A 57,671-nucleotide genomic window follows, 5' to 3' on the forward strand; every position below is an offset into this window, starting at 1 on the left:
CGCGTATTCTACGCCTCCGCTCCGTTGTGTCAACTCTTTTATTAAGAAATGTTCTTTAGAATCAGTTCTTTAGAGCCTTCACTTCATCCCGCCTCTCGGCTGGTTGGAGCCGCTGTTCGGTCACAGCGGAGGCGCATTATAAAGATGCGGCCTCCCCAGTCAAGCCCCTTATGTACCCTGATCCCATAATGTTTCATAGACACGGGAAATACCCGCTACTTCGTTATTCAGACTGAACTGGTCACGCACCTTTTGGCGGCCTGCCTGTTTCAGGCGATTCAGTAATTCAGGAGAGGTCAGCAAGCGTTCAATCGCCTCGGCAATCTGGGGTGAAGACTCCAGGTCAACCAGAAAGCCAGACTCAGCTTCGTCCACCATCGCCTCATAGGCACCTGTCCTGCTGGCGATAATCGCTGTTCCGGACACCATAGCCTCTATGGGAACCAGCCCAAAACCTTCATACCGGGCAGGCGCACAGACGATATCAAGTTGGCTATATAGAAGTGGCATTTGATCTGAGCTGACTTCATCCAGGAAGAACACGCGCTCCAGCACACCGGCCGCAGCCAGTTTTTCCCTAAGCTGGCGCGCAAACCCCTGGTATTGGGACGTGACTTTCCCGGCGATAACAGCACAGGCGTCCGGATGATTCGGCAAGGTTGCGCAGAGCGCATCAACAAACAGGTCGGTCCCCTTCTCGGGTCGAACCCGTCCTATAATGCCCAGACGCCGGGTGTAGCTGCTCCATGGATGAGCTTGGCCGTTTTCAATGGCTGTACCATTTAACTCAAACCGCTCAATGTCTACACCATGCGGCACTACGGCGGCTATGTCAGTCAGGCAGTCGGCGGCCCGGTCACTGGTGGCTATAACGGAGTCCATACGGGCGATCAATTGCCTCGGATACCAACTATGTCGACGAATGGCGGCACTGGTAAACACCAGCTTTACCGGCATTCTCAATACATCCCGGGCGAGAATCCCCCAGAACATCTCATTATTACGCCGTACATGCCAGATGCGAAACGGACGCCGGGCAGGTGGACGGGCCATAACTCGAAAGCCTTCCCATAAAGACCGGGCAACAACATTACCCTCGGAACGACTGGCCAGAAACAGCAGATGATAGCGTTTGTCCAACTCAGGAAGTACCGAACGAATGGACGCGCTTACTCCGGTTATCCGGTGATGCAGGTCTGACAGAACCAGCTCACAAGAGCCGGCTGCGGAATTACCCCCGGTGCGCTTTGGCAAGGTATTCCTCCGATTGCATTTCCTGCAAACGACTAACCGTTCGTCTGAATTCAAACCCCAGTCGCCCATCCTGGTACAGTGTCTCTATGTCTGCCTCTGCACTCATCAGCAGTTTCACCTTGCGGTCGTAAAATTCATCGACCAGATTGATAAAGCGCCGGGCCTTGTCATCGTTCTTGCCATGAAACACGGGGACGTTACTGATCAGCACGGCATGGAAGCACTGGGCGATTTCAATATAGTCGTTCTGACTTCTGGGTCCATCACACAGCGCATCAAAATCAAACCAGACAACGTCTTCGCACAACCGCTGAGTCCTGATATTCCGGCCAAGCACATCAAGTGATTGCTGTTCTTCAACCGCCTCCAGATCAGGAGCCAGCTTCTCAAAGCTGGACGCCAGCGAGGCTTCTGCTGCTGCATCGGCAGGAGTGTGAAAAATTTTTACCTGAGTCAGCGTCCGCAGGCGGTAATCAACCCCACCATCAACGTTCATCACCCGGGTATACTTTTTAACCAGATCGATGGCTGGTAGAAATAGTGGGCGCTGCAGGCCGTCTTTGTAGAGGCCATCAGGCTCAATGTTGGAGGTGGCAACCAGTGTCACCCCGCGTTTGAACAGGGCGCGCAGCAAATTGGCAAGAATCATCGCATCGCCAATGTCGGATACAAAAAACTCGTCAAAACACAGAACCCGCGCTTCGTGACTGATCTCCTCAGCCACTCCTTCAAGCGGATTGGCCTGACCACGATGGTCTTTCAAACCCTGGTGTACGCGTCGCATAAAGTGGTGAAAGTGCATGCGCCGCTTATCATCAAACGGTAGGGTGTCAAAAAAGGTATCCATCAGGTAGGTCTTGCCGCGTCCCACGCCGCCCCAGAAATATAAGCCGGTCACCGGCTCATTTTGCTTGCGAAACATCCGGGTCAGGCGCCCGGCGATGCTTGCTTCGTCGGCACGCTGATCTATCAATTGGTCGTAAAGTTGCTGCAATGCCTTGACGGCTTCTTCCTGAGCCGGATCATGGGAGAAGCCCTCTTTGCTAAGATCGGCCTGATATCGCGTCCAGGGTGTGCTCATCCGTTGCTCCGGGCAGGGTGTGAAGGGGTCGGAATTTTACGGGAACCATTTGCACAATCAATGACTGTCAGGCACAAATGTTTCTCACGCCATGCATTTTTAAAGGCTTTATACTGACATCACTGCCCGCCGGGGCAGCACGACAGACACATCGCTTCATCTATACTGTGTCTGGTAAGAGGCTTAATGGAGAACACAATGCTGCAACTGGACTGGATCACCTTCATCGTCATAATCGTCATAGCACTGCTCGCCGGTGCAGTCTTGAGCCGTCTGTGGGGCAAGGCACAGGGAGAGGACCCCAATGGACTGAAGCGTCAATTGGAGGATTTGAAGCGCCAGCATCAGAACTACCAGATCAATGTTACCGAGCACTTTAGCCGCACCACAGAGTTGATCGACAATCTGAATCAGAGTTATGCCAGCATCCGCGACCACCTGAACCAGGGCGCCGACCAACTGGTCGCTCCCGAGTATCGCCTGGAATCGGCCCGTGCCGGTGGTGAAGACCTGCAGGACCTGGCCCCGCAACCCGCTGCAAGCAGCAGTGACTTTGACATGCCCAGAGACTACGCCACCAAAACCCCCAAAGACATTGGCATGCTGTCGGAATCCTTTGGTTTCACCCGGGTAGAAGAAGCCGACGCCGCCGCAGGTAAGACCCCCGCCGACACCAAAGCGGAAACGGCTTCTAAAAAGTCGCGATAGATCTATTCCCAAACGTTCTTAAAAGCCTAACAACAATAACAAAAAGCTTTGATATAGTTCGCCCAGATCACTTCTGTACTGGACGAACTATGTCACACGACGTATTTACCCATCTCAAACAGCTTGAAGCCGAAAGCATCCACATCATTCGTGAAGTGGCGGCCGAGTTTGATAACCCGGTCATGCTCTACTCCATAGGCAAAGACTCCGCCGTCATGCTGCATCTGGCGCGCAAGGCCTTTTTCCCCGGGAGATTGCCGTTTAAGCTGATGCACGTCGATACCGGCTGGAAATTCAAGGAAATGTACGAATTCCGGGATCGGCTGATTGAGGAATATGACCTCGACCTGATCGTCCATCGCAACGAAGACGGTCTTCGCCAGGGCATCAACCCGTTCGACCATGGCAGCGCCAAACATACCGATATTATGAAAACCCAGGCGCTCAAACAGGCTCTGGACCTGCATCGCTTTGATGCGGCATTTGGCGGTGCCCGGCGAGATGAAGAGAAGTCCCGGGCCAAGGAGCGCGTTTACTCCTTCCGCGACCGAAACCACCGCTGGGACCCTAAGAATCAGCGTCCGGAGCTGTGGAACATCTACAACGGCAAGATCAACCGGGGGGAGAGCATCCGGGTATTCCCGCTGTCCAACTGGACAGAGCTGGATATCTGGCAGTACATCCACCTGGAATCCATCCCCATCGTCCCGCTGTATTTCTCGGCCAAACGTCCCGTTGTCGAGCGCGACGGCATGTTGCTGAACATCAACGACGACCGCATGAAGCTGCGCCCGGATGAAGAAGTTCAGCACAAGTCGGTGCGGTTCAGAACCCTCGGCTGTTATCCGCTGACCGGCGCGGTTGAATCAACGGCGACCACCCTGCCCGAGATCATTCAGGAAATGTTGCTGACCACCACCAGTGAACGTCAGGGCCGCGCCATCGACCACGATTCATCAGGTTCCATGGAAAAGAAAAAGCAGGAAGGCTATTTCTGATTCAACCGACCGATTTTGTTTGAGCGCCAACTGGCATTAGAGGCGCAATGCATGAGGAATACAGACCCATGGCACACCAGTCCGATTTGATTGCTCAGGACATCGATGAGTACCTGAAGCAACATGAACAGAAAGAACTGCTGCGGTTTTTAACCTGCGGCAGCGTCGATGACGGCAAGTCCACCCTGATCGGGCGACTGCTGCACGACTCGAAAATGATCTATGAAGATCAGTTGGCGGCAATCGAAAAAGACAGCCGCAAGTCCGGCACCACCGGTGAGAAGATAGATCTGGCCTTGCTGGTCGATGGTCTGCAGGCAGAGCGTGAACAAGGCATCACCATTGATGTGGCTTACCGCTATTTCTCGACCAACAAGCGCAAGTTCATCATTGCCGACACCCCGGGGCATGAACAGTACACCCGCAACATGGCGACCGGTGCTTCCACCAGTGATTTGGCGATCATCCTGATCGATGCGCGCTACGGTGTGCAGACCCAAACCCGCCGGCACAGCTACATTGCCAGCCTGCTGGGCCTGAAACATGTGATCGTGGCGGTGAACAAGATGGATCTGGTGGATTTCAGCCAGTCACGCTTTGAAGAGATTCAGGCTGACTATCTGGCCTTTACCGAGCAACTGACGCTGCCAGATATCCGTTTCGTGCCCATTTCCGCCCTCGATGGCGACAATGTGGTCACACTCAGTGAACGCTCTCCCTGGTACCCCGGCCCAACGCTGATTGAGTTGCTGGAAACCCTGGAGATCAACCGCGACAGCGACCAGAGCCAGTTCCGCTTGCCGGTGCAGTACGTCAACCGGCCCGACCTCAACTTTCGGGGGTTTGCCGGTACCGTGGCGTCTGGTGAGATAAAACCCGGCGACAAAGTCAGCGTGCTGCCAAGCGGTTTGTCCTCCACCGTGGAGCGCATTGTAACCTTCGATGGTGATCTCGACCGGGCACATGCAGGCCAGGCGATTACGCTGACGCTGACCGACGAAATCGACATCAGTCGTGGCGACATGCTGGTCGGTGCCAACCAGTCGCCGCTGGTCGCTCAGGCGTTTCAGGCCAAGCTGGTGTGGATGCATGACGATGCCATGGTGCCGGGTCGACAGTACGATTTTAAAGTGGGAACCCAGACCGCCACCGGCCAGTTCACCCGCCTGGATCGCCAGATCGACGTGAACAGCCTGAACACCATCGACACCGAAACCTTGCCTCTGAATGGCATTGGTGACGTTCGACTGCAACTGAACAAAACCATCGTTGCCGACCCCTATCGCAGTCACCGGGCGACGGGAGCCTTCATAGTGGTAGACCGGCTGAGCAACATCACCGTCGGTGCTGGCATGATCGAGAGTGCCGCCGATGTGTCAGACAGCCACCCGGTTAGCGAAAACGAACGTCGGGCCCGGTACCGTCAGCAACCGGTATCACTGGTGCTTGCCGTGGAGAATGCTGCCGAGCAGGCGGTGAAAATCGAGCGGGCCTTGTTCGATCTGGGTCACGTCAGTGCCATTATCCGGCCAGACGATGCGCTGGCGGTCGCTCCTTACCTGGAAGCGGCCGGGTTGATCGCGATTATCGCCGGTGAATCGGACGCGCCATTTGGCATCAAGATCAAGGATGCCAACCCCAGGGCGGTGATTGCACTGCTGCGCGATGAAGGCGTCATCGAAGACTGATCTGCCCGTGGCAGGATGCCGGCAGAAGCTGGCATCCTGCCGGGTACCGGTACCTAAACCGGAATGGGCAAGTCGATAAACTCCACCGATAAGCCAAACCGTTGCGCCAGGTGCAAGCCCAGCGCCGCGGGCCCTCCCCGCTCCGTGGCATGATGCCCGGCTGCAAAATAATGCACGCCGCTTTCACGGGCCAGGTGCACCGTCGGCTCACTGATCTCCCCGGACACAAACGCATCTACACCGGCATCTATGGCCTGTTGCAGGAACCCCTGCGCCGCCCCGGTACACCAGGCGAGGGTCTCGATCGGGTCCTCTGATTCCCCAATGTGCAACACCTCGAATTCAAGCGCCTCAGACAATTGCTGGCGCAGGCTGGCACCGGTGTGCTCGCCGTCAACCTCACCCAGCATCACCAGGCTGTCATCGATTTGCCCGGTCACGTTCCACCCCATCAGACGCGCCAACTGAGTGTTGTTGCCAACCTCCGGATGAGCATCCAGCGGCAAGTGATAGGCATAGAGATTAATGTTGTTTGCCAGCAACGCAGCCAGCCGGTTGCGTTTGATGCCCGTCAGTGGCGCGGCCTCTCCTTTCCAGAAATAGCCATGATGAACCAGAATGGCATCGGCCTGCCGGTCAATGGCCTCGTCTATCAGGCGCTGGCTCGCCGTCACCCCGGTCACCAGTCGCCGGATGTCAGCCTTACCTTCAACTTGCAAGCCATTGGGGCAATAATCGCTGAACCGGGAAACCGCCAGATAGTCGTTCAGGTAGTCAGTCAGCTCGTCACGGTGCAAGGTCATGTTGATCAACTCTGCTCGATAGAAAACGGAGTCTCAGTGTACACCAATTCGATCACCGCGCTGACCGTGACCAGAGCACGATCGATTCAGCCGCCAGCGATAACTCCCAACCCCGTTCGGCAGGCTTCAAACTGCCCTCACCAGCGTGGTGCTGCCAGTCTGCCGCGAGCGGTAACAGGGCATCAACCACGTCGATGTCACAGCCACCACCCCGGTTCAGCGCCACCAGACACTGTGAATCGGCCAGTACGCGGGCAAACACCATAACGTCGCCCACCGCATAAAGCGGCACCAGGGCACCGCCTTGCAGGGCAGGCAGCTGTTTGCGCAGTTGAACCCAATCTTGGGTAAACGCCAGGGTTTCCGCGTGCCATTCAGATTCGTCCCAGGAGAAACAGCGGCGACAATCCGGGTCATCGCCACCCGGCAGGCTGATTTCATCGCCATAATACAGACAGGGCGTGCCGACGTAGGTTAGCAAGAACCCCAGTGCCATCCGGTATTTCGGCTGATGACCATTTAACAGCGTAATAAACCGACGCGTGTCATGGCTATCGAGCTGGTTTAGCTGGGCCAGTTGCTGGGCAAAGGGAATCTGGCTGCGAGCCTGCGCCAGCCAGTGTGCAAGGCTGGCTGCGTCCAGTTGCAGCGGATCATAGCGGTTGTCGCATCCGGCCAGGAAAGCGCGAATGGGGTGAGTGAAACCGTAATAATTCATCGCGCCGTCTTCCTGGTCGCCCTGCAACCAGGACGTGGCCTCGAAAAAATGCTCCCCGAGCAAGTACGCATCGGGATTTTCGGATTTAATCGCCTGACGAATGATGCGCACGGTGTCAGCATTGTTTGCGGCACCAGGGCCATGGCCCATCATATGGATCACATCCATGCGCCAACCATCGATGGCATAGGGCGGCCTTAGCCAGTGCTTGATAACGGCCGATTCACCGGTCAGCAGATCACGCAGATTGTCCGGGTAGGCCATGTCCAGCACGGGTAAGCCGGCATGCCCTTTCCAGCTCACGTAATCCGACGTCTGATCGCCGGTGAACACATAGCGGGCTCGTGCTTCGGGGTCATTCAGTTGTGCCGCAATAAACCAGGGATGAAACACGCTGGTGTGATTGAACACGGCATCCAGTACCAGCCGCATGCCTCGCTGATGCAGCTGTGCCGACAACTCTGCAAGCGCTGCCTCGCCCCCCAGGTGAGCATCGACCTTAAGGTAATTCTCAGCGTCGTATTTGTGGTTACTGCGTGAGCTGAAGATAGGATTCAGATACAGGGCGGTGACGCCCAGTGTCTGTTGCAGGTAATCCAGTTTTTGCACTATGCCCGGCAAATCGCCGCCAAAGAACTCGTTTCCGCCCTGTTCAGGATTTGGCCGCTCACCCCAACGCCGGCGAATGGTCGACGGCCCGTCCATGCCGTCATATTGGTGGCTCGCGGGGGTTGACCGCGGGTCGCCACAATGAAATCGATCCGGAAAGATCTGATAAAACACCTGAGCCGATATCCATTCGGGTACGGTGTGATACCTTGAGATGCGAAAGACTTCGGTCAGCGGAGGCATCGCCGTGCAAAGCCCGGAGGCACTAACCCAGCAAGAACGCTCCGGCCAGACCAGCTTGAACGCATAGAGCGTAAGGTCCTGATGAGGTGCCCAATCAGTCTCGGCCTGATACCAGACCCAGCCACTCTCTGACCGCACGGGTTTCATGGCACAGAGCTGTTCCTCGTTGTCGGGTTCAGTTCGCAGATAGACGGTATCGGGCTGGTCTCCTTTCAAGGCCAGTGTCAGGCTCAGGTGGATATCAGAACGGCCCAAATACCCCGGAATGGCCTGGTGAAATACGCAAACAGTCATTCGATGAAAATCCTCTGCCCTGGGTTGACCCTATTAGAGCAGAGCATGACGATAAATCGCAGAAGGAAAAGGCAGGAGGGAGGAAATGGCGCCGGGTTCGCCCCCAGCGCAAAAGGTACGAATCAGGCGTTATGCAAATGCCGTTCGAGTACACTTAACAGTTGTTGATTTTCTGACTCAAACGACACCGTAATGCGTACGCAATCGGCCAGTAACGGATGGCTGCCATCGAGTTTCTTGATCAATATACCGGCGTCTCGCAAGGCGGCATGCAAGGCGGCTGCCTGGCCGGGGCCGGTGCGAACCAGTAAGAAATTGGCTTGGCTGTCGTAAACCTTCAATCCGGGAAGTGCTGCCAACTGTTGTTGCAACACATGGCGCTGGCGCGTCAGTTCAGCGGTTTGCTGTTCGAAGACGTCAAAATGCTCCAAGGCAAACTGCGCGGACAATTGCGTCAGATTATTGATGTTGTAAGGCAACCTCAGCTTGTTGATCTGCTCAAGCCAGGCCGGATCACCAATCAGAATACCCAGACGCAAGCCTGCCAAACCGACCTTTGACAGGGTGCGCATGATCAGCAAATTGGGGTAGTCGTCCAGCCAGTTCAGATAGTCGGCCTCGGTGAAGGCGGTGTAGGCTTCATCCATCACCACCAGGCCGGGGGCCGCTTCAATGATGCGACGCAGTTTTTCATCACCCCAGAGATTGCCGGTTGGGTTATTGGGTTGCGCCAGAAACACAACGGCCGGCTGTTCCCGCTCAATACGGCTGAGCATGAGCTCAAGATCCAGCTCAAACTCGGCCGTCAATGGCACACCGACATAGTCCATGCCCAGATAGCGAGCAATCATCCGGTACATTACAAAACTGGGTTCTGGCGCCAGTATCGTGCGGTCTGCTCCGGATACGGCCATGGCGATTAACTGAATCAGTTCATCGGAGCCGTTGCCAAGTAGGATGTCCCAATGCGGGTCGATGTTCATGACGGTTCGCAGAGCAGCCTTGACCCCAGGCGCTTCCGGATGGGGGTAGCGGTTCACCTGTGCATCAGCCAGCACGCCTTGCCACTCTGCGGTCAGGGCGTCCGGCCAGCCATAGGGGTTTTCCATCGCATCCAGTTTCAACAGGCCCTTGGAATCAGGTACCGGATAAGCCGCCAAGCTGGTGATGTCGGGCCTTACCCAGCGGTGAACCTGGGTATCAACCTGGTCGCGCAGTTCAGTCATCCAGCCGCTTCTCCGCACTGCGAGCGTGAGCCGTCAGCAACTCGCCACGCGCAAGTACTGACGCCACTGCGCCCAGGGTTTTAGCACCTTCGGCCGACACGCCAATGATGGAGCTGCGTTTTTGAAAATCATAAACCCCCAGCGGCGAAAAGAAGCGCGCGGTACCGCTGGTCGGCAAGACGTGATTGGGCCCCGCACAGTAATCACCCAGCGCTTCCGGAGTGTGGCGTCCCAGAAAAATCGCGCCCGCGTGACGAATACGGTGCAGCCAGGCATGCGGGTCTTCGATTGACAATTCGAGGTGCTCGGGGGCGATACGATTGATCAGATCGACGGCGTCATCCAGCGTATCCACCTTGATGAAGGCACCGCGCGCGTTCAGCGAGTCGCGTATGATATCGGCGCGTTCCAGCGTCGGCAGCAAGCGTTGAATGGCGGCTTCAACCGAGTTCAGATAATCGGCGTCGTGGCTGATTAGAATGGCCTGGGCATCCGGGTCGTGCTCAGCTTGAGAGAACAGATCGAGGGCTATCCAGTCCGGGTCGGTTTTGCCATCGCACACCACCAGTATTTCACTGGGGCCGGCAATCATATCGATCCCGACTTTGCCAAACACTTGCTTTTTGGCTGTGGCAACGAAGATATTGCCCGGGCCGACAATTTTGTCAACCGCCGGTACGGTATCGGTACCATAGGCCAGCGCAGCGATTGCCTGGGCACCGCCCATCAGAAAGACCCGGTCGATGCGAGCTACATGGGCAGCACCGAGAACAAAGTCATTCACCTTGCCGTCCGGAGCGGGTGTGGCCATCACCACTTCGCGCACACCGGCCACTTTGGCAGGCATGGCGTTCATGATTACCGAGGAGGCCAGTGGCGCGGTTCCGCCCGGTACGTAAATACCCACCCGGTCCATCGCCGTAACCTGCTGGCCAAGCACGGTACCGTCTGCTTCGGTGTAACTCCAGCTCTCGCTAAGCTGGCGCTGGTGATAGGACTCAACCCGCTCGGCAGCGATGCCGAGCGCTTGCTGCTGTTCCGCAGGCAAGCGATGGTAGCCCGCTTCAATGGCGGCTTTGTCGAGCACGAGGGAAGACGCTGTGGATACATCAAACCGGTCGAATTGCCGTGAATATTCCAACAAGGCCTCATCGCCACGATGTCGGATGTTATCGATCACGGTCGCGACGGTCTGCTGCACGTCGGCATCTGAAACAGACTCCCACGCCAGCAACGCATCCAGTTGCTGGTTAAAGTCACCGGCTGACGCTTCCAGGCGTCGTATCGTGATCTCGGACATGCGGTTCAAGCCTCTTGATTAGTACCAACTATGGATGAGCGAGATGATGCGATCGTCTCTTTCAATCAGGCCCTGACGGCAGACGACTGTACGGCCGCCGCCAGCGTCTCAATAATGGGGTTGATGCGGTCATCTTTCAATTTGAGCGCCAGACGACTGGCCACCAGACGGCTGCTGATGTCGGCAATATGCTCTTCAACCACCAGCCCGTTAGCCTTCAGCGTGTTGCCGGTGTCGACGATATCGACAATGCAATCCGCCAGTTTCATGATCGGAGCCAGTTCCATACCGCCATAAAGCTTGATCAGATCAACCTGGCGGCCCTGCTCTGAGAAATACTGCTTGGCAACTCGCACAAATTTGGTTGCAACCTTCATTCTACCCGCTATTTCAGGGGCATCCTTAAGGCGAGCGGTCATCAGTCGGCAGCGCGCGATTTGCAGATCAAGCACTTCATACATTTCTTCCGCGCCGTGCTCCATCAGCACATCCTTGCCTGCCACACCGAGATCCGCTACACCATACTCTACATAGGTTGGCACATCGGTGGCCCGAATAACGATGAACTGAACATCAGACCGGGTGGTCTCGAAGATCAGCTTGCGGGAAGTATGAATGTCTTCAAGCGGCTCGATACCGGCCGCTGCAAACAACGGCAGGGTTTCCTTGAGAATCCGCCCTTTGGACAGGGCGATGGTAATTTTATCCGACGGAGTTGATGTCGCTTGAGGGTTTTGCACTGCGTTGTCCTGTGTTGGATCCCGATTCCGGCGTCGGGCCAGGCAGCTAAGAGATTCGCTGCGGGCCCTGATGGGACTCGGGCGGCTTAGCCCGTGACCCGTTTGATCGTTGCACCCAATTGCTGCAACTTTTCTTCGATGCATTCGTAACCACGGTCGATGTGGTAAATCCGGTCGACAAGCGTATCGCCTTCAGCGACCAGACCGGCCAGCACCAATGACGCAGACGCTCTCAGGTCGGTCGCCATCACGGGCGCGCCGGTCAGCTTTGAGCAGCCGGTAATGACCACGGTGTTACCCTTGATCCGGGCATTGGCGCCCATCCGCTCCAGTTCGTTGATGTGCATGAACCGGTTTTCAAACACCGTCTCTTCAACCGTACCTACGCCATCGGCAATGGCGTTCAACGCGGTAAACTGGGCCTGCATGTCCGTCGGGAACGCCGGGTACGGGGCTGTCGTGATATTAACCGCCCGGACTCTCTGGCCATGCATGTCCAGTACGATCCAGTCGTCGCCCTGAGTGATTTCTGCGCCAGCTTCGCGCAACTTGATCAGCACCGAATCCAGTGTATCCGGATCGACGTCGCGCAGTTTCACCCGGCCACCGGTAATGGCCGCAGCGACCAGATAGGTGCCTGCTTCGATGCGGTCCGGCAACACGGAGTAATCGGCTTCATGGAGGCGCTCAACCCCCTCCACCGTAATGGTGTCGGTGCCGGCACCGCGAATGTTGGCTCCCATCGCAATGAGGCATTGAGCCAAATCGACCACTTCTGGTTCCTTGGCTGCATTCTCGATGACGGATGTTCCTTCGGCCAGCGCCGCGGCCATCAGAATGTTTTCAGTACCGGTAACGGTGACGGTATCAAAGAAGATACGAGCGCCCTTCAGCCGGCCATTTGACCGTGCCTTGATGTAACCATCGGATACATCAATATGGGCGCCCATCGCCTCAAGCCCACGAATATGCAGGTCTACCGGCCGGCTACCGATGGCACAACCCCCGGGCAGAGATACATTGGCTTCGCCAAAGTGAGCCAGCAACGGTCCCAGCACCAGAATCGACGCGCGCATGGTCTTAACCAGCTCGTAAGGGGCCGTGCAATTCTTGATGTTTCCCGCACAGACTTCGACACTCATGTCTTCACCGACGGTGACGTCTACGCCCATGCAACCGAGCAACTCGATCATGGTGGTAATATCGTTCAGATGCGGCAGGTTGCGCACTGTTACCGGGTCTTTGGTCAGCAAGGTGGCCGCGATGATCGGCAAGGCCGCATTCTTGGCACCGGAGACACGGATCTCGCCATTCAGGCGACTACCGCCGGTAATCAATAATTTATCCAAGGTTCACTTCTCCTGACCGGACCATTCTTCCGGGGTGAACAGCGCCATAGACACTGCATGAATGTCACCCGAAGTGATTTTTTCATTCAGCACCCCGTAGACCTGCTGCTGACGCTGAACCGGGCGTTTGCCGGCAAAGGCATCATCGATGATCCGGACCGTAAATTTGGCGCCACCCCCATCGACTTCAATGGTTGCGCCGGGAAAGGCGGCGGCGAGCATGGCCTTAATTTCGTCTGCGGACATGGTACTTCCTGCTTGGGTATGAATGTAAAGGGGCGGGGATTATACGGAAAATACAGACAAACCGAAATGATCTGTGCCTCAAAACCAGGGCCGGCCTGAATGGCCGGCCAACCCGTTACTGGAACTGCTCTTCATCGAACGTTTCAGCCGTCGTACGTTCCCATTCATCGATGGTAGCGTCCAGGTCTCCGCCGGTGTCGCGGTAGATCTGATCAAACTGGGATTTGAAGGTCACGCCCAGGTTAACGCCGTTTACAATCACATTCTGCATTCGCCAGTCGTCCGCTTCGCGACTGTAGTAAACACTCTGCACCATGGGGTATTCCTGGCCATCCGGGGACACCACATTCAGGTTCACACGGGTATTGCGTACGGTATTCTCACTGTCGTTTTGACTGGGCAGCAATTCGACCTCAAAGGAACCAAAATTATAGAGGCCACCCGCATAGGTGTTGATCATGCTTCGCTTGAATACTTCAAGAAAGCGTAATTTCTGTTCCTGCGTAGACGATTCCAGCAGCTCCTGACCCATGATACGACTGACGATAACGGTATACCCGATCAGGGGGTCCAATACTTCACCCACTTCCTCCAGATAGGCCTGCCGATCTCCTGCACTGCCTTGCTCACTGTGTTTCTTAACCACCTCCAGCACGGCGTTGACACCGTCCATAACACTCTGTCCGGCAGGCTTACTGGGTGTGAATGCCTGTACCTGGCTGGCCACCAGCAAGATGCCAGCTAGCATGAGTGCACGTACCGCTCCAATGTATTTCATAATAAAGGCTCCCGATGTCCCTTTTTGTCCAGCCTACAGCTTAGGCCTGAATCCGACCTGAATCGACCCCCCATCAGTCATAACCCTGCGTAAATAAAGAAAAAATTTGCGCGAAGCTGCCGCTGTGCAACCCCTTCAGACCAGGAGGCATTGTGGTATTCTACCTAACCTATAACACAGGACCGAACAACGTCCGACCGGACCAGGCAGCCTTATTACGATGAAACCACACCTTAATTACCTGACGTCAGCCCGACGCACACTTGATCTGGAAATCAAAGCACTGCAGGGGCTGACCACGCACCTCGACAGCGCCTTTGAGCAAGCCTGCGAGCGGGTATTGGCCTGCAAGGGGCGTGTAGTGGTGACCGGTATGGGCAAGTCCGGTCACATCGGCAACAAACTGGCGGCGACGCTGGCCAGCACCGGCACCCCGGCATTCTTTGTTCATCCGGGTGAAGCAAGCCATGGTGATATGGGCATGATCACCGAGCAGGATGTCGTCATTGCCCTGTCAAACTCAGGGGAAGTGGCCGAAATCGTCACCCTGATCCCTCTGATCAAACGGCTCGGTGCGGGCCTGATCGGCATGACCGGCAACCCAGACAGCACTCTGGGGCGCTCGTCCGATGCCCACATTTACTGCGGTGTCGAGCAGGAAGCCTGCCCGCTGAACCTGGCGCCCACTTCCTCTACGACGGCCGCACTGGTGATGGGCGATGCGCTGGCCATTGCCTTGCTGGAGGCCCGGGGTTTCACCGCCGATGATTTCGCCTTTTCCCACCCGGGTGGAAGCCTGGGTCGCAAATTGCTGCTGAAAATTGGCGACATCATGCATACCGGCCTGGAAATCCCCGTGGTGGAACCCGACACCCTGCTGCGCGATGCGTTGCTGGAAATGACCCGAAAAGGGCTCGGCATGACCACCATCATCAGCGCCGAAGGCGATTTGCTGGGGGTTTTCACCGACGGCGACTTGCGCCGTACCCTGGATCAGGGCATCGATATTCTGACCACACCCATCCGCGCCGTCTTGCACAGCGGCGCCTACACCATGCACCCCGACCAACTGGCCGCCCAGGCGCTCTATGAAATGGAAGAACGCAAGATCACCTCACTGGTGATCGTAGACGCTGGCCAGACCGCGGGTGTGATTCACCTGCACGACATCCTTCGCGCCGGGGTTGCCTGATGGCCAACCGGCGCCGCACCCTGATTGTCGCGACCAGTCTGGGGCTGGTCGCGCTCGCCATCTGGTGGCAATCCGGCCAGGATGAAACCGCGGGACGAGCCCGGCTGGATCTGCCCGAAAACGCGCCGGATCTTTATATCGAACAACCGGATCAAACCCGTTTTGACGCCACAGGCCAACCCGAATTGCGGGCACAGGCCGAGTCTCTGGCCTATTATGAGAGCAATGGCGAAAGCCTGATGACACGGCCGGTAATGACCGTACTGTCCAGCCCTGACCAGCCGTGGAAAATCACATCTGACCAGGCCGTACTGTTCAACGACGGCAGTATGAATTTTGAACAAAACGTTGAAGTGATCGAACAGCAAACACCAGAAGGCATGCAACTCTATACCGACTGGCTTCGGGTCGAGCAGAATGGTCGCTTCGTCACAACGCCCAGGCCTGTTAGACTGCTGCAACCCGGACAGGAGGCCCGCGGTATCGGAATGGACGCCATACTGACCGGTGAGGATTCCGACATAACGCTCAAATCAGAGGTATCGATTCGCTATGACGCGAACTGAGACAACCCGCCTACATCACTGCCACTTCACCTTCCTGGTGCTTCTGGCCCTGACCTCCCTGGTTGTCCAGCCTGTGTGGGCGTTGCCAGGCGATCGTGATCAGCCAATGACGATCACCGCTGATGAGGGCAATTTCAAAAGCAGTCGGGGTGAAGCCACCTTCACCGGCAACGTTTACTTGAAACAGGGCACACTGGAAGTCTGGGCAGATACCCTGGATGTGCGCCGCGACCCGGAAACCGGTGACATTACCTTCCTCGAAGCCAAAGGCGAACCGGCCCGGTACCAGGAACTTCCCAGTGAGGAAGATGGCCTGATTGAAGTGAGGGGCTCGCGCATTGAGTACCGGCCCGATGAAGACCTGATCATCACCGAAGGCAACGGCCACCTGACACAGGCCGGCAGCGACATTGAAGCCGACTACATCCGCTACAACCTGCTCGATGAATCACTGGATGTGCGGTCCCGACGCAGCACCGAAAGTAACGATGATGCGCCCCAGGCTACCTGGACCCTGCAACCGGGAGCGATGGACTGAATGGCACTGCTGGAAGCAAAGAACCTGGCAAAGAGTTACAAAAAGCGGCCCGTTGTGCGCGATGTCAGCCTCAGTGTTGAAAAAGGCCAGATCGTTGGCCTGTTAGGACCGAACGGTGCCGGCAAAACCACCTGTTTCTACATGATTGTTGGCCTGGTACCGGCCGACAACGGCGAGGTTCTGATTGGTGACAAAAGCGTCACCCGTCTGCCCATGCATGCCCGGGCCCGACAGGGGATCGGCTACCTGCCGCAGGAAGCGTCCATCTTTCGCAAGTTGACGGTACAGGATAATATTCTGGGCGTTCTGCAAACCCGCAAAGACCTGTCTCGCAGCGCGCAAAAACAGCAGTTGGAGTCTTTGCTGGGTGAATTTAACATTACCCATATTCGTGACAGTCTGGGTATGGCATTGTCTGGGGGGGAACGGCGCCGTGTCGAAATCGCCCGGGCGCTGGCGATGGAACCGGCTGTCATTCTGCTGGATGAACCCTTTGCCGGGGTCGACCCCATTTCAGTCGGCGATATTAAAGCTATAATCCATCACTTGAGAGATCGCGGCATTGGTGTTCTGATCACCGACCACAACGTCCGGGAGACCCTCGACATCTGCGAAAAAGCCTACATCGTGGGTAACGGCCACATCATTGCAGAAGGGACAGCGGAGGACGTTTTGAACAACGCCACCGTTCGTGAAGTGTATTTAGGCGACCAATTCCGCTTATAACCATGGCCAAAGGCACATATAACGCTCTATGAAGACCTCCTTACAACTGAAAATGAGCCAGCAGCTGACTATGACGCCTCAGCTGCAACAAGCCATTCGCCTGCTGCAACTGTCGACTCTGGATCTGCAACAGGAGATACAGGAGGCACTCGAAAGCAACCCCATGCTCGAGGTTCGCGAAGACGTGGACGACTCGGGCGCCGCTGACTCAAAAAACAGCCAGTCCGTTGACCAGAAAGCCACCAGCGATGCGGAAAACACCGCAAATTCCAACGAAGGTGATCAGCGCGAGCTGGAGATTGCCGAACACATCCCCGACGACTTGGCCGTCGACAGCTCCTGGGACGACATTTATACCCACGCTCCCACCAGCCACGGCCTGCCCTCCGGAGACGACGACTTCAATTTCGAGAACGTCTACGGCACCACCGATTCACTCTGGGACCATCTGAACTGGCAACTGAACCTCACCACCATGACGGATCGCGACCGGCAAATCGCCGAGAGCCTGATCGAAAGCGTCAATGCCGAGGGGTATTTGTCGTCAAGCCTGGACGATATTTTCGAGGGCCTGACCGCGCACATGGCCAATGACGACGACCCGCTGGAAATGGACGAAGTCGAAGCCGTTTTGCACCGCGTCCAGCACTTCGACCCTCCCGGCGTCTGTGCCCGGGACCTGGCCGACTGCCTGACCATACAACTGAAGCAAATGAGCGAAGACATCCCCTGGCGCGACGCCGCCCTGACGGTGGTCAACAACTACCTCGATCTGCTTGCTTCGCGCGACTACAGCCAGCTGATGCGCAAATCGAAACTCAAAGAACCGGAGCTGCGCGATGTAATTGCGCTGATTCAGAGCCTGAACCCGCGCCCTGGAAATCAGATAGAAAGCGGTAAAGATGAATACGTCGTACCAGATGTCATCGTTCGCAAAGACATCAAGAACAATCGATGGCTGGTCGAGCTGAACCCCGAAATTGCGCCGAAGCTGAGGGTCAACGCCTCCTATGCGTCCATGGTCAAACGAGCCGATTCCAGCAGCGATAACACCTATTTGAAAGACCACCTGCAAGAGGCACGCTGGTTCATCAAGAGCCTCATGAGCCGCAATGAAACGCTATTGAAGGTGGCCACCAACATTGTCGAGCATCAACGCGGCTTCCTGGAATACGGTGAAGAAGCCATGAAACCTCTGGTATTGCACGACGTTGCCGAAGCGGTCGAAATGCATGAATCGACCATTTCCCGGGTAACCACCCAGAAATACATGCACACGCCGCGAGGCATTTTTGAACTCAAGTATTTTTTCAGCAGCCATGTCAGTACCGACAGTGGTGGCGAAGCCTCCAGTACCGCCATTCGCGCCATCATTAAAAAGCTGGTCGCCGCCGAAAACCCGCGCAAACCACTGAGTGACTCGAAGATCGCCACCTTGCTGGGCGACAAAGGCATTCAGGTAGCCCGGCGCACCATCGCCAAATACCGTGAAGCCATGATGATTCCTCCGTCAAATGAACGTAAACGTCTGATCTAGATCAGTGGAGTGGGCCGAGCAGTGCTTGAAAGCCATTGGTCCAGGCGCCAAATTCTGTAATAGGAGCTAGACTGAAATAGGCAAAGGGAAATCGGATAACATTGCCCTGCGGACATCGCCTTGTCGGGAACCGCAGATCCATCACTGCAAGAGGAGCGGACTATGCAAGTCAACATCAGTGGTCACCATGTAGAAGTTACTGAAGCACTGAACGACTATGTCGGTCAGAAACTGGACCGGCTGGAGCGACACTTCGACCAGATTGGCAATGTACAAATCACCCTCAGTGTTGAAAAACAGCGGCAAAAAGCTGAAGCTTCACTCAACATCAAGGGTGCCCAGATTCATGCGGACTCTGAACACGATGACTTGTATGCCGCCATTGATATGATGGCGGATAAACTGGACCGTCAACTGCTTAAACACAAAGAGAAGACAGTTGATCGAATGCACGGGAATTCACGTTAATCATGATACCACTGGACCAAGTCCTGACCGTTGAACGCGTCTTTGTCGGCGCGTTCGGCGCTAGCAAAAAGCGCGTACTGCAAACCCTGGCGGAACGTCTTGCCAGCGCAGTACCAGGCGTCACCGAACTCGACCTGTTCGATCAGTTGATTGCCCGGGAGCGACTTGGGTCTACCGGACTGGGTCAGGGCATTGCCCTGCCCCATTGCCGCCTTGCCAACATCGACCGGCCCGTCGCCGCTCTGGTGAAACTCGATGACGCCGTCGACTTTGAATCACCGGACAGACAACCTGTCGATTTGATGTTCGCCCTGGTGGTTCCCGAAGCCGCCACCGATGAACACCTGCAATTATTGGCCGCTGTTGTAGAACGATTTAACGACTCCGAGACGGTTGCCGCCCTGCGCGATACCCGTGATCCCGATGAACTGTACCGGCTCTTCTTCAAGGGATTCTGATCACCATGGCGACGCAGGCCAAACCACACCGCCTCATACTCATTAGCGGTCGATCCGGGTCGGGCAAGAGTACGGTCCTGAATGCACTGGAAGACGCGGGCTTTAATTGCATCGACAATCTGCCACCGTCACTGTTACCCGAGCTGGTGCGCTGGATGTCGGCCAGCACCGATCAGCCCAACACTGCCGTTTGTATCGATGCGCGCATGTCGCCTCAGGGCATCGCCCATTTACCCGAAATTCTGGCCACCCTGAAAACCGACCTGGTACCCGAGATTCTCTATCTGGATGCGGATGAAACCATTCTGTTGCAACGGTTTTCCGCCACCCGCCGCAAGCATCCGCTGACCGATCAGCATCGTTCACTGGCCGAAGCGATCGCCCACGAAGCCCAGCTGCTGGCCCCGGTTGCTGCACTGGCACAACTGAAGATAGACACCAGCAGCCTGTCGCTTCAGGAACTGCGCGACCAAATACGCTCCAGGGTCATTCGCAAGCCCCGGGGCATCGCCCTGCAGTTCCTGTCGTTCGGGTTCAAACACGGCCTGCCCCGGGATGCCGACCTTGTATTTGATGTTCGATGCTTGCCCAACCCCTACTGGGACAAGGCGTTACGGGTCCATACCGGCCGGGATGAGCCCATTCAGGCGTTCTTGCAGCGCGAACCCGCCGTTACCGAAATGTTTGAAGACATTCGTCGCTTCGTCGACCGCTGGTTACGTCAATATGAAGCGAATCAGCGCGCCTACCTCACCGTTGCCATTGGCTGCACCGGTGGGCAGCACCGCAGTGTTTACATTTGTGAACAACTCTATGGTACCTTCTCTGCCAAGTATCCAAGCGTTCAGATCAGACACCGGGACATGGGGCACGACGAAGCGTGATTCAGGAACAACTGACCATCATCAACAAGCTCGGGCTGCATGCCCGGGCGGCGGCCAAGCTGGTCGGCGTCGCCGGTCAGTTTGAGAGCCGGATCGTACTGGTCAAAGATGGCCGTGAAGCGGACGCGAAAAGCATCATGTCGGTCATGATGCTGGCGGCGAGTCAGGGCACTGAATTGAATGTACGCATTGAGGGAGACGATGCCTCCGAAGCCTGGGGGGCGCTACTGTCCCTGGTTCAGAACCGCTTCGACGAACCGGAATAGTCGGTAATTGCAGGATTTTCGTGCGGTTATAGCCCTTTCCAACACGAAGATCCCGATAGTTGCGGTTGCCGCTGGTGCCACCCTGCCCTTTCTTTTAAAATCACCACCATCGACCCGGCGCTGTCAGTCCAAGCTGTACCAGTCAGAAGCATCACATCGACTGGGTAGCTGACCGTCCTCAGCCTGGCCACATTCTTTCTGCTTTGAACCCGATCGGGCAGTCACCACCGTAGAGCGCTCATGAGCCACCCTGAAGACGACAACATCGAATACGAACTGGTCAGCAAATCCGAAATGAAACGGGAGATGCACCGCTGGCAAGCCCTGGGTGAGCGCTTGCTTACATTGCGTGCTGACCAGCTGTCCACCATCCCCATGACCGAGCGGCTGATTCAGGCGCTGGATGAGAGCAAGCGAGTCACCCAGCGCGAAGCCCGCCGCCGGCACCTGCAACTGATCGGCAAGCTGATGCGTGACAACGACGTCGATGCCATTCGCGAGGCCGTAGACCGGCTCGACCCCAGCAGCGAGGTGTATAAACGGGATCTGCAACAGGCGGAAGTCTGGCGTGAACGCCTGATTCGCGACGACAGTGCTGAAAGCAACTGGTTCGAAACCTACCCGAATACCGACCGCCAGCCCTTCCGTTCACTGGTTCGGGCGGCGCGCAAGGAGCAACCGGACGACCCGGAAGCCCCAATACGCGGTGGAAAGAACAGCAAGCGGTTGTTGCGCTGGATTAAAGAGACGCTGGCAGAAAAATAATCATCCGGCGTGATCCGGATACCGAACGCCGACGTATCTTGACCTGAGACTCCATCAACAGGTTTAAAAATGTCAGCGGCCAATGTAATCTCGATTCTTTCATCGAAAAAAGCACGCACTATGACACAGACGAGCCAAACAGCCGACGAGTGGGCGGATCTGCTCGAGGCCGTGGCCCGACGGCAGGACACCAAAGCCTTTGAGGCTCTGTTCAAGCATTTTGCCCCCCTGATTAAAGCCTTTGCGTTGTCTTCCGGCTTGCACAGTCAGGGCGATCACCTCCCTGAAGAGCTGGTCCAGGATGTCATGCTTGCCATCTGGCGCAAGTCGGCATCCTACGACAGACGCAAGGCGGCACCGTCAACCTGGATCTTTACCATTGCCCGTAACCAGCGCATCGACATGCTGCGTCGCCTGAACAAATACCGGGCCGACGTCTCTGCCGATGCGATCTGGGACCTGGAATCCGATACCGAACTGTTTGGAGAAATCCGCCAGTCGCGCATTCAGGACAAGGTAAAAGCGGGTCTCTATGAGCTTCCGGTCGACCAGCGCCAGGTCATGGCCAAGGTCTTTCTGGAAGACAAAAGCCACCAGGAGGTTGCAGACGAAATGAAGCTGCCCCTGGGTACCGTTAAGAGCCGGGTTCGCCTGGCTATGAAAAAGATGAAACTTTCGTTAGAGGCACTCGATCTATGAGTCAGTGGCACCCGCAACCCGATCAACTTGTGGAATTTGCAGCCGGTACCTGCCACACCGGCATGAGTGTGGCGATCTCCGTACACCTGCATTACTGCACGCAATGTCGTGCTGCTCTGAGTGAGCTGGAAAGCACCTCGGCGGTTCTGTTTGAACAACAGGCGGCCGCACCGGTAACTGATACCGCTTTCGACCAGCTGATGCAACGCATACAGCAGGAGCCTGTTACTGAACCTGCGCCAGCGCCCGTGATGAGCAACCGCTTTCCCAAGGCGCTCGCCACACTGCTGCCCGCCTCGCTGGATGAGCTGGACTGGCGCCAGCCGATGAAAAACCTGCGCGTCAGTCACCTGATGACCGACGAAAGCGGTATGATCATTGGCCTGCACCACATGAAAGCCGGTGGCCGTGTACCGAACCACTACCACCGGGGTGAAGAAATCAGTGTCGTGCTGGAAGGCGGTTTCTCAGACCAGCTCGGCTCCTACGGCGCCGGCGACTTTATCACGCGCACCCCGAGTGATACCCACTCGCCGCGGGCCGATGCCCACGAAGATTGCCTGATGCTCTCGGTCGTTGCCGCACCGGTCAAGTTAACCGGTGCACTGGGCTGGCTTTTGAATCCTTTCCTGAAGCCCTAATCCGGCCTCATCTGGCACCCAAAGAAAACCCCGGCTTTGCCGGGGTTTTTTGTTTAACCGGCCCGGTCAGATTGCCGGTCCAGCACTTCGAACAGCGAAAAATAGGTCAGCCCACTGTGCTGACTGAGCCCGATTTCACAAGTCCGGCTGGTGGAAATACCATAAAGGCAATCGCTGACCGACTCAGCCAGATGACGCAGGGAAGACGCATTCAGTTCCGGTTGCGAGAACCCCTTGTCACCGGCAAACCCGCAACAGGCCATACCCTCTGGCTGCACCCAGTGCGGCGCCACCGCGTTCAACACCCGCTGAAAACTGGCTTCTATACCCTGTTTCTGCACGCTGCAGGTTGTATGAACCGCTACGCGACCGGTCTCGGGTTGAATGACCAGCCGGTCCAGAAGGAAGCGGTCAATAAAATCGACGCTGTCGTAAAACTGGATGCCGCGAGCCTGGGCATCGGCCCGCACCCGCAAACTGCAAGGGCTGGTGTCGGCCAGCACCGGAAAGCGACCACCACTGGAAACTTCCCAGAGTTCGTCGACCAACTCCCGGCGCTGCTGCTCGGCCACGTCGACATGCCCCTTGGAATGAAACGGCTGGCCACAGCACAGGCCCCGGGTCGGCTGTGGCACCACCACTGCCAGCCCGGCCTTGCGCAGAACGCTCAGGGCAGCCGCGGGCACCGGCTGGCGCCCGTCGCCCAATGCCGGGCCCATGGCCTGGGTGACGCAGGCCGCCCAGTAAACGACTGTATCCAGATCGGTGGGACGCGTCTGGCGTATCGGTGCATACACTGGGCGGGCAGCCCCTGGTGTTGTCGATGGCCAGAGCGGCGTTCGCCCGCCACTAAGTCGCCGCATTGACGCCGAATAGCGCTCCAGCCGCTGCGCCCCGGCCAGGCGTTGTAACCCCTGGGCCGCCCACAAACTGCCGCGCGTCAGCGTCGCCAGGGTGGCAAAGTGCCGCCCCATAAGGCGCGCCAGCCGACTGTAACGATGATTATTGCGTTGACGCAGACTCAGCACCAACTCCCCGGTGTTAATACCCACCGGACAGCGCAGTTCGCATAATCCCGTCGCAGCACAGGTGTCGATGCCCTGATAATTGAAGGCTTTTTGCCACTGCGGATCAATGCCCTCATCGCGGCTTTGCCGCTGTAACTCCCTGTACAGGGTGATGCGCTGACGCGGCGTCAGCGTCAGATCCCGGGACGGGCACACCGGCTCGCAGAAACCGCACTCGATGCAGGTATCGACAATCGGATCGGCCGCAGGCAGGGCTTTCAGGTGTTGGATATGGGCTTTGGGGTCGTCATTGAGTATCACCCCGGGGTTGAGAATGCCGGCCGGGTCAAATACCTGCTTGATGCGTTTCATCAGCCCGTAGGCGTCCTCACCCCACTCCTTCATGACGAAAGGTGCCATATTACGCCCGGTACCATGCTCAGCCTTCAACGAGCCTTGCAGTGAGCCGGTCACCACCTCAGCAACGTCCTGCATAAAGGCATCGTATCGGGCAACTTCACCGGGCGCTTCAAACCCCTGGGTGAACACAAAATGCAGGTTGCCTTCCAGCGCGTGTCCGAAAATGATCGCCTCGGTGTAGCCATGACGATCAAACAGTTCCTGCAGTGCTGCCACGCCTTCCGCCAGGCGTTCCACGGGAAAGGCCACATCTTCTATGATCACCGTGGTCCCGGTCGCACGCATGGCCCCCACGGCAGGAAAGGTGCCTTTACGCAGATTCCAGTATTGAGCGATGCGCAGGCTGTCGCGAGTAAAACCGGTACTGCGCCAGCCTGCCGGAAATTGATCCAGTACCGCCATTACCTGGTCGCAGTGACCGCTCAGTGCGTCGGCCATTTCAGCGCGGACATCCACCAACAACATCCCCCCTTCTGGTGGTAGCTGTCGCGCAAATTCGGGAAGACCAGGCATGTGTGCCACCGATTCGATAGCGCGCCGGTCGAGCAATTCTACGGCATCGACAGGGCAGGGCCGCAAGGCAGTAACCGCCCGGGCACACAAGTCCAGATCGTCGAACCCGATCATTATCGAGGCCCGGTGCGGCCAATCCGGTACCGTATTCAGGCTGACTTCGCTGATAAAACCCAGAGTGCCTTCAGAGCCCACCATCAGATGCGTCAGCATGTCGATCGGGTCGTCGAAGTCGAGCAAAGCGTTCAGGCCGTAACCGGTAGTGTTTTTCAGCCGGTACTTGTGACGAACGCGCTCAGCCAGGGTGGTATTGGCTTTCAGGTCAGCTGACAGTTCGGCCAATTTGTCCAGAAAACAGCCATGGCTCGAGCGAAACTCGGCAACGCTGCGCGGATCCCGGCTATCTATGATACTGCCATCGGCCAGTACAATGCGCATGCCAGCCAGGGTGTGATAACTGTTATGACGCGTACCGCAACACATGCCACTGGCGTTATTGGCAACAATACCACCCATCTTGCAACTGCCAATCGACGCCGGGTCCGGTCCGATTTTGCGGCCATAGTGCTTGAGACGCTGATTCACATCGGCACCGATCAGATCGGGCTGCAGGTGTACCCGCTCACCCAAGGGGTCGATGCGACAACCGCGCCACTGATCGGTCAAAACAACCAAAACGGAATCAGTTACTGCCTGACCGGACAAGCTGGTACCGGCCGCCCGGAACGTCACAGGCACCTGGCACAGCTGGGCCTGCACCAGCAGAAAGCTCAGTTCTGCCTCGTTTTCAACCGTCACAATCAGTTTGGGAGTCAGACGATAAAAACTGGCATCGGTACCCAGGGCAAAACAGCGCATCGGGTCGGTGGTCAGACGCGACTCGGGCAAGCGGTGCTTCAATGCGCGAATAAAACGATCAATCGTCATAACCGGTCCTGTTCTGGCGTTTGTTATTATCAGGGAGAGCTCGTTGGTCAGCTAAGGTGCCATCTCCGTCAACAAAAAACCTCCCCCTGCAGACATCCAATCCCTGAAAAGTACTCCGATACGCCCCAAAAAGACGTAAACTGGGGACCATCAACAACACGTTTTTCAAAAGTGGTCAGACCAATGACAATACGCAGGATAGACCGGCTCTGCCAGTTGCTGAACCAGCAATTGCTGGACGGCGACCTGAAACCGGGAGACAAGCTGCCCTCGGAGCGCCAGCTGGCACTGCGCTTTGAAACCAGCCGGCCACTGGTGCGTGAAGCGCTGCAGCAGCTTAAAGGGCTGGGCATTATCGAAAGTCGCCAGGGTGGCGGCACCTATGTATGCCAGAACTACGCTGAACCGGCCGGTTCGCCTCTGTCATCCCTGCTCGGCCAACGTCAGGATCCGGTGCGGTTGAACGCCGAATTACTGGAATACCGCATCACCATTGAGGCGCGATGCGCGGCGCTGGCGGCCGAACGCGCCACCGTAGACGACCTGCAACGCCTTGACCTGGCCTACCAGCATTTGCGCAAAGCACACCAGCAACGGGATCTCGACGCTGAAGCCCAGGCCGATGCCCGGTTTCATCTGGCCATTGCCGCTGCCAGCCACAACCGCGTTTTTCTGCAGACTCTGCAGGGTCTCTTTGGCTTGCTCAAGAATAACGTCATCACCAACATAGGCGGGCTCAGCAGTCACCCTGATATCCGGGCACGCCTGATGGGACAGCATGCCCGCCTGTTTGAGGCAATCTACCAGCGAAAGCCCGAAGCTGCGCAGGCGGCCATTGAAGAACACCTGACTTATGTCAGCGAATTTTCAGACCAGCTCAACCGTGAGCGCCAGCGTCTGAGAGGCTCTGGCTAGGCGGACGCTGCATCCATTGATGCTCGATGTCATCCTCGAGGTACCGATCCCCAACCGGCCCGAAGCCAAAGGATTGATAGAATGGAACAAGGTGCGCCTGAGCACCCAGAGCCAGGCCAGAACCGGGAAACAGTCTGGTCATGGCAGTGACGGCTTCGCGCATCAGCTCCCGGCCCAGCCCCTGACCGCGGGCATTGGCACGGGTAACCACCCGGCCAATCGCTGGCCAGTCACCTGCAACACCAGGTGGCAGCAACCGGGCAACGGCCACCAACTGACCGGCCCGGTAGCCGAGCAGGTGCCAGGCCAGGTCATCCAGACCGTCGGCATCCTGATACGGGCAATTCTGCTCCACCACAAAAACAGCGGCACGCAGTGCCAGCACATCATACAGGGTGCGCGTATCGAGCTGCTCAAACGCCAGGCATTGCCAGGTACAGTCCTGACTGGTTATCGGCTCGTGAATCACAGCTGCCCCGCCGCTTTCATCCGGCCCAGGGTGTCGACAATGGCCTGGGTATGGGCGTCGAACTCCACATTGACCCGGTCGCCGACTCCGGCGTCGCCAAAGGTAGTCACCGCCAGCGTCTCGGGAATCAGAAACACATTAAACCGGTCATCGCGGACTTCGCCGATGGTCAGACTGCAGCCGTTCAAGCCCACATAACCCTTGGGGAAGAGGTAGCGCCGTTGTTCGGCGTCAATGCCAAACCAGAGGATGCAGTTATTCTCGGGGCGTTCAATATCCAGGATCGGAACCGTGTGGTGCACATGTCCCGACATGACATGGCCACCGATGTCATCGCCAAAACGCGCCGCGCGCTCAACATTAACCAGATCGCCATCACTCAGGTCTGCCAGGTTGGTGACCCTCAGTGTCTCCATCATCACATCAAAATAGGCGCGCTCACCCTGTTGACGGGTAACAGTAAGACAGGCACCGTTCAGCGCAATACTGGCGCCAATGACCAGACCTTCGGTTTGCCTGGCCGTCAGCGGTACCGACAGGGTCCATAACTGGGGCAAACGAGCTTCAACAGTCACCGGCGCCCGGTTTTGCACAATTCCTGAAAACATGAGATTCCTCGGGGGTACGAAACAGTGGCCTGTTTTAAGGCTTTCGTACCCCAAAGGCAAGGGAGAGCGGGCTAATTAGCCGCGTAAAAGGGGCGTTGGTCGTATTCGGTCAGCTCGTTGTGGGTGATCATTTCCGTCAGCTCGCGAATATACTCTTCACCACGAATGGAATAGCCCTCCAGCCCCCAGACCAGCATCAGGGAGGAGGCTGGTTCACCGAGATAGCGCAGCTCAGAGCGAATATTGCGCATATCACGGTAAGGCGGGTGGGTATTCACGTTCTGAAAATAGGATGCGACCGATTCGGCTACGTCTGCGAACAGCTTCACTTCATAGCGCTCCCCTTCCGGTCGACCCGCCGGCACCAGGCCACAGCCTTCGGCAAAGCACCACTGCCCGAACAGATTATTACCCTCAACGGCAAACCGGCTGGTGCCCCAGGCGCTTTCATTTGCTGCCTGAGCCAATACCAGTGAGGCCGGAATAACATCGACGCGGTTGAGCATCAGTTCGAAGTAGGCATCGCTGCCGGGCGTTTCCTCTACTTCGTAGTCACGCCCCAGCCGGGCCAGATAGGATGTCTGCCATGGCGCTGCCGTTTGTCCCTGAGCCAGATCAGTCTGCATCTGCAACAACCAGATGCGTTCCGCCACAATGCGCTGATTGACGCGCTGGATGATGGGGTTCAAAAAATCAAAAAACACCTGTTTTTTGGTCGCAACGTCATCAATACTTGCCATGTCAGGCAAGTCTGAATCGACCGATTCCAGTTGTCCGGGCGCTTCCGCCCACACCAGAGCTATCGGCATAACCAATAGCAGTAAAGTCGCGACCCAAATCCCTGGATTCCACATAATTGTTTCCGTCGTTTTCATGCCGTTAATGAATTTACAAGCCGCGTGAGTATAGAGTGACCTGTACGATAATCAACCAACACTCACTCAGGTCGCATGGGGTTCGAGATAGCTTGTCGTATCGGATCACTTGACTTTCCCGCTGCAGGAAGGTCTAAACACTGTCAGAAAGGCTAATCAGGAAAGAGTAATCCACGATGAACAAACCAAGCCCAGCCCTCTGGACTCTGATCGCCATGCAGGCGCTGTCGATGTGTGCGCCGCCCATGGTCATTCTGATCGGCGGCCTGATCGGCACCCAACTCGCCCCCAATCCGCAACTGGCTACCCTGCCCTTGTCGATACTGGTCATAACCACTGCTTTCAGTACCTTCCCAACCGCCATGATCATGCAACACCTGGGTCGGAAGAAGGGCTTTCTCATCGGTAACCTGGTCTCGCTGGCGTCTTGCGGCATTGCCATTGTGGCCATTTATGCTCAGAGCTTTGTACTGTTACTGGTAGCGACCGGCGGCCTCGGCTTCAATATGGCGTTTGTTAACCAGTTTCGCTTTGCCGCCATGGAACGGGTGGCGCCTGAACACCAGGGGCAAGCTGTTTCCTGGCTGCTGCTTGGCGGCATATTTGCTGCTCTGGTAGGCCCCGAACTCGGTGCCCTGGGAGAATCGCTGCTGGGTGTCCCCTACGCCGGTGCCTTCCTGTTGCTGGCAGGCGTGTTGCTAGGGGTCACCGTTTTAGTGGTGTTTGCCTACCGGGACCTGCCCTACCAGGCACCTGTTAAACAATCGGTCGGTCGGCCCTGGGGTTCCTTGCTGCAGCAGCCGGTTCTCTGGCTGGCCCTGCTGGCCGGAGCGATATCCTACAGCGTAATGACGCTGGTAATGACGGCGGCACCGCTGAGCATGCACGATATGGATCAGCACAGTCTGCAGGCCACCAAAACTGCCATCCAGGCACATATTCTTGCTATGTTCCTGCCGTCTCTGGCGACCAGTTGGCTGATCCGGCGTTTTGGACCGGAGCGTTTACTGATACTTGGGCTGTCTATTTACGCCCTGATGATCATTGCCGGCCTCAGCGGGCATGGCGTCAGTCATTACACCATCAGCCTGATATTGCTGGGCGTGGGTTGGAACTTCCTGTTTGTCTCAGGCACCACGCTGCTGCCCAGAGCTTATCAGGACTCGGAGAGGTTCAGGGTTCAGGCGGTGAATGAATTTCTGGTCTTTGGCGCCCAGGCACTGGCAACACTCGGGGCAGGCTGGTTGCTGTTCCGGTTTAGCTGGGAAACATTGCTGTATGCCACGGCGCCGGCTCTGGTGGTATTGTCAGTCACTCTACTCTGGCACAAGCTCAGTCTGAAGACTGCACAAGACAGCGCCCGGGCTGACTCGGTTTAACGAGGCCCGGGCCTTTAGCAACAGAGGTCTTTAATAGCGCTGCGTCAGAACGACACAGGCGTGAGGCCCGCTCCCGGGGCCTCTGTTTTCAGCAAGACAGCATCGGGCGTTACCGCCGGCGACGGGTCTCGTCCTCTTTCACCCGGATAGGTTCCGGCTTTACTGCCGTACCCTGGCTGTATACCCGCCAGGCAACAGCCCCCAGCAACATCGTCAACAACAGTACGGTCATCGTTTAACCCTCAGAACGGGTGCATTTGCCAACCCCGGTTGGCCCTATCACCATGGGTGATCAACTGAAGTATAGCCTTATTGGTCCCGGCGGCCAGTCAAAACCCATGTCGTTGTCGTGTAAATGCCGTCAGATTCACAGCAAGCGTGCCTTCTAACTGCGTTTTGATGGGCCCGATGCCGGAAATGCGATGACCGGCCCGCCTTTGCTATCGCTTATTTTGGCAACACCTTCCTGCTCAACCTCGTCAATACGGGTAATGGAATGCATCGGAATAAAGCTGCGCTTTACACCACTGAATTCTTTCTTCAGCCGCTCTTCTCCCGGATCCACCAGCAACTGGCTGCGCTCGCCAAAAATCAGTTCCTCGATCTCGATAAAGCCATACAAGTCACTTTGATAGACCTGTTCACAATACACTTCGTACACTTTGTCCTGATTAATAAAGGACACTCTGTAAATGGCCTTGGGTTGTTTCATTGCCGGGTAACGTCCTGACTGATGCTTAGGGTTCTCAGCAGCGGAACACCAGTGCCCGCTGCCTCATTCATCCCAGCAATATGGGCTCCGCAGAGGTCTTATTCAATAGCCAGGGGCACTGCGCCTCAATCTGCCTGAATTCTGTGCACCGGATGGTTGGGTCGGCGCCCGGTTATGCGTATAATCTGCGCCCCTTTTGAGTGTCGGCCTCGCCGACGCTCCTGTTCACCAAAACTGCAGGCTCATGACCAAAAAACTCTTTATCAAAACGCACGGCTGCCAGATGAACGAATACGATTCATCGCGCATGGCCGACCTGCTGGGCGACAGCCACGGTTATACCCTGACCGACAACGCCGATGAGGCCGACGTGCTGCTGCTGAACACCTGTTCCATCCGTGAAAAAGCACAGGACAAGGTGTTCCATCAGCTGGGTCGCTGGAAAAAGCTGAAAGCCAAAAATCCTGACCTGAAGATCGGGGTTGGCGGCTGCGTAGCCTCTCAGGAAGGCCAGGCGATCTCTGACCGAGCGCCTTACGTTGATATGATTTTTGGTCCCCAGACCTTGCATCGTCTGCCGCAAATGCTCGATGCATCCTCAGGGCAGGTTGCCAATGCCGCCGGCAACCGAATTGCCATGGTCGACGTGACCTTTCCGGAAATCGAGAAATTCGACCACTTACCCGCCCCGAAAAGCGACGGTGTAACGGCCTTTGTTTCCGTGATGGAAGGCTGCTCAAAATACTGCACCTTCTGCGTTGTGCCTTATACAAGAGGCGAGGAAGTCAGCCGCCCGTTCGATGACGTCATCACCGAAGTCGTCCAACTGGCGGAACAAGGCGTGCGGGAAATCAACTTTCTGGGCCAGAACGTCAATGCCTACCGCGGCCCGCGCCACGACGGCGGCGAAGCCGACCTGGCCGAGCTGATCACCCTGGCTGCCCGCATTGACGGCATCGACCGCATTCGCTTCACCACCAGCCACCCGGTCGAGTTCACCGATTCGCTGGTAGACGCCTACCTCGACGTACCGGAACTGGTCAGCCACCTGCATCTGCCCGTACAAAGCGGTTCAGACCCGATATTGAGCGCAATGAAGCGCGGTCACACTGCAGCGGAATACATCGAAAAGATGGAACGCATCCGCGCCAATCGCCCGGACATCAGCTTTTCGTCTGACTTCATCATCGGCTTCCCGGGCGAAACCGAAGCCGACTTCGAAGCCACTATGAACCTGATTCAGACCATCGGCTTCGACCACAGCTTCAGCTTCGTATACAGCCCCCGCCCGGGCACCCCGGCGGCCAATCTGGATGACACCACGCCTGAGGCCATCAAAAAGCAACGTCTGGCCATTCTGCAAGACAGAATCATCCAGCAGGCGGCCCAGATCAGCCGCCGCATGGTCGGCAGCACCCAAACCATACTGGTCAGCGAGCGCTCCAAGCGCAACCCGGCCGAGCTACAGGGCCGCACAGAAAACAACCGACCAACCTTCTTTGAACATAGTGACGACGAATTGATCGGAAAGTTCGTACAGGTCCGTATTACCGAGGCCTTCGCCAACAGCCTGCGCGGTGAGGTCATCAATACTGACCTTGCCTATTAGGGTTCGGTGGTTGAACCGGGGGTTGAGCCTAACTCGCGGCATGAGTCCGTGTCGGGCACCGGGTTGGCCTATCAGGGGTCGGCGTGGACCCATCCATGGGGCCTAGACCGCAGCATCCTTGCTGCGAACTTCCCCTGATAGGCCAACCCGGCACCCAACACTTACCCTGTGGTAATTGTCATTTTGTACGGAATACTATGTAGAGTTGTAAGAGTACGCACAGTACGAGTGGCGGTTGCCGGTGGTGCCTCTGCGGGGGAGTCCGCAGCAGGGATGCTGCGGCCTAGGCTCCACGGACGGATTCACGCCGACCCCGCAGAGGCACCACCGGCGGCCGACACGGATTCCGGCACAAAGGTGAAATTAACGAATACAACGGTGGCTGGGTAACAATTAGTTACCACGGTAATCGACTTTTTGACATGGCAGGGATGCGGCGTATTCTTAGCCTATTCTGCTGATTGCAGTGCAACGTGAGAGGAACCAGAACACTTTGACTACCCCGTCTAATCTTGAGGCTGCAACAGCAGCGTCCGATCTGCGGCACTTTGAGCTGCAACCCGATAATCCCCAGCGACTGGCCAGCCTGTGCGGCCTGGCCAACGACAACCTCCGCCAGATTGAAGATCGCCTGGACATTCGCGTCAATAATCGTGGCAATCGCTTTGAACTGGCCGGTGACGGTGGCAGCGTTGCGGCGGCCGAAGACATTATCAAACGGCTGTATCGGGAGACCAAGGGTGGCAAAGATTTACTGCCCGATACGGTGAACCTCTATTTGCAGCAATCCGAGGTCGAAACCCTGAGTGAGCAGGAAGGGGCACAGCTGCATGAGCACAAACTCTACGTGCTGCACACGCCCAAATCCGTGGTCAAACCTCGTGGGCCCAATCAGCGGGCCTATGTGCACAGCGTGCTGACCCACGATATCAACTTTGGCGTTGGCCCGGCGGGTACCGGCAAGACCTTCTTGGCCGTCGCATGCGCCGTGCAGGCGCTGCAGAAAGACCAGGTCAAACGCATTATTCTGGTCCGGCCTGCGGTGGAAGCGGGAGAAAAGCTGGGCTTTTTGCCCGGAGATCTTAGCCAGAAAGTCGACCCCTACCTGCGCCCGCTGTACGATGCACTCTACGAGATGCTCGGCCTGGAAAAAGTCGATCGCCTGATTGAACGCAATGTAATTGAAGTGGCGCCTTTGGCCTACATGCGTGGTCGAACGCTGAGCAATGCGTTCATTATTCTTGACGAAAGCCAGAACACCACCAAGGAACAGATGAAAATGTTCCTGACCCGCATCGGCTTTGGGTCCACCGCAGTCATCAATGGCGACCCGACCCAGGTCGACCTGCCCCGGGGCAACCAGTCTGGCCTCGCCCATGCCCTTAAAGTCCTTGATGGTGTCAGCGATATCAGCGTGACCCGCTTTGGCTCCAAAGACATTGTGCGTCACCCGCTGGTACAGCGCATTGTCGATGCCTATGACGCGCACGGAGACAGCTGACCGCCGCCATGAACGCTAACCCGGCTTTAGCGGCCGTCGTCGACCTGGATCTCCAGGTCGCATCCGACGCTGCAGACCTGCCCGCTTTCGATGACCTGCTACTCTGGGTCGCCACGGCTCTCAAAGGCGAACAAGACGCCGCCAGTCTGACTATTCGCCTGGTTGATGACCCGGAAAGCCAGCAGCTCAACCGTGACTACCGGGGCAAGGATGCACCTACCAATGTACTGTCGTTCCCGTTTGAACTGCCCCCGGGCATAGACGACCCCGAGGTTAAGGCCCTGCTCGGAGACCTGATCATATGCGCACCCGTGGTGGCCCGCGAGGCGGCCGAACAGGGCAAGCCTGTTGCCCATCACTGGGCGCACATTGTGGTCCATGGTACCTTGCATTTACTGGGGTACGACCACATTGACCCGGCTGAAGCCGAGATCATGGAATCACTGGAGCGCCGCATTCTCGCGACGATCGACATCCCCGACCCTTACTGGCTTGAGAACCACTTGCCGACCGGCACCCCCCCCCTATAATGGGCGGACTGACCCGGGAAACATTTGCAGAGGACACGCACTAGCATGAGCGACGAACGACCCACGAGTAGCAACCCCGGTAGGAAATCCTGGCTGGAACGCCTGTCGGATGCCTTCACCGGGGAGCCCAAAGATCGCGACGATTTGCTCACTATCCTGAACAGCGCCCAGGAAAACGACATTCTGGACAACGAAGCCTTCAAAATCATCGAAGGCGCGCTGAATGTCTCGGACATGCACGTCAGGGATATCATGATTCCCCGTTCCCAGGTGGTCAGCCTGGAAACCAACGACAGTATTCAGCACTGGCTATCGCTGATCGTGGAGTCCGGACACTCCCGTTTCCCGGTACTGGGTGAGAACTCCGACGAAGTGGTCGGGGTGCTGTTGGCTAAAGACCTGCTTGGCCTTGGCCTGCAAACCCAGTTTGACCTGGATGACATGAAAAAGCGGTTGAACACCATCATCCGCAACGTCAACTTCGTACCGGAAAGCAAGCGCCTCAACGTCCTGCTTAAAGACTTCCGCAGCAACCGCAACCACATGGCGGTGGTGGTTGACGAATACGGGCAGACTGCGGGCCTGGTCACCATTGAAGACGTACTCGAAGAGATCGTCGGGGAAATTGAAGACGAACACGACGACACCGTCGATGCCAACATTCGCCCCAACGGCAATGGCGGCTTTCTGGTTCAGGCACTGACCCCGATTGAAGACTTCAATGAGCACTTCTCGACCGAACTGAGTGATGAGGAATTCGACACCATCGGAGGCATCGTCATGCATCAGTTTGGCAAGGTGCCCCAGCGTGACGAGTCCATCACCCTGGGCGAATTGCTGATTAGGGTCGTGAATGCCGATAACCGCCGGGTTCGCGCTTTTGAGGTGAACCGACTGCAACCCCAGACCGACTGAATCCTGCGGGTCTGCCATCCAGGCCCGCCCCCTCTCCTGTTTTTGCCAACCCGCCCGATTAGACATCCCGGTTCAGAACCCTAGTAGGTTGTTGAAAAAGGCGTCCTGCCTTTTTCAAAACACGAGAACCCAAAACTGCGATTTTTACTTCTCTCTCAAGGTCAATGGGTTAGCACTCATCGATCTTGCCGGAACATCCATGTTCAGGCAGCAGGTTGCTTAAATTCTGCGAATTTCAACAGCCTGCTAGACTGTGTGCAAATCTGACCAATGGAGTTGCTGACATGCGCACCGAAAAAGACAGCTTTGGCGAAATGTCCGTGCCCGACGACGTACTGTACGGCGCCCAGACCGCCCGGGCGCTGTCCAATTTCGGACTGTCCGGCGAGGTGATGCCACCTCGCTTCATCGAAGCCTGCCTTGCCATCAAGGCCGCCGCAGCGGGGGCCAATGCCGAAATGGGGGTTATCCCCGACGACAAGGCGAGCGCCATTCAAAACGCCTGCCTGGAAGCCCGCGAACATAACAACGGCCACCAGTTCCCGGTCGATGTGTTCCAAACCGGCTCAGGCACCAGCACCAACATGAACATCAACGAAGTGGTTGCCCGCCTGGCTGTGACGGCCAGCGGCCTCGACATCAGCCCCAACGATGACGTCAATGCCAGCCAGAGTAGCAACGATACCATTCCTGCGGCGATACAGATCAGCACGGCTCTCGCACTGGAGGAAGACTTGTTGCCGGCCATCACCGCGCTCAAAAACAGCCTGAGCCGGCAGGGTGATGCGCACAGAGAGGTGGTCAAAACCGGCCGTACCCACCTGATGGATGCCATGCCGCTGACGCTGGAGCAGGAGTTCTCTGCCTGGATTGAAGCGCTGGACAGCGGCCAGCGTCGTATCAATCAGTGTCTGCCCAGACTCAAGGCCCTGCCCCTGGGAGGAACCGCCATCGGCACCGGCATCAACGCCCCTCGAGGCTTTGCCGAGCTGGCTTGCCGACATCTGAACCTGCAGATTGCCAACGATTTTTGCCCGCACAACAACGCCTTCTACGGCATCAGCACCCAGGATGTCTCGGTTGAGGCATCGGGTTTGCTTAAAGGGCTGGCGACCAGCCTGATCAAGATCAGCAACGATCTGCGCTGGATGAACAGTGGCCCGCTGGCCGGTTTGGGGGAAGTCGTGCTGCCGGCCCTGCAGCCGGGCAGCAGCATCATGCCAGGGAAGGTCAATCCGGTGATTCCGGAGGCCGTGCTGATGGCCTGCTATCAGGTTATCGGCCACGATACAGCCATCACACTGGGGGCCCAGTCCGGAAATTTCCAGCTAAACGTCAGCCTGCCGCTGATCGCCCGCAACCTGCTCGACAGCATTGCATTGTTGAGCCAGAGCTGCGAACACCTGGCGCACAAGGTCATCGATGATCTGAAGGTGAATCACGACGCCCTGTCCGGGCCGCTGCACCGCAACCCGATTCTGGTCACCGCGCTGAATCCAGCCCTGGGTTATCTGAAAGCAGCGGAGATCGCAAAAATCGCCTATGCCGACAACCGGCCCATCATCGAAGTCGCCCTGGAAAAAACCGACCTGAGCCGGGAAGAACTGGAATCTCTGCTCGACCCGGCCCGCCTGGCACATCCATACCGACAAACCGACTGAACGGTCAGTCCTCGGTGCGGTGATGGCCCTCTATGGTCCCGAAGGGCCGTGTCAGCACAATGAGACGCGGCAGCAGGGTCAGCGACCCAAGCAGAGCCACGGCCATCGCCAGGGCGGTTAGCAACCCAAAATACAGCGTCGGGCGGAAGTTCGACATCATCAGAATCGAGAATCCCAGAATGATGGTCAGGGAGGTGTAGAACATGGCCTTGCCGATGGTGTTGTGGCTGCGCGACAACGCCCGCACATAGTCACCGTCTTTGGCGAATTCACGCTGGTAACGAACCAGGTAATGAATGGTGTTGTCGACGGCCATGCCGATGGTAATGCTGGCAATGGTGATGGTCATCATATCCAGCGGAATGCCAAACCAGCCCATGATGCCAAGCACAAAGGTCGCCGCCAGCAGATTAGGCGCCATCGCTAACAAGCTCAGCTTGAAGCTTCGGAACAGAATCAGAAACATCAGCAGAATGCCCAGGAACACCACGCCCAGCGTCAGAATCTGGGAGCCAAACAGGCTTTGCAGCATGTTGTTGTACAACACCATCATGCCGGTCAGCTGTATCTGGCCAGGCTCAAAGCCCAGCTCTTCAACGGCATCCCGTTCGATCCGCTCCAGAAAGGCATTGCGCTTCAGGCCATCCATAGAATCCAGAATGCGAACGTTCAGTCGTGCCTGGTTATGCTCCACCGAGACATAGGGGTCAATGACCAGGTCCCGAAATTCACTCGGGATAACGGTATACAACAGCGCCAGTTGAACGTTCGTCAGTGCCTGTTCGTCGTTAAAGCCTTCGGCAATCTCGATCATGGTGGCCAGCGACAGAACCTTGCCGGTTTCCGGCTGCTCATCCAGGTAACGGTGCATCGCCTTGATACGTGCCACCTTCGACTGGGTGTACCAGTATTTTTCCGGGTCATCTTCCGCCCCAAAGTCGTCGCTGAAACTGCCTACCGACGCACCACCTCCGCCAAAGCCCTCGTCGACGAACCCGTCGTCCTCGGCGAAACCCTCATTGACGAACCCTTCGTCTACAAAGCCCTCCGGTTCCTCTTCAGCTGGCCGGCTGGCAGAATCCCGATCCGGTAGATCTTCGAAATTAATCAGTACTTCCAGGGGTGTGGTCCCACCCAGGCGCTCATCGATGACCGTCATACCCTGGTAGATGTCGGTACTCTGATCAAAATAGTCAATGAAGCTGTTTTCAACGACCAGTCGGGTAATTCCGACCACCGTGAAAGCAGCCAACGCCAGGCTGGTTACCAGTACCGCATTGCCGGATTTGAGCGTAATGCGGGCCAACAAGCGTGTGGTTTTACCACCGGATGATTTTTCTGCGGTGCGCTGATCCTTGCCCGCCAGCAGTAGCAATGCCGGGAACAACGAAAAGGTGACCAGAAAGGCGCAAGCAATGCCCAGAGACATCATCCAGCCAAAGTTGATCACCGGGCGTATGCCACTGAACAGCAGTGACATAAAGGCTACCCCAGTAGTCAGGGCCATATATAGGCAAGGTACGGCGATGCGCTTGACCGCCGTCATCACCAGCTGAGCCTGGTCCCAGTCGTGATGTTTACGCAACAGTTCGCGGTAACGGACGATCAGGTGAATCGACATCGACAGGGTGAGAATGAGCAACAGGGAGATGAAGTTGCTGGAAATGACCGTAACCGGCCACCGCCCCAGCCCTAGAATGCCCAGCATGGTGACCACCACGGCACCACAGCACACCAGCGGCATGATCACCCAGCGCGGTTGCCGGAATATCACTGTTAGCGTGGCAATCAGCAGGAACAGAACACCCAGACCAAATGTGATCAGGTCATTGCGCACGAAGGTGATGATGTCATCGGCGATCATGGGTACACCGCCCAGAAACAGCTGGGCATCGTCCTGGTGATCTGCCATTACCTCTCGCACCGACGCGATGGTTGCATGGACCATGGCCGCGCGGCGATTGCTCTGCTCCTTGAGCATGACCTCAACGCGCTCAAGGTCGGCCGCTATCGACTCGGGCACCTCGCCGGTGCTCGCCTGCTCGGTCAGCGATGCTTGCAAGGTCAGCAATTGCTCCCGGGTCGTGTCACGAGGTAGGTTGATTTGCAGAGCGGTGGTGTTTTCTTCCAGATTGAGCAGCAGGTTGACGTAGAGGGGACTGTTGGCGAGCTCGGTACGCGCCATCTCGACGTCCGTCTCCGGGTCTTCCAGCGTCTTGATGTTCGAGACCAGTTCGGTCATAGGTACCGGCGGGTTGGACAGCAGAGGCACGTCCAGTACCGTCAGGACTGAATCAACCCCATTGATGTTGCGCAGATCATCACGCAAGGCTTCCAGACCAGCCAGTGAAGCATCGGAAAACAGGGAAGTTGGCGGGGTGTAGGTCATCACCAGAAAGTCCTGAGCCCCATAGCGCTCTGCGGTTTCCCGGAACAGGGCCAGATCCTCGTCATCCTCCAGCAGCAAAGCGTCGGCGGACGCATCCAGGCTAAAGTGCCGCGCCTGAGTCGCCAGCAAACCGATCACCAGCACCAGGCCGATGAGCACCCAAAGGGTATACCCTGTCAAAATACGCTGGTAAAGCGCCCACATACGCTGGCCCATGTCAGGCTCCCTGTCGGTGATCCAAGCACATGCTCGCGGGGCGTTCAGCCGGCTTCAGAGCCAGCGACGCACCCGTTGACAATATGCGGTGTAAGACGGTCCGTGCCGTTCGAGCAACCGCTTTTCCTCGGGCCGGATAAAGAGTCTGTGCAAGGCAAACACAAACACCGGCAAGACCACCCAGGATGACAGCGTACCTACCCAAATGGCCAGACCCGCAGCGATCATTAGCTGACCCAGATACATGGGGTTACGGCTCAGCCGATACACCCCACGCTCGACCAGAGGCCCCTGAACATTGCCAAATTCAACTGAGGCACCCGCCCGTTGCAGCTCCCGATCCGCAATCAGATTCAGTGCTGCCCCCAGTGTAATGGGGATCAGGCCGATAAAATTCCACGGGTTCGGGAATAGCAGCGTCAGTGGCTTGATAAAATGCAGTGAAAAAATGGCCAGCATGACCAGCAGACCGAGCGCCGGGGGTAAAAAAGGCGGCTTGTGAGACATGAAACACCACTTATAACAGATTCAAAGCCCATAACAGGCACGGTTTGGCATTCGGATCAGCCTGACCAGAACGTGCCTCAGTGTAAGGGGCTCGGGCCCCGGTTACAGCCGTCGAAAGTCACCTTATTGCCGCAATTGGAAGGATTCCGCTTCCTCCCGACATGCCTGATAACAATGACATCCGGTCAGATGATCCATCACCAGGCCGGTTGCCTGCATAAAGGCGTAACAAATGGTTGGCCCGACAAAATTGAACCCGCGCTGCTTGAGAGCTTTGGACATGGCACGGCTCTCGTCCGTTTCGGTGGGCACCTCGGCCAATTCCCGCCAGGCATTGACGATCGGTCGGTTGCCGGCAAACCCCCACAAAAAGCCAGCAAAGTCTTCGCCTGCTTCGCGCATGGCGACGTAGGCTCGGGCATTGCGTATCACGGACTGAATTTTAAGCCGGTTGCGCACGATGCCCGCATCTCCCATCAACCGCTCAACGTCAGCGTCGGTAAAATGCACCAGTGCATCAGGGTCAAAATTGGCAAAAGCAGCCTCATAACCAGCTTGCTTGCGCAAAATGGTGATCCAGCTTAGTCCGGCTTGCTGTCCGTCCAGACACAGCTTGGCAAACAGTGACTGGCCATTCGCTACCGGCCGCCCCCATACCTCGTCATGATACGCCTGATACAGGGGATCTTGCCCGCACCAGCCACAGCGGTTCAGTTCCGCTCTGTCTTGTTCATCTACCAAAAATCATCTCCCTGCCTCATGAACACTTGCCCGGCCGCCATGTAATGATCAGCCCAACAGGGCGCCATATCAGCAGGGACGATGGTTACAACAGAACCAGATTATCGCGATGCACCATTTCCGGCTCGTTCACAAAGCCCAATAGTGACTCAAAACTCGCTGAAGGTTTACGACATAGGCGAATCGCATCGTCCCGGTCGTAATTCACCAGGCCACGGCCTATGGCAACGCCCTGTTCGGTCACCAGTGAAACACATTCACCCCGGCGAAACATCCCTTTGGCGTCGGTCACGCCCACGGCCAGCAGACTCTTGCCCTGTTCAGTCAAAGCCCGCACCGCGCCGGCATCCAGCACCAGTTCACCCCGAGTCTGCAACTGACCCGCGAGCCACTGCTTGCGCGCCGCCAGAGGCTCAAGATCGGGCGTCAACTGGGTGCCCAGCGCCTCGCCCTGGCGCAAGCGCAACAGCACATTCTCGTTGCGACCACCGGCAATCACCGTTACCGCCCCACTGCGTGATGCCAGGCTCGCCGCCCGCACCTTGGTAACCATGCCACCACGACCGAGCGTACCTCCACCCGTGGCCATTTGCCGCAAGGCCGGGTCGCTGGCCGATGCCTGGCTGAGCAGTTGGGCATCCGGGTTTGTCCGGGGGTCGGCCGTGTAGAGGCCGTCCTGATCGGTCAACAATATCAGAGCGTCGGCCTCAACCAGATTGGCCACCAGGGCGCCCAGGGTATCGTTGTCGCCAAACCGGATTTCATCGGTCACCACTGTGTCGTTTTCATTGACGATGGGGATCACCGGCAGCGGCAGCAAAGCCCGCAGGGTACTGCGCGCGTTCAGGTAACGCCGGCGGTCAGAGAGGTCTTCGTGGGTCAGCAGTATCTGAGCAGTGTGCAACTGGTGTTGCTGAAACAGGTCTTCATAGGTTTGCACCAGCTTGGTCTGCCCTACCGCGGCAGCCGCCTGCAGCAACTCCATTGATTCGGGTCGCTGGCTCCAACCCAGTCGATTCATGCCCGCCGCCACGGCACCCGACGAGACCAGTATCAGTTCGACACCACTGGCCCGCAAGGTCGCCATCTGCTCAACCCACTGGCGAATGCGCACTACATCGAGGCCACGGCCGTCATTGGTCAGCAAGGCCGAACCAATCTTAACCACCCAACGCTGCCCTGCCGTTACGGCCGGATGCCTAACCACGCTTTCAGACACACCTGCTTCCTTCTTCAATCTGCCTAACGCCCGATCCGGGTCCGCCTAACCGCAGGATCAGGGGGTGTAAACGACCTCGACGTCGTAATCATCGTCGTCATCGTCAAAGTCGTCGTCATCTGCCTGTTCTGCCTTTCGCTTGCTGCGTCGGCGTTCAGACAAGGTTTGAATGCGCTCTCGCGCTTCCCGCTCAACCTGATCGCGATGCTCGGTATCCGCTTCCAGCAAATCAGGGTCAGCCGCCAGTGCGGCGCGGTGCTCTTCAAGCCAGTTCATCAAATCGCGCACCAGCGGCTGGGTGCCTTCGGCCGAAATGGCCGAAATCACATAGACCGGGCCTTCCCAGTCAAGCGCCGAGACCACCGAATCGACCAGTGCCTGGCGTTCATCCTCGGGCACCATATCGATCTTGTTCAATACCAGCCAGCGCTCCCGTTGTGCCAGTGTCGGGCTGAACTGCTCCAACTCGTTAACAATCGCCACGGCGTTTTCGGCCGGGGTAGACTCATCAAAGGGGTACATATCGACCAGGTGCAGAAGCACCCGGGTGCGTACCAGGTGCTTCAAAAACCGGATACCCAGGCCAGCACCCTCAGAAGCGCCGGCAATTAACCCGGGAATGTCCGCCATCACAAAAGACCGCAGTGCATCCACCCGAACCACGCCCAGATTGGGCACCATAGTGGTAAAGGGGTAGTCAGCGACTTTGGGCTTGGCCGCGCTGACCGCACGAATCAGCGTCGACTTACCGGCATTGGGCAAGCCCAGCAACCCAACATCAGCCAATACCTTCAGTTCCAGCCGCAAATTCCGGCTTTCGCCAGGCGAGCCTTTGGTGAACTGGCGTGGTGCCCGGTTGGTGCTGGACTTGAAGCGGGTATTACCAACGCCGCGATGGCCACCCTGAGCCACCTTGACGGTATCGCCCGCATCACGCAAATCGGCCAGCACCTCTTCGGTATCGGCGTCAATGAGGGTGGTACCCACTGGCACGACCAGCGTAATGTCAGCGCCTTTGTGACCGGTCATATCCCGGCCTTTACCACCCTCTCCGTTCTCCGCGTTGTAACGACGCACGAAGCGGTAATCAATCAGGGTGTTCACGTTTTCGTCGGCGCGAACATAGACACTGCCGCCATGACCACCATCGCCGCCGTCCGGGCCGCCTTTCTCAATGTACTTTTCCCGCCGGAAGCTGACACAGCCATTGCCGCCTTTGCCGGCTTCCACGGTAATTGTGGCTTCGTCTACAAACTTCATCTGATCAGCCTCTGGGGAATACAGGCCAGCTCACCTGAACCGGCCCCGAAAATTGGGTTGTTTGCTCGGCGGCTATTGCCACAAAGCGTCAATATAGCATTTGTACAGATCATATAGGCTCCCAAAAAGGAGCGTGGACCTCTGGCTCAAGTTTCTAAGTTCGGTTTTTTCGGTGGCTCTGTCCCGCACCGGATGCCGGGTGTGTCTCTGTGGGGTTGGCGTAAATCCGTCCATGGAGCCTAGGCCGCAGCATCCATGCTGCGGACTTCCCCACAGAGACACACCCGGCACCCGCCGCTAGCCTCCCAGGCGAACTCAGAAACTTGATGTCTTATTCCGTACCCAGGCTGGAAGCAACCACAACTCCAAGTGCCGGTGGTCGGGTAAGCCTGTCCGGGGAAGTCTGAGGCATGGATGCCGAAGCCTAGGCCCCATGGATGGGTTCACGCCGACCCCGGACAGGCTTACCCGGCTACCGGCACGACTTATGCCACTGTACAATATTAAACCACCCATAAAAAAAGCCCTGCAAGGCAGGGCTTTTCAGAGTGTGTCAACGTGCCAATCAGGCAACGATGTTCACAAACTTGCGGCTATGCTCGCCCTTGGTAACAAACTCGACCTTGCCGTCTGCCTTGGCAAACAGGGTGTGGTCTTTACCAATGCCAACATTGTTGCCAGCGTGAAAACGGGTACCGCGCTGACGGATGATGATGGAACCGGCTGTGACAGTCTGACCACCGAAGGCTTTAACGCCAAGGCGTTTGCTCTGGGAATCGCGACCGTTACGAGTACTACCACCTGCTTTCTTGTGAGCCATGGTTTCTCTCCGTTATGCTGAAATACCAGTGATTTTAACTTCAGTGAACCACTGACGGTGGCCCATTTGCTTCATGTGGTGCTTACGACGCTTGAACTTCAGGATCTTCACTTTCTTGTGACGACCATGAGCAACCACCTCGGCAGTTACCTTGGCACCCTTAACAACCGGCGCGCCAATGTTCACTTTCTCACCGTTAACCACCAACAGGATTTTATCAAAATCAATGCTAGCACCGGTCTCGGCTTCAATTTTTTCCAGCTTCAACGTCTCGCCTTCGCTGACGCGGTACTGCTTGCCACCACTTACGATTACAGCGTACATGTATCTCTCCAATGATTAAAACCAATCCGACCTGCAGCGGTTCATTTCTTAACCTGTGTCTAAAGGCAACGCCTACGCTGGGAGCACCCTATAACAGGGAATGAAGCAGGTCGATCAGGGCGCGCAATAATACGGATTTCGCGGCATGGAAGCAACCCCCATTCTACGCTGTGCAACGACGGCAGGCCTGCGCTTCTTGACACGGCCGCAGGGGCTACCTAGCATCGCCCGCTGGCGTTTATCACAAAGACCCCCCGCATGGATCAAAAAGCTGTATTTGCCACCGTCAGTCAAGAGTTTGAGGCGGTCAACCAGACCATATTGTCTCAGCTGGAATCCCGCGTACCGCTGGTTGAAAAAATCGCCGACTACATCATCAGCAGCGGTGGCAAACGTCTGCGCCCCCTGCTCACATTGCTCGCTGCTGGCGCAAGCGGAGGCATTGATACCCGCCATTATCAGCTGGCAACCGTCATTGAATTCCTGCACACCGCCACCCTGTTGCACGATGATGTCGTCGACACATCCGATCTGCGCCGTGGCCGACCCACCGCCAATGCGCGCTGGGGCAACGCACCCAGCGTACTGGTGGGCGACTTTCTCTATGCCCGGGCGTTCGAATTGCTGGTCGATATCGGTGCCATGCCGGTGATGAACCGCCTCGCGGTGGCCACCCGGACCATCGCCGAAGGCGAAGTCATGCAACTGATGAATGTGCGCAATCCGGACGCCACCGAAGCCCAGTATATGGATGTTATCAAGGGTAAGACTGCGATTCTGTTCCAGGCATCGAGTGAAACCGCGGCGCTGATCAATCAGCAATCGGAAGACAACACCGACAAACTGGCTGCCTATGGCTTGAATCTGGGGTTGGCGTTTCAGCTGATCGACGATGTGCTCGATTACGACGGCAACACGGAAACACTGGGCAAGAACGTTGGCGACGACCTGGCCGAAGGCAAGCCCACCCTACCCCTGATCCATGCCATGCAGAATGCCGGCGCGGACGAGGCCCAACTGATCCGCCAGGCCATTCGCAAGGGCGGACTGGATGACCTGGACGCCATCATCGATATCGTACATCGCTGCGGCTCCATCGATTATGTGCGCGACAAGGCGCTGGCTCATGCAGCACTGGCACGGGAACAACTGGCTGGTTTCAGTGACTCAGCCTATAAAACCGCCCTGATGAGCCTGACCGACATCGCTGTGCAGCGCGATACCTGAATCCGGGCGCCCGTCGGTGTGGTGCGGCTAGCGCTCCGCGCCCCGGGCGATCTGGGCATTCACAAAGGCCTGCAACGCCAGAAAATCCATGTCAGACACAAAGTTAAATTCGATGCCATAAGCAGCCATGCTGTTGCTCAGTTCAAACTTGTCGAGTTCGGCCCGAATCCGGCTTTCAATGGTGATGACCCGGGTAACATGCCCCACCGTCACCTTGCCAGTCAGTAACAGAGTGTCGCCGGTTTCACCGCACGGTTGCAGTGTCTCCAGTCGGGCACCTGTTGTCGACAGGTCTACGATGGCGCCGAACGCCCGCTCCTGCCCCGGCTGGCTCTGGTTAACGATAGACACCTGCACATTGGCCAACACCCTTTCCGCTTTGCGAATCTCACCCGCTTCAACCCGGTTTGGCCAGGCCAGGTGCAGATAGGCCGTTGGTATGGAACACAGGTGCTGTACCTGAGTACGGAACGCACAGGCGTTTTTGTTGGCAAAGAAGCGCAGAATGACGGGCTGTTCCTTGCGCACCAGCAATGGTCGGCCATCACCCACCAGTGGCGTGGTAACCAGCACCGACCGGCCCTGAATGTGGCCTATCAGCTGACAATTGTACCGCTTCTCGTCACCGGCGATTTCCAGTTTCATGCCCAGGCCAACCGGCAGCCTCAATGACGGATAATCAACACTGGCCATGGCCAGACTTCCTTCCATAAGAGCAGCAGCCGGGGCTAGCAGACACCCCGTACCAGCTCAGTTTGCACCAATCACGGTTCATTGAACGGCAATTGTTCACGCGTTGACTCAATAAGCTCGCGCAATTGTCGCTCGTTCAGTGCCGCGCCATTAGACAGCCAGGGCTCCCAGAATTCTCGCGCCGGCATTAAACGGTCATCGGTCGCGGGCCGAAAATCTTTACGATCTTGCGCATCAATGCGGCGTAAATATCCCAGCATCTCCAGCCCGGCCACGTTGGCAACCATGTCTTCGGCACTGAAACCGGAGCTGCGTGTTTCCGCATCCGACCATTCCTTGTAGGTGGCCAGTTCAAGCGCTGCATCGGGGTTCATCTGTGTGCCCAGCCACATGGCCAGGGTGTAGTGCCGCGCCAGATCATAGCGACCGTGCAAGGTCAGTCGCTGGCCGGAGAGCCGGGGCAGATCCACACCCGGTCTCATGCCCGATACCGAGCCGAGCGTTGCATAAGACAGGGCACCAAAAACGGCACTGCCATCCTGATTAAAGTCGAGATTGGGGCGCTGGGCCAGGGCGATCAGTACGTCCCGCAGCGGAATCCGCTGACGGCCATCGGCGACAAAGAAATCGCGCACCCACTCGACTTCCTCGACCAGGCGCTCGCGCTGCCCCGCTCCCGACCAGAATGGCGCGAAATCATTGAGCCAGCCAGTAAGCTCCGGATCGGTCCATTCGGTTGAAAACGTCAGGCTACCATCGCCCATATCCACGACCGGGCTTAGGGTTTGCCACAGCTGTTCGGCATCGCGCACAGCAGGCAGCCCAGCCAGGCGTGCGTTGATCCGGCGCACGATCCACTCCGGAACGACGACCCCGCTGATCCAGAAACGGTGCAACTCGAAAGGCTTGCCAGGCGACCAGGTCAGTCGCAGCGGTAAAAAGCGGTCCAGCCATCGGGTTGGGTACCAGGCTTCCAGGGTCAGGATGTCTGGCGTAATGCTTGCCCGGAACTGAGTATGGGTTAAGGCGGGCTGAGTCGAGGCCAGCAAAATGGCCAGCTTCTGGACGTCATCCTGCTGCACCGTCAGTGCAATCGCCTGACCCGGCTCCAGGCGCGCGGGATGGTAGTCATCCAGCCACTGCCGGTATTTGCTCAAATCGGAAAAAGGAATGATCGTACGGGGCGCACTGTCACCGGGAACCGTAATCCACCAAGCCATCAGAATCAGAACCAGTACAACGGTGACCACTCCGACGGCAAGGCGCCGCAACCACCTCACGAAGCCCCTCCGGCGCCAGACGATTCGGGCGGTGGCTCGAAACAGATCTTCAGTGCATCCTGAACACCACGACGCCAGGGCAATTGTTTAATACCAAAAGTAGCAAGTATCTTGCGTGTACTCAGCTCAAGGTTCTGCGGGCGCTGGCGCTCATCCTGACCGGGCGGGTAAGTGGCCTCGACCGACTCAACCTCGACATCAATACAGGACTTGGTCGCCTTGACGATGGCTTCGGCAAAAATATGCCAGTGGGTCACATCGCTTCCGGCATAATGGTAGGTCCCCCACAGGGGGGGATCCACGTCGCAGTCAACCTGCTCCAGCATGGCGATAACCACCCGCGCCAGGTCAGCCGCTGCCGTCGGACACCCGCGCTGGGTGTCCAGGACGCGAATCACATCCTGTTCCTGGGCTTCCCGTATGATGTGGGTCAGAAAATTGGGCCGGTCGGCGCCAAACACCCAGGAAGATCGCAGAATCAGATGGTGCTCGCACTGCTCGCGCACGGCGAGCTCCGCCTGCGAAAAGCCGCGGCCAGCAGCGGTAACCGGCTGCACCACATCCTGTTCGGAGTAGGCGGTGGTTTTGTTACCGTCAAACACCTGTTCGCTCGATACTTGAAGCAGCGCAATACCGGCGTCCTGGCAGGCAGCAGCCAATACGGCTACCCCGGTATCAATCTGGTGCGGCCAGCACGAATCAACACAGACCTCAGGTTCCAGATCATTATGAACATAGGCATTGATGACATAGTCGGGCCGGTGCTGCCTCAGCAGCGCCGTCACGGCATCCCTGTCATTCAGATTCAGCTCTGCATCAGGGATCAGCACAGCCTCGATGCTCCGGGCCGACACCAACCGGCCCAGCGCCCGCCCCAACTGCCCTTCAGCATCAGTAACCAGTAATTTCACCCGGCAACAGCCTTAAAACGGGATGTCATCGTCGAAATCGTCGAAATTATTGGCTGGCTGATGACCAGTCTGCGGAGCAGGCTGGCTCGGTGCCGGAGCCGGAGATGGCTTGCCGCCAAAACCACCCTGCGGCTGGCCGCCGCCAAAGCCCCCGGCGTTCTGTGGCGCATTGCCCTGATACCCGGTGTTCTGGCCACCCTGGCTTGCGAAACCGCCGCCCTGCGAGGCACCCGGATTGTCACCGCGCCCGCCTATAAACTGCATTTCGTTGGCGACGATCTCGGTGCTGTATTTCTCCACACCGTTTTGATCCTGCCATTTACGGGTTTGCAGCCGGCCTTCAATGTAGACCTGTGAGCCCTTGCGCAGATAGGTCGCCGCGTTTTCAGCCATGCGACCAAAAATCACAATACGGTGCCATTCGGTGCTATCGGACCGGTTACCCTGCTCGTCGCGCGGGCCCAGTTCATTCGTGGCTACATTCAGGTTGACGACCTGAGTGCCCGAGGCGGTCGCCCGCACGTCCGGGTCCTGTCCAAGGCGCCCCAGGATAATGACTTTGTTAACTGTTCCGCGTGCCATAAAGTTGCATCCTATTCTGTAAAAATCGTTTCAGGGCGGACACCCGTGCACCTGCACCCGGAACATGGATGTTCCGGCGAAATCCAAGACGGCCACGTCATTGATTTCGGGAGGAAAGCGAAAATCACTCTTTTTGCTTTCCGTGTTTTGACATAGGCAGGAAGCCTTTCTCAAAACCTGCCAACGTTCCCTGCATCAGTCGTTGTTATCTTTGAACCGCTCCAGCGATAAATCAAGGGCTGTATACCAGGAGCCTAATGATCAGTGCGGCGACAAATCCGGGTTCTCGCCACTGGCTTGGCGGCTGGCCGAACCGGCCGATGGACCAGCCACACTCCGGTCAAGCACCCATAGTAACACCATCCACACCAGCATCGCTGCGATGCCGATCATAGCAATACCAACCATTCCCCACTGCTGATAGGCCCAGCCTCCACAGAGCCCGCCGAGCGCTGCGCCCAGAAACTGGCCGGTTGAAAACACGCCCATGGCGGTGCCCCGCGCATACTCGGGTGCGCGACGGCTAATCAGCGACGGCAGACTGGCCTCGACAAAGTTAAAACCCACGAAAAACAACCAGACCAGTCCGATACTCAGCCAGGCCACTGAACTCAGCCCCAGACCTGCCATCGCCAGGGTGATAAAGGCTCCGGCAAGGATCAGAAACACCCGGTGTGCCTTGCGGCGCTCGGCCAGAGCGATCATTGGCACCATCCCCAGAAAAGACAATACCATCACCGGTGCGTAGACCCAGCCAAGCTGATCGCGCAGGATACCCTGCTGCACCAGCACGACGGGCAGACCGACAAACATCATGGTCATGGTCAGGTGCAACACAAACACCCCGATATTCAAGGGCACCAGTTGCCGGTCACGGACCACGCTTCCAAGCTGACTGCCCTGCCAGCGCCGCTCTTCATGCACTTTCGCCGGCGGTGGTGCCGGCAGCCAATAAACAATGACCAAACCAGCCAAAGCCATCAGTGAGGTCGCCCAGAACACGCCGGACAACCCAAAAGCACTGGCGATCACCGGACCAACAATGACGGCCAGCACAAAGGAGCCACCAATAATGGCGCCCACGATGGCCATCGCCTTGGTACGCTCTTCCGGGCGAGTATAGTCAGCCAGCAACGCCAGAATAACGCTGGCGATGGCCCCAGCCCCCTGCAGAGCACGGCCGATAACCACTCCCAACACATGCTCCGACAGTGCAGCGATTACCGACCCGATGATAAAAATCAGTAACCCGGCGGCAATCACCGGCTTACGACCGAACCGATCCGACAACATCCCCAGCGGAATCTGCAACACCGCCTGGGTAATGCCGTAGATCCCCAGTGCAATACCCAACAGCACCGTCGTGGCACCCGTCAGGGACTGGCCATACAGGGTCAGTATAGGCAGCACCATAAACAACCCGAGCATGCGCGAGGCATACAGCAGTGCCAGGCCGGTCAGCGCCTTTTTTTCCAAACTGTTAAAAGCCATAGAGTGGCAACGTCCGTAATGTCCCAGGTTCAGTGCCCAGGCAATTCAGTTGAGTCTGTTAACGAGTGTCGATACAAAGTCGCGCATGGTACCAGAATTGGTTCCCGTTATGCTTGCCACATACAGCATTTTTCAGGGAGTCTTAAGTACTCAGGCTAGGTAACCACGGTTGACCAGCGCTGGGTATCGGGTGCAGAACAGATGGGCGTCGAGCCCCATGGATGGGGCTCGCCGAGCTTACAGGGAGGTACTTGCAGCGTCCCATCAGGTCTGTACCCGATGCCCAGCGCGAGTTATAGCCACAGCATCCAAAACAGCCTCCATCGAACTTGGGTTCTGTACGTTTATACAGTAAACTGGACCGCTTGCGTATCTGCCCAGGCTGGCAGCCGCAACCATCATTGCATCAGCCGGAAAAAGAGGAAGGCATGGACAAGATTTCCGTCCAGGGGGCTCGCACCCATAACCTGAAAAACATCGATGTGGACATACCACGCGATAAACTCGTCGTTATTACTGGCCTGTCCGGTTCGGGCAAATCGTCCCTGGCTTTCGATACTCTTTATGCCGAAGGCCAGCGCCGCTACGTCGAATCATTGTCGACCTATGCCCGCCAATTCCTGTCAATGATGGAAAAGCCCGATGTCGATCACATCGAAGGCTTGTCTCCCGCCATTTCCATTGAGCAGAAGACTACCAGCCACAACCCGCGTTCAACCGTGGGCACTACCACCGAAATTTACGACTACCTGCGACTGCTGTACGCACGAGTCGGCGAACCGCGCTGTCCCGAGCACGACGAACCCCTGGAAGCCCAAACCATCAGCCAGATGGTCGACCAGGTGCTCGCGTTACCCGAAGGCAGCAAGCTGATGATGCTGGCCCCGATCATAGATGATCGCAAAGGTGAGCACCTGCATGTCTTCAACGAGTTGCGGTCTCAGGGGTTTGTGCGGGTTCGGGTCGATGGCACCGTCATGGATCTCGATGAAGTACCAGAGCTCGATAAAAAGCGAAAACACAGCATCGAAGCCGTGGTTGACCGCTTTAAAGTGCGAGACGACCTGAAACTGCGCCTGGCCGAGTCCTTCGAGACCTGCCTGACACTCTCCGGTGGCATCGTGAAAATGGTCTACATGGATGGCGACGGACCAGACATGCTGTTTTCCAACCGGTTTGCCTGCCCGGTCTGCGGCTACTCGATCACCGAGCTTGAACCGCGCATGTTCTCGTTCAACAACCCAGCCGGTGCCTGTGAGCAGTGCGATGGTCTGGGCATGAAGCAGTATTTCGACGGTGGCAAGGTGGTGCGCGATGCTGCCTTGTCGCTGGCCGAAGGGGCGATTCCAGGTTGGGACCGGCGCTCGGTCTACTATTTCAGTCAGTTACAGTCACTCGGTGCGCATTACGGCGTCGACATCGACCAGCCATTCAAAGACCTGCCCAAACGCTTCCAGCGCTATGTGCTGGACGGCACCGGCAAAACCGAGATCGAATTTTCCTACGTTAACAGTCGCGGCGCCACTTACTCGCGCAACCACGCCTTTGAAGGCGTGATGCCGAACATGGAGCGCCGCTACCGGGAAACCGACAGCCAGATGGTGCGTGAGGAACTGTCCAAATTCCTCACCGAGCAAGACTGCCCGGGCTGTCATGGCAGCCGTCTGAAACAAAGTGCGCGTCACGTGTTCGTTAAGGGCATTAACCTGCCCGAAGTGACCCACATGGCCATTGGTGACTCCCTCACCTACTTCAAAGAACTGACGCTGACCGGATCGCGCGCCCAGATCGCCGACAAGATTCTGCGTGAAATTGTTCAGCGCATGACCTTTCTGGTCAATGTCGGGCTCGACTACCTGACCCTCGACCGCAGCGCCGATACGCTCTCTGGTGGTGAAACCCAGCGCATTCGACTGGCCAGCCAGATCGGCGCCGGCCTGGTTGGCGTGATGTACATTCTGGACGAACCCTCCATTGGCCTGCACCAGCGCGACAACGATCGCCTGCTGGAAACCCTGACCAACCTGCGCGATATGGGCAACACGGTGCTGGTGGTCGAGCACGATGAAGACGCCATTCGCGCCGCCGATTTTGTACTCGACATCGGCCCCGGCGCCGGCATTCACGGCGGACACATCGTCGCCTCGGGCACACCAGCCGACATCATGTCCAACCCGGAATCCCTGACCGGCCAGTACCTCAGTGGCAAACAGCGGATTGAGGTGCCGAAAAAGCTGACACCGATGGATCCGAAGAAGCTATTAACCATCAGCGGCGCGCGCGGCAACAACCTCAATGACGTGACCCTGAACCTGCCAGTGGGGCTCTTTACCTGCGTCACCGGGGTTTCCGGTTCCGGCAAATCAACACTGATCAACCAGACTTTGCACCCGCTAGCCGCTACCGTATTGAACAAAGCCACGACTCTGACACCGGCAGCGCACGACAGCATCAGCGGCCTGGACCATTTCGACAAGGCAGTCGACATCGACCAGAGCCCTATTGGCCGTACACCGCGCTCAAACCCCGCGACGTACACCGGCATTTTTACCGCCATCCGCGAGTTGTTTGCTGGTACGCAGGAGGCACGCTCACGCGGCTATCAGCCGGGCCGGTTCAGCTTTAACGTCAAGGGTGGTCGCTGCGAAGCCTGTCAGGGCGATGGTCTGATAAAAGTGGAGATGCACTTCCTGGCCGACATCTACGTGCCCTGCGATGTCTGTACTGGCAAACGCTATAACCGGGAAACGCTCGATGTTCGCTACAAGGGCAAGAACATTCACGAAGTGCTCGAAATGACGATCGAAGAGGGCCGAGCCTTCTTCGACGCCATTCCAGCCCTGTCACGCAAGCTGCAAACACTGATCGACGTTGGCCTGACCTACGTCAAACTGGGGCAAAGCGCGACTACCCTCTCGGGCGGTGAGGCTCAGCGGGTTAAGCTGGCGCGGGAACTGTCGAAGCGCGACACCGGCAATACACTGTACATTCTGGATGAACCGACCACCGGCCTGCACTTTCACGACATTAAACAACTGCTGGCGGTACTGCACCGGCTGCGTGATCACGGAAACACCGTCGTGGTGATCGAACACAACCTGGATGTCATCAAAACAGCCGACTGGATCATTGACCTGGGGCCGGAAGGCGGCAGTCGGGGTGGTTACATCATTGCCGAAGGCACGCCAAAAGACGTCGCCAATAACAAGGCGTCAGCGACCGGCAAATACCTGAAACCGTTGCTCAAAGCCGGCGCCAAAGCCCTGGAAACGGCCTAAAAAACACGACATAAGAACCTCGTCAGCGGGGTTCTTTTGCCTTAGCCTGATTCCAGAAATCATCGAGGCTTTCGAGACTGTGCTCAGACCAGTCACCGCCTTTAGCCTGCACCTGCGCTTCCACCTGACTGAACCGGGCTTCGAATTTGTGGGCGGCTTTGCGCAACGCCTGTTCCGGGTCTACATCCAGGTGGCGGGACAAATTGGCAATCACGAACAGCAAATCGCCTAGCTCTTCTTCAATATGGTCGGCATCACCCGAAGCAGCCGCGTCGCGTAACTCGGCCAGCTCTTCATCCACCTTATCGAACACGCCACTGGCATCGGGCCAATCGAACCCGACCCGGGCGGCCCGCTTCTGCAACTTGCGGGCACGCAGTAAGCCAGGCAAAGAACGCGGCACATCGTCCAGCAGTGACACAACTCGACCGCTGTTCTGCTTCTCAACGTCTTTCAACTGATCCCACTGCCCGTTCACCGTACCGGCATCGGTTTGATGGTTCGGGTCTATTTGGCTTTCAAGCGTACCAGCGGGAAAGACATGCGGGTGGCGACTGATCAGTTTGGCAACCAGATCGTGAATCACATCATCAAGATCAAAGCGCTGCTCTTCTGCGGCGATCTGGGCATAAAACACCACCTGAAACACCAGGTCACCCAGCTCCTCCCGAAGGTGCGCATAGTCGCCCCGCTCAATGGTGTCGATCACCTCATACACCTCTTCCAGCGTATGCGGAACAATCGAATCGTAGGTCTGCTCCAGATCCCATGGGCACCCTGTACCTGGCGTGCGCAACCGCTGCATCAGCGTTTTAAGATGGTGATAGTCGTATCGTTGAGTCAAGCTTAATTGCCTTCTATTTTCGCCAGTGCATATTGCTGGTACTGGGAGTCAAAAACTCAAGTTTCTGAGTTCGCTCAGGAGACTAGCACCGGGTACCGGGTATGCCACTGTGGGGTAGTCCGCAGCAGGGATGCTGCGGCCTAGGCTCCATGGATGGATTGAGTGGGCGGCATCCCGCCCGACCCCACAGAGGCATACGCGGTATCCGGTGCGAGCCACTATCTCTCAGTTACCCCGAACTCTGAAACTTGAGTTCCAGTGAGTCCCCAAACGCCACTAATGCTTCACACGCGGCATTACCCGCCGTACATCCGCTACGTTGGCGATTTTCGACAGCTGCGCCATCACCTTGCCCAGAGAATCGATGTCTTCGATCTCCACCGTCAGCCGCATGTCGGCCTGGCTCTCATCCTTGTTTGACAGGGTGTTAACCGAGGTCACGTTAATGTTGCTGTTGGCCATGATCATCATGATGTCGCGCAGCAGGCCGGTGCGGTCATAAGCCAGAATGTTCAGTTCGACCGGGTAGGTGCGACGAGTCTCACCGCCCCAGCTCACTTCAATAATGCGCTCAGGCTCCCGGTCCTTCATTTGCAACAGATTCACGCAATCCTGCCGGTGGATTGAGACGCCCCGGCCCAGGGTGATGAATCCTACCACCGGGTCGCCGGGTACCGGCTTACAGCAGTTCGCAATTTGCGTCATCATGTTACCGACGCCGTGAATGACCAGGTCGCCACTGGGTTTCAGCTCACTGGCTGTCGACAGCTGGATTTCATCCGGACGCTGCGGGTTAACCATGGCTTCGGCCGAATGAACCACCTGCATCAGGCGCAAATCACCGGCGCCAAGCGCTGCGTACATGTCATCGGCCATCTGAAAGTTGACCCTTCTGGCCAACTCGTCCATATCCAGCTTGGGCAGGTTGAAGCGCTGCAATTCGCGCATCAGCATCGCCTTGCCTTCGCGCAGGTTTTCAGTGCGATCCAGCGACTTAAACCAGTGCCGGATCTTCGCCCGGGCACGCGAACTGTGCACGTAGCCGAGGTCCGGGTTCAGCCAGTCGCGGCTCGGCGCCGGGTCGCGGCCCGTCAATACCGACACCTGATCGCCGATCTTGAGTCGATGCGTCAGCGGCACAATGCGACCATTCACCTTGGCACCCCGGCAACGGTTGCCGACGTCAGTGTGGATCTTGTAGGCGAAATCGATGGGTGTGGCGCCCTTAACCAGGTCGATTACATGGCCCTCGGGGGTCAGTACATAGATGCGGTCGGTGGCGACATCGGCGCCCCACTCCTCCACCATCTCCTGGATATCGCCGAGCTCGTCGTGCCATTCCAGAACCTGGCGCAACCAGTTAACCTTTTCTTCGTAACCGCGCGAATGGGCCTTGCCTTTGGCATCGGTACCCTTATAAACCCAGTGCGCACAGATGCCCAGTTCGGCATCGTCGTGCATCTCATGGGTACGAATCTGAACTTCCACCACCTTGCCTTCCGGCCCTATGACGGCCGTGTGCAGAGAGCGATAACCGTTGGACTTGGGCGAGGCGATGTAATCATCAAATTCGCGGGGTATGTGGCGCCACAGCGAGTGCACAATACCCAGTACGGTGTAGCAATCGCGCACATCCGGTACCAGCACGCGAAACGCCCGAATGTCGTACACCTGGCTGAAGCTGATGTTCTTGCGCTTCATTTTGCGCCAGATCGAATAGATATGTTTGGCACGGCCTTGAATTTCGGCCTTGATGGCCGCCTTTCCGACCTCTTCCTGAATAATGTTCTGCACATTCTCGATGTAACGCTGCCGGTCCAGACGCTTTTCATCCAGCAGCTTGGCGATCTTCTTGTAGTCCAGGGGTTCGATGTACCGGAAAGACAGGTCTTCGAGCTCCCATTTCAGGTGACCAACCCCCAGGCGATGCGCCAGTGGCGCATAGATATCGAAGACTTCACGCGCCACCTTGTAGCGACGCTGGGCGGGCGCGTTCTTTACTGCCCGGATGGCACAGGTCCGCTCGGCGAGCTTGATCAGGGCAACGCGAACGTCGTCAATCATCGCGACCAGCATTTTCCGCACCGCTTCGCCCTGAGTTTCATGCTGTCCAAGCACGGCACGACGCGTCGACTTATGCTTGGTGTGGATGGCAGCCATGCGCAAGACGCCTTCGATCAACATGGCCACCTGCGGACCAAATTGGTCACGCACGGTATCCAACGGCAGCTCCTCTTCACGCACCGTGCGATACAGGATGGCGGCGATGATAGCCTCCTGATCCAAATTCAGTTCTGACAGGATCTCGGCCATTTCCAGGCCCGTACGATAGGCCGACTCGCCTTCTCCCCAATGGTTCTTGGGGGTTTCAGCTTCTTCTTCGGCCACTCTGGCGATGCGACAGGCCCGCAGCAGTTCTTCCCGGTCAAGCAAGGGGTTTTGCTGTTCTACACGGACCAGCCAGGACTCCAGGTCCACCGTTCCGTCACTGAACACGGGTTGATCTTCGCGTACCTTAACCATCAGCTACTCATGTGTTGTTCAAATCGTCACATAGCCAGGCTATGCACAGACGTCCTGTCGCGGAGGGCCTCCCCGAAACCGGGCGCACCTTAGCCATTGAACTCTTCCGGCGCAAGGACCTTTTACCAGCGCCCATTCGCCTTAGCCAGTTTCGGGCCAGTTCAATCTTTACCAGAAAAAACGCCGGTCGAAAGATACCGGTCACCCCGGTCACAGATAATGGCTACGATGACGGCATTCTCAAGCTGTGCACTGAGGCGCAGGGCACCGGCCACTGAGCCACCTGACGACACACCGGCAAAAATGCCTTCTTCGGCCGCCAGGCGACGCATGGCCACTTCTGCCTCGTGCTGATTGATATCCAACACTTGGTCTACCCGGCTGGCCTCATAGATTTTGGGCAGGTAGGCCTCTGGCCAACGACGAATACCGGGAATCTGGGAGCCTTCATCGGGTTGCAGCCCCACGATCTGAACAGCCGGGCTCTGCTCCTTAAGATAGCGGGAAACGCCCATAATGGTGCCGGTTGTGCCCATGGATGAAACAAAAT

54 protein-coding genes (1 of these 54 running past the window's edge) are annotated in these 57,671 nt (G+C 57.2%); 24 read left to right on the plus strand and 30 right to left on the minus strand.

The window, feature by feature from the left end:
- Nucleotides 1-168 precede the first annotated feature (168 nt).
- Together ABJT94_RS04635 and zapE are read right to left on the minus strand one after the other, a co-directional pair.
- Nucleotides 169-1,254 carry a glycosyltransferase family 4 protein gene (locus ABJT94_RS04635; protein ID WP_348474156.1) on the minus strand — a complete coding sequence of 362 codons (1,086 nt, stop codon included), beginning with the start codon at nucleotides 1,252-1,254 and terminating at the stop codon, nucleotides 169-171.
- Nucleotides 1,232-2,335, minus strand: coding sequence for a cell division protein ZapE (gene zapE / locus ABJT94_RS04640; protein ID WP_348474157.1), 1,104 nt, complete (start codon nucleotides 2,333-2,335; stop codon nucleotides 1,232-1,234). Before zapE ends, ABJT94_RS04635 begins: the two co-directional genes overlap by 23 nt.
- Nucleotides 2,336-2,521: 186 nt before the next feature.
- Here zapE and ABJT94_RS04645 point away from each other — a divergent pair, with 186 nt between their 5' ends.
- The 3 genes from ABJT94_RS04645 to cysN all read left to right on the plus strand — a co-directional run bounded on the left by ABJT94_RS04645 (nucleotide 2,522) and on the right by cysN (nucleotide 5,729).
- Nucleotides 2,522-3,043, plus strand: coding sequence for a DUF1043 family protein (locus ABJT94_RS04645; RefSeq protein WP_348474158.1), 522 nt, complete (start codon nucleotides 2,522-2,524; stop codon nucleotides 3,041-3,043).
- 89 nt (nucleotides 3,044-3,132) lie between these two features.
- Nucleotides 3,133-4,041, plus strand: coding sequence for a sulfate adenylyltransferase subunit CysD (gene cysD, locus ABJT94_RS04650; RefSeq protein WP_348474159.1), 909 nt, complete (start codon nucleotides 3,133-3,135; stop codon nucleotides 4,039-4,041).
- Between the two features lie 68 nt (nucleotides 4,042-4,109).
- A complete protein-coding gene (gene cysN, locus ABJT94_RS04655) occupies nucleotides 4,110-5,729 on the plus strand; it encodes a sulfate adenylyltransferase subunit CysN (protein ID WP_348474160.1) in 1,620 nt (539 codons plus the stop codon).
- 53 nt (nucleotides 5,730-5,782) lie between these two features.
- Here cysN and ABJT94_RS04660 read toward each other — a convergent pair whose 3' ends face one another.
- The 8 genes from ABJT94_RS04660 to ABJT94_RS04695 form a co-directional block, all read right to left on the minus strand.
- On the minus strand, nucleotides 5,783-6,532 hold the full coding sequence (locus ABJT94_RS04660; protein WP_348474161.1) for a Nif3-like dinuclear metal center hexameric protein: 750 nt from the start codon (nucleotides 6,530-6,532) through the stop codon (nucleotides 5,783-5,785).
- A 52-nt stretch (nucleotides 6,533-6,584) separates the two neighbouring features.
- Nucleotides 6,585-8,396, minus strand: a complete 1,812-nt coding sequence (malZ, locus tag ABJT94_RS04665; protein ID WP_348474162.1) for a maltodextrin glucosidase — start codon at nucleotides 8,394-8,396, stop codon at nucleotides 6,585-6,587.
- 122 nt (nucleotides 8,397-8,518) lie between these two features.
- A complete protein-coding gene (gene hisC, locus ABJT94_RS04670) occupies nucleotides 8,519-9,622 on the minus strand; it encodes a histidinol-phosphate transaminase (RefSeq protein WP_348474163.1) in 1,104 nt (367 codons plus the stop codon).
- A complete protein-coding gene (hisD, locus tag ABJT94_RS04675) occupies nucleotides 9,615-10,922 on the minus strand; it encodes a histidinol dehydrogenase (protein ID WP_348474164.1) in 1,308 nt (435 codons plus the stop codon). The genes hisC and hisD overlap by 8 nt, the downstream gene beginning before the upstream one ends.
- 65 nt (nucleotides 10,923-10,987) lie before the next feature.
- Entirely contained in the window at nucleotides 10,988-11,662 is a 675-nt protein-coding gene (gene hisG, locus ABJT94_RS04680; RefSeq protein ID WP_348474165.1) for an ATP phosphoribosyltransferase, read from the minus strand.
- A gap of 86 nt (nucleotides 11,663-11,748) precedes the next feature.
- The gene (gene murA / locus ABJT94_RS04685; RefSeq protein ID WP_348474166.1) at nucleotides 11,749-13,011 is read right to left on the minus strand and encodes a UDP-N-acetylglucosamine 1-carboxyvinyltransferase; all 1,263 of its coding nucleotides are present in this window, start codon (nucleotides 13,009-13,011) and stop codon (nucleotides 11,749-11,751) included.
- 3 nt (nucleotides 13,012-13,014) lie between these two features.
- Complete coding sequence (locus tag ABJT94_RS04690) at nucleotides 13,015-13,257, minus strand: BolA/IbaG family iron-sulfur metabolism protein (protein ID WP_213679216.1); 243 nt, start codon at nucleotides 13,255-13,257, stop codon at nucleotides 13,015-13,017.
- 115 nt (nucleotides 13,258-13,372) lie between these two features.
- Nucleotides 13,373-14,035, minus strand: a complete 663-nt coding sequence (locus tag ABJT94_RS04695; RefSeq protein ID WP_348474167.1) for an ABC transporter substrate-binding protein — start codon at nucleotides 14,033-14,035, stop codon at nucleotides 13,373-13,375.
- A gap of 220 nt (nucleotides 14,036-14,255) precedes the next feature.
- Here ABJT94_RS04695 and ABJT94_RS04700 point away from each other — a divergent pair, with 220 nt between their 5' ends.
- The 12 genes from ABJT94_RS04700 to ABJT94_RS04755 all read left to right on the plus strand — a co-directional run bounded on the left by ABJT94_RS04700 (nucleotide 14,256) and on the right by ABJT94_RS04755 (nucleotide 22,775).
- On the plus strand, nucleotides 14,256-15,227 hold the full coding sequence (locus tag ABJT94_RS04700; RefSeq protein WP_348474168.1) for a KpsF/GutQ family sugar-phosphate isomerase: 972 nt from the start codon (nucleotides 14,256-14,258) through the stop codon (nucleotides 15,225-15,227).
- Nucleotides 15,227-15,793: an LPS export ABC transporter periplasmic protein LptC gene (gene lptC, locus ABJT94_RS04705; protein ID WP_348474169.1), complete on the plus strand. Its 567-nt coding sequence runs from the start codon at nucleotides 15,227-15,229 to the stop codon at nucleotides 15,791-15,793. Before ABJT94_RS04700 ends, lptC begins: the two co-directional genes overlap by 1 nt.
- Nucleotides 15,780-16,331, plus strand: coding sequence for a lipopolysaccharide transport periplasmic protein LptA (gene lptA, locus ABJT94_RS04710; RefSeq protein ID WP_348474170.1), 552 nt, complete (start codon nucleotides 15,780-15,782; stop codon nucleotides 16,329-16,331). The genes lptC and lptA overlap by 14 nt, the downstream gene beginning before the upstream one ends.
- The gene (gene lptB, locus ABJT94_RS04715) at nucleotides 16,332-17,057 is read left to right on the plus strand and encodes an LPS export ABC transporter ATP-binding protein (protein WP_127556300.1); all 726 of its coding nucleotides are present in this window, start codon (nucleotides 16,332-16,334) and stop codon (nucleotides 17,055-17,057) included.
- Between the two features lie 28 nt (nucleotides 17,058-17,085).
- Nucleotides 17,086-18,594, plus strand: coding sequence for an RNA polymerase factor sigma-54 (locus tag ABJT94_RS04720; RefSeq protein ID WP_348474171.1), 1,509 nt, complete (start codon nucleotides 17,086-17,088; stop codon nucleotides 18,592-18,594).
- Between the two features lie 162 nt (nucleotides 18,595-18,756).
- The gene (raiA, locus tag ABJT94_RS04725; RefSeq protein ID WP_028669370.1) at nucleotides 18,757-19,062 is read left to right on the plus strand and encodes a ribosome-associated translation inhibitor RaiA; all 306 of its coding nucleotides are present in this window, start codon (nucleotides 18,757-18,759) and stop codon (nucleotides 19,060-19,062) included.
- Nucleotides 19,063-19,064: 2 nt separating this feature from the next.
- Nucleotides 19,065-19,520 (plus strand): PTS sugar transporter subunit IIA, encoded by a 456-nt coding sequence (locus ABJT94_RS04730; protein ID WP_127556302.1) that lies wholly within the window; start codon nucleotides 19,065-19,067, stop codon nucleotides 19,518-19,520.
- A gap of 5 nt (nucleotides 19,521-19,525) precedes the next feature.
- Nucleotides 19,526-20,404 carry an RNase adapter RapZ gene (gene rapZ / locus ABJT94_RS04735; protein WP_348474172.1) on the plus strand — a complete coding sequence of 293 codons (879 nt, stop codon included), beginning with the start codon at nucleotides 19,526-19,528 and terminating at the stop codon, nucleotides 20,402-20,404.
- Nucleotides 20,401-20,670 carry an HPr family phosphocarrier protein gene (locus ABJT94_RS04740; RefSeq protein ID WP_213679224.1) on the plus strand — a complete coding sequence of 90 codons (270 nt, stop codon included), beginning with the start codon at nucleotides 20,401-20,403 and terminating at the stop codon, nucleotides 20,668-20,670. Before rapZ ends, ABJT94_RS04740 begins: the two co-directional genes overlap by 4 nt.
- 240 nt (nucleotides 20,671-20,910) lie before the next feature.
- Nucleotides 20,911-21,435, plus strand: coding sequence for a ribosome biogenesis factor YjgA (gene yjgA, locus ABJT94_RS04745; protein ID WP_348474173.1), 525 nt, complete (start codon nucleotides 20,911-20,913; stop codon nucleotides 21,433-21,435).
- A 120-nt stretch (nucleotides 21,436-21,555) separates the two neighbouring features.
- Nucleotides 21,556-22,134 carry a sigma-70 family RNA polymerase sigma factor gene (locus tag ABJT94_RS04750; RefSeq protein WP_127556306.1) on the plus strand — a complete coding sequence of 193 codons (579 nt, stop codon included), beginning with the start codon at nucleotides 21,556-21,558 and terminating at the stop codon, nucleotides 22,132-22,134.
- On the plus strand, nucleotides 22,131-22,775 hold the full coding sequence (locus tag ABJT94_RS04755; RefSeq protein WP_348474174.1) for a ChrR family anti-sigma-E factor: 645 nt from the start codon (nucleotides 22,131-22,133) through the stop codon (nucleotides 22,773-22,775). The genes ABJT94_RS04750 and ABJT94_RS04755 overlap by 4 nt, the downstream gene beginning before the upstream one ends.
- 53 nt (nucleotides 22,776-22,828) lie before the next feature.
- Here the strand turns inward: ABJT94_RS04755 and ABJT94_RS04760 are convergent, their stop codons facing one another.
- Complete coding sequence (locus ABJT94_RS04760; RefSeq protein WP_348474175.1) at nucleotides 22,829-25,642, minus strand: FAD-binding and (Fe-S)-binding domain-containing protein; 2,814 nt, start codon at nucleotides 25,640-25,642, stop codon at nucleotides 22,829-22,831.
- A 183-nt stretch (nucleotides 25,643-25,825) separates the two neighbouring features.
- Between ABJT94_RS04760 and ABJT94_RS04765 the strand changes: the two genes are divergently transcribed.
- Nucleotides 25,826-26,557: a FadR/GntR family transcriptional regulator gene (locus ABJT94_RS04765; protein WP_348474176.1), complete on the plus strand. Its 732-nt coding sequence runs from the start codon at nucleotides 25,826-25,828 to the stop codon at nucleotides 26,555-26,557.
- Here ABJT94_RS04765 and ABJT94_RS04770 read toward each other — a convergent pair.
- From ABJT94_RS04770 to ABJT94_RS04780, 3 genes are all read right to left on the minus strand, one after another.
- Nucleotides 26,520-27,026, minus strand: coding sequence for a GNAT family N-acetyltransferase (locus tag ABJT94_RS04770; RefSeq protein ID WP_348474177.1), 507 nt, complete (start codon nucleotides 27,024-27,026; stop codon nucleotides 26,520-26,522). The two genes, ABJT94_RS04765 and ABJT94_RS04770, sit on opposite strands and share 38 nt — an antisense overlap.
- Nucleotides 27,023-27,634 carry a riboflavin synthase subunit alpha gene (locus tag ABJT94_RS04775; protein ID WP_348474178.1) on the minus strand — a complete coding sequence of 204 codons (612 nt, stop codon included), beginning with the start codon at nucleotides 27,632-27,634 and terminating at the stop codon, nucleotides 27,023-27,025. Before ABJT94_RS04775 ends, ABJT94_RS04770 begins: the two co-directional genes overlap by 4 nt.
- A 71-nt stretch (nucleotides 27,635-27,705) precedes the next feature.
- Nucleotides 27,706-28,488: a glucosaminidase domain-containing protein gene (locus tag ABJT94_RS04780; RefSeq protein WP_348474179.1), complete on the minus strand. Its 783-nt coding sequence runs from the start codon at nucleotides 28,486-28,488 to the stop codon at nucleotides 27,706-27,708.
- 197 nt (nucleotides 28,489-28,685) lie between these two features.
- On the opposite strand from ABJT94_RS04780, the gene ABJT94_RS04785 reads away from it, so the two are divergent.
- Entirely contained in the window at nucleotides 28,686-29,888 is a 1,203-nt protein-coding gene (locus ABJT94_RS04785) for an MFS transporter (protein WP_348474180.1), read from the plus strand.
- Between the two features lie 385 nt (nucleotides 29,889-30,273).
- Here ABJT94_RS04785 and ABJT94_RS04790 read toward each other — a convergent pair whose 3' ends face one another.
- Complete coding sequence (locus ABJT94_RS04790; RefSeq protein WP_127556313.1) at nucleotides 30,274-30,600, minus strand: DUF1820 family protein; 327 nt, start codon at nucleotides 30,598-30,600, stop codon at nucleotides 30,274-30,276.
- 244 nt (nucleotides 30,601-30,844) lie between these two features.
- On the opposite strand from ABJT94_RS04790, the gene miaB reads away from it, so the two are divergent.
- The 5 genes from miaB to ABJT94_RS04815 all read left to right on the plus strand — a co-directional run bounded on the left by miaB (nucleotide 30,845) and on the right by ABJT94_RS04815 (nucleotide 36,816).
- Nucleotides 30,845-32,209 carry a tRNA (N6-isopentenyl adenosine(37)-C2)-methylthiotransferase MiaB gene (gene miaB, locus ABJT94_RS04795; RefSeq protein WP_348474181.1) on the plus strand — a complete coding sequence of 455 codons (1,365 nt, stop codon included), beginning with the start codon at nucleotides 30,845-30,847 and terminating at the stop codon, nucleotides 32,207-32,209.
- Between the two features lie 493 nt (nucleotides 32,210-32,702).
- Nucleotides 32,703-33,710 (plus strand): PhoH family protein, encoded by a 1,008-nt coding sequence (locus ABJT94_RS04800; protein ID WP_348477269.1) that lies wholly within the window; start codon nucleotides 32,703-32,705, stop codon nucleotides 33,708-33,710.
- A gap of 8 nt (nucleotides 33,711-33,718) precedes the next feature.
- Entirely contained in the window at nucleotides 33,719-34,240 is a 522-nt protein-coding gene (gene ybeY, locus ABJT94_RS04805) for an rRNA maturation RNase YbeY (RefSeq protein WP_348477268.1), read from the plus strand.
- Nucleotides 34,241-34,285: 45 nt separating this feature from the next.
- Entirely contained in the window at nucleotides 34,286-35,155 is an 870-nt protein-coding gene (locus tag ABJT94_RS04810; RefSeq protein WP_348477267.1) for a transporter associated domain-containing protein, read from the plus strand.
- A 284-nt stretch (nucleotides 35,156-35,439) separates the two neighbouring features.
- Complete coding sequence (locus tag ABJT94_RS04815) at nucleotides 35,440-36,816, plus strand: class II fumarate hydratase (RefSeq protein WP_348477266.1); 1,377 nt, start codon at nucleotides 35,440-35,442, stop codon at nucleotides 36,814-36,816.
- A 4-nt stretch (nucleotides 36,817-36,820) separates the two neighbouring features.
- Here ABJT94_RS04815 and ABJT94_RS04820 read toward each other — a convergent pair whose 3' ends face one another.
- The 7 genes from ABJT94_RS04820 to rplU all read right to left on the minus strand — a co-directional run bounded on the left by ABJT94_RS04820 (nucleotide 36,821) and on the right by rplU (nucleotide 44,292).
- On the minus strand, nucleotides 36,821-39,421 hold the full coding sequence (locus ABJT94_RS04820) for an MMPL family transporter (RefSeq protein ID WP_348477264.1): 2,601 nt from the start codon (nucleotides 39,419-39,421) through the stop codon (nucleotides 36,821-36,823).
- Nucleotides 39,422-39,475: 54 nt separating this feature from the next.
- Nucleotides 39,476-39,928, minus strand: a complete 453-nt coding sequence (locus tag ABJT94_RS04825; protein WP_348477263.1) for an isoprenylcysteine carboxylmethyltransferase family protein — start codon at nucleotides 39,926-39,928, stop codon at nucleotides 39,476-39,478.
- A 123-nt stretch (nucleotides 39,929-40,051) separates the two neighbouring features.
- A complete protein-coding gene (locus ABJT94_RS04830; RefSeq protein ID WP_348477262.1) occupies nucleotides 40,052-40,669 on the minus strand; it encodes a DNA-3-methyladenine glycosylase I in 618 nt (205 codons plus the stop codon).
- 85 nt (nucleotides 40,670-40,754) lie between these two features.
- Nucleotides 40,755-41,888 carry a glutamate 5-kinase gene (gene proB / locus ABJT94_RS04835; RefSeq protein ID WP_348477261.1) on the minus strand — a complete coding sequence of 378 codons (1,134 nt, stop codon included), beginning with the start codon at nucleotides 41,886-41,888 and terminating at the stop codon, nucleotides 40,755-40,757.
- Nucleotides 41,889-41,945: 57 nt separating this feature from the next.
- Nucleotides 41,946-43,148, minus strand: a complete 1,203-nt coding sequence (gene cgtA / locus ABJT94_RS04840; RefSeq protein ID WP_348477259.1) for an Obg family GTPase CgtA — start codon at nucleotides 43,146-43,148, stop codon at nucleotides 41,946-41,948.
- Between the two features lie 565 nt (nucleotides 43,149-43,713).
- On the minus strand, nucleotides 43,714-43,968 hold the full coding sequence (gene rpmA / locus ABJT94_RS04845; RefSeq protein ID WP_127556322.1) for a 50S ribosomal protein L27: 255 nt from the start codon (nucleotides 43,966-43,968) through the stop codon (nucleotides 43,714-43,716).
- A 12-nt stretch (nucleotides 43,969-43,980) separates the two neighbouring features.
- Nucleotides 43,981-44,292 (minus strand): 50S ribosomal protein L21, encoded by a 312-nt coding sequence (gene rplU, locus ABJT94_RS04850; protein ID WP_348477257.1) that lies wholly within the window; start codon nucleotides 44,290-44,292, stop codon nucleotides 43,981-43,983.
- A 258-nt stretch (nucleotides 44,293-44,550) separates the two neighbouring features.
- On the opposite strand from rplU, the gene ABJT94_RS04855 reads away from it, so the two are divergent.
- Nucleotides 44,551-45,519 (plus strand): polyprenyl synthetase family protein, encoded by a 969-nt coding sequence (locus tag ABJT94_RS04855; RefSeq protein ID WP_348477256.1) that lies wholly within the window; start codon nucleotides 44,551-44,553, stop codon nucleotides 45,517-45,519.
- Nucleotides 45,520-45,546: 27 nt separating this feature from the next.
- Here ABJT94_RS04855 and ABJT94_RS04860 read toward each other — a convergent pair whose 3' ends face one another.
- The 5 genes from ABJT94_RS04860 to ABJT94_RS04880 all read right to left on the minus strand — a co-directional run bounded on the left by ABJT94_RS04860 (nucleotide 45,547) and on the right by ABJT94_RS04880 (nucleotide 50,476).
- Complete coding sequence (locus tag ABJT94_RS04860) at nucleotides 45,547-46,212, minus strand: flagellar brake protein (RefSeq protein WP_348477255.1); 666 nt, start codon at nucleotides 46,210-46,212, stop codon at nucleotides 45,547-45,549.
- A gap of 71 nt (nucleotides 46,213-46,283) precedes the next feature.
- Entirely contained in the window at nucleotides 46,284-47,492 is a 1,209-nt protein-coding gene (locus tag ABJT94_RS04865; protein ID WP_348477254.1) for a hypothetical protein, read from the minus strand.
- A complete protein-coding gene (locus ABJT94_RS04870; RefSeq protein WP_348477253.1) occupies nucleotides 47,489-48,403 on the minus strand; it encodes a sugar nucleotide-binding protein in 915 nt (304 codons plus the stop codon). Before ABJT94_RS04870 ends, ABJT94_RS04865 begins: the two co-directional genes overlap by 4 nt.
- 12 nt (nucleotides 48,404-48,415) lie before the next feature.
- Entirely contained in the window at nucleotides 48,416-48,985 is a 570-nt protein-coding gene (gene ssb / locus ABJT94_RS04875; RefSeq protein WP_348477251.1) for a single-stranded DNA-binding protein, read from the minus strand.
- A 261-nt stretch (nucleotides 48,986-49,246) separates the two neighbouring features.
- Nucleotides 49,247-50,476: an MFS transporter gene (locus tag ABJT94_RS04880; RefSeq protein WP_348477249.1), complete on the minus strand. Its 1,230-nt coding sequence runs from the start codon at nucleotides 50,474-50,476 to the stop codon at nucleotides 49,247-49,249.
- 428 nt (nucleotides 50,477-50,904) lie between these two features.
- Between ABJT94_RS04880 and uvrA the strand changes: the two genes are divergently transcribed.
- Entirely contained in the window at nucleotides 50,905-53,754 is a 2,850-nt protein-coding gene (uvrA, locus tag ABJT94_RS04885; protein WP_348477248.1) for an excinuclease ABC subunit UvrA, read from the plus strand.
- Nucleotides 53,755-53,776: 22 nt separating this feature from the next.
- Here the strand turns inward: uvrA and mazG are convergent, their stop codons facing one another.
- The 3 genes from mazG to cysM all read right to left on the minus strand — a co-directional run.
- Nucleotides 53,777-54,598, minus strand: a complete 822-nt coding sequence (gene mazG / locus ABJT94_RS04890) for a nucleoside triphosphate pyrophosphohydrolase (RefSeq protein ID WP_348477246.1) — start codon at nucleotides 54,596-54,598, stop codon at nucleotides 53,777-53,779.
- A gap of 276 nt (nucleotides 54,599-54,874) precedes the next feature.
- Nucleotides 54,875-57,121, minus strand: coding sequence for a GTP diphosphokinase (gene relA, locus ABJT94_RS04895; RefSeq protein ID WP_348477245.1), 2,247 nt, complete (start codon nucleotides 57,119-57,121; stop codon nucleotides 54,875-54,877).
- Nucleotides 57,122-57,282: 161 nt separating this feature from the next.
- On the minus strand, nucleotides 57,283-57,671 hold the end of the coding sequence (cysM, locus tag ABJT94_RS04900; RefSeq protein ID WP_348477244.1) for a cysteine synthase CysM. Its footprint extends 511 nt past the window's final position; only the last 389 of its 900 coding nucleotides appear in the window; its start codon lies off the right edge, out of view; the stop codon is at nucleotides 57,283-57,285.

Origin of the sequence: Saccharospirillum sp., assembly GCF_039982735.1 — a bacterium.
Lineage (GTDB): Bacteria > Pseudomonadota > Gammaproteobacteria > Pseudomonadales > Natronospirillaceae > Saccharospirillum.

Excerpts from the sequence above, each read along its gene's own strand:
- ABJT94_RS04810 (WP_348477267.1), top strand. The coding sequence starts at position 34,286 with ATGAGCGACGAACGACCCACGAGTAGCAACCCCGGTAGGAAATCCTGG.
- ybeY (WP_348477268.1), top strand. The coding sequence starts at position 33,719 with ATGAACGCTAACCCGGCTTTAGCGGCCGTCGTCGACCTGGATCTCCAG.
- cysN (WP_348474160.1), top strand. The coding sequence starts at position 4,110 with ATGGCACACCAGTCCGATTTGATTGCTCAGGACATCGATGAGTACCTG.
- ABJT94_RS04820 (WP_348477264.1), bottom strand. The coding sequence starts at position 39,421 with ATGGGCCAGCGTATGTGGGCGCTTTACCAGCGTATTTTGACAGGGTAT.
- raiA (WP_028669370.1), top strand. The coding sequence starts at position 18,757 with ATGCAAGTCAACATCAGTGGTCACCATGTAGAAGTTACTGAAGCACTG.
- lptA (WP_348474170.1), top strand. The coding sequence starts at position 15,780 with ATGACGCGAACTGAGACAACCCGCCTACATCACTGCCACTTCACCTTC.
- cgtA (WP_348477259.1), bottom strand. The coding sequence starts at position 43,148 with ATGAAGTTTGTAGACGAAGCCACAATTACCGTGGAAGCCGGCAAAGGC.
- rplU (WP_348477257.1), bottom strand. The coding sequence starts at position 44,292 with ATGTACGCTGTAATCGTAAGTGGTGGCAAGCAGTACCGCGTCAGCGAA.
- ABJT94_RS04755 (WP_348474174.1), top strand. The coding sequence starts at position 22,131 with ATGAGTCAGTGGCACCCGCAACCCGATCAACTTGTGGAATTTGCAGCC.
- ABJT94_RS04730 (WP_127556302.1), top strand. The coding sequence starts at position 19,065 with ATGATACCACTGGACCAAGTCCTGACCGTTGAACGCGTCTTTGTCGGC.
- malZ (WP_348474162.1), bottom strand. The coding sequence starts at position 8,396 with ATGACTGTTTGCGTATTTCACCAGGCCATTCCGGGGTATTTGGGCCGT.
- rapZ (WP_348474172.1), top strand. The coding sequence starts at position 19,526 with ATGGCGACGCAGGCCAAACCACACCGCCTCATACTCATTAGCGGTCGA.
- lptB (WP_127556300.1), top strand. The coding sequence starts at position 16,332 with ATGGCACTGCTGGAAGCAAAGAACCTGGCAAAGAGTTACAAAAAGCGG.
- cysD (WP_348474159.1), top strand. The coding sequence starts at position 3,133 with ATGTCACACGACGTATTTACCCATCTCAAACAGCTTGAAGCCGAAAGC.
- ssb (WP_348477251.1), bottom strand. The coding sequence starts at position 48,985 with ATGGCACGCGGAACAGTTAACAAAGTCATTATCCTGGGGCGCCTTGGA.
- ABJT94_RS04860 (WP_348477255.1), bottom strand. The coding sequence starts at position 46,212 with ATGGCCAGTGTTGATTATCCGTCATTGAGGCTGCCGGTTGGCCTGGGC.
- ABJT94_RS04880 (WP_348477249.1), bottom strand. The coding sequence starts at position 50,476 with ATGGCTTTTAACAGTTTGGAAAAAAAGGCGCTGACCGGCCTGGCACTG.
- ABJT94_RS04825 (WP_348477263.1), bottom strand. The coding sequence starts at position 39,928 with ATGTCTCACAAGCCGCCTTTTTTACCCCCGGCGCTCGGTCTGCTGGTC.
- ABJT94_RS04790 (WP_127556313.1), bottom strand. The coding sequence starts at position 30,600 with ATGAAACAACCCAAGGCCATTTACAGAGTGTCCTTTATTAATCAGGAC.
- ABJT94_RS04700 (WP_348474168.1), top strand. The coding sequence starts at position 14,256 with ATGAAACCACACCTTAATTACCTGACGTCAGCCCGACGCACACTTGAT.
- ABJT94_RS04720 (WP_348474171.1), top strand. The coding sequence starts at position 17,086 with ATGAAGACCTCCTTACAACTGAAAATGAGCCAGCAGCTGACTATGACG.
- ABJT94_RS04775 (WP_348474178.1), bottom strand. The coding sequence starts at position 27,634 with ATGTTTTCAGGAATTGTGCAAAACCGGGCGCCGGTGACTGTTGAAGCT.
- ABJT94_RS04785 (WP_348474180.1), top strand. The coding sequence starts at position 28,686 with ATGAACAAACCAAGCCCAGCCCTCTGGACTCTGATCGCCATGCAGGCG.
- ABJT94_RS04660 (WP_348474161.1), bottom strand. The coding sequence starts at position 6,532 with ATGACCTTGCACCGTGACGAGCTGACTGACTACCTGAACGACTATCTG.
- ABJT94_RS04690 (WP_213679216.1), bottom strand. The coding sequence starts at position 13,257 with ATGTCCGCAGACGAAATTAAGGCCATGCTCGCCGCCGCCTTTCCCGGC.
- ABJT94_RS04695 (WP_348474167.1), bottom strand. The coding sequence starts at position 14,035 with ATGAAATACATTGGAGCGGTACGTGCACTCATGCTAGCTGGCATCTTG.
- zapE (WP_348474157.1), bottom strand. The coding sequence starts at position 2,335 with ATGAGCACACCCTGGACGCGATATCAGGCCGATCTTAGCAAAGAGGGC.
- hisD (WP_348474164.1), bottom strand. The coding sequence starts at position 10,922 with ATGTCCGAGATCACGATACGACGCCTGGAAGCGTCAGCCGGTGACTTT.
- ABJT94_RS04750 (WP_127556306.1), top strand. The coding sequence starts at position 21,556 with ATGACACAGACGAGCCAAACAGCCGACGAGTGGGCGGATCTGCTCGAG.
- rpmA (WP_127556322.1), bottom strand. The coding sequence starts at position 43,968 with ATGGCTCACAAGAAAGCAGGTGGTAGTACTCGTAACGGTCGCGATTCC.
- ABJT94_RS04760 (WP_348474175.1), bottom strand. The coding sequence starts at position 25,642 with ATGACGATTGATCGTTTTATTCGCGCATTGAAGCACCGCTTGCCCGAG.
- miaB (WP_348474181.1), top strand. The coding sequence starts at position 30,845 with ATGACCAAAAAACTCTTTATCAAAACGCACGGCTGCCAGATGAACGAA.
- yjgA (WP_348474173.1), top strand. The coding sequence starts at position 20,911 with ATGAGCCACCCTGAAGACGACAACATCGAATACGAACTGGTCAGCAAA.
- lptC (WP_348474169.1), top strand. The coding sequence starts at position 15,227 with ATGGCCAACCGGCGCCGCACCCTGATTGTCGCGACCAGTCTGGGGCTG.
- ABJT94_RS04780 (WP_348474179.1), bottom strand. The coding sequence starts at position 28,488 with ATGTGGAATCCAGGGATTTGGGTCGCGACTTTACTGCTATTGGTTATG.
- ABJT94_RS04645 (WP_348474158.1), top strand. The coding sequence starts at position 2,522 with ATGGAGAACACAATGCTGCAACTGGACTGGATCACCTTCATCGTCATA.
- uvrA (WP_348477248.1), top strand. The coding sequence starts at position 50,905 with ATGGACAAGATTTCCGTCCAGGGGGCTCGCACCCATAACCTGAAAAAC.
- ABJT94_RS04815 (WP_348477266.1), top strand. The coding sequence starts at position 35,440 with ATGCGCACCGAAAAAGACAGCTTTGGCGAAATGTCCGTGCCCGACGAC.
- hisC (WP_348474163.1), bottom strand. The coding sequence starts at position 9,622 with ATGACTGAACTGCGCGACCAGGTTGATACCCAGGTTCACCGCTGGGTA.
- ABJT94_RS04855 (WP_348477256.1), top strand. The coding sequence starts at position 44,551 with ATGGATCAAAAAGCTGTATTTGCCACCGTCAGTCAAGAGTTTGAGGCG.
- relA (WP_348477245.1), bottom strand. The coding sequence starts at position 57,121 with ATGGTTAAGGTACGCGAAGATCAACCCGTGTTCAGTGACGGAACGGTG.
- ABJT94_RS04765 (WP_348474176.1), top strand. The coding sequence starts at position 25,826 with ATGACAATACGCAGGATAGACCGGCTCTGCCAGTTGCTGAACCAGCAA.